At 33.7% G+C, this 57671-nt stretch carries 19 protein-coding genes and 3 pseudogenes (1 of these 22 running past the window's edge); all 22 read right to left on the bottom strand.

Annotated elements, in window-relative coordinates; translation table 11 throughout:
• Positions 1 to 498, bottom strand: a 498-nt coding sequence (locus JCM14822_RS08710) for an acyltransferase domain-containing protein (RefSeq protein WP_157047695.1), incomplete at its 3' end; no start/stop codon positions are given.
• Between the two features lie 91 nt (positions 499 to 589).
• Complete coding sequence (locus tag JCM14822_RS08715; protein ID WP_306307320.1) at positions 590 to 3004, bottom strand: beta-ketoacyl synthase N-terminal-like domain-containing protein; 2415 nt, start codon at positions 3002 to 3004, stop codon at positions 590 to 592.
• Between the two features lie 13 nt (positions 3005 to 3017).
• Entirely contained in the window at positions 3018 to 3848 is an 831-nt protein-coding gene (locus JCM14822_RS08720) for an acyl carrier protein (protein WP_172674800.1), read from the bottom strand.
• An 83-nt stretch (positions 3849 to 3931) separates the two neighbouring features.
• Positions 3932 to 4774 carry a ketoacyl-synthetase C-terminal extension domain-containing protein gene (locus JCM14822_RS08725; protein WP_054741556.1) on the bottom strand — a complete coding sequence of 281 codons (843 nt, stop codon included), beginning with the start codon at positions 4772 to 4774 and terminating at the stop codon, positions 3932 to 3934.
• Positions 4762 to 6153 carry an acyl carrier protein gene (locus JCM14822_RS08730; protein WP_408606192.1) on the bottom strand — a complete coding sequence of 464 codons (1392 nt, stop codon included), beginning with the start codon at positions 6151 to 6153 and terminating at the stop codon, positions 4762 to 4764. Before JCM14822_RS08730 ends, JCM14822_RS08725 begins: the two co-directional genes overlap by 13 nt.
• A gap of 66 nt (positions 6154 to 6219) precedes the next feature.
• Positions 6220 to 6755 (bottom strand): annotated as a pseudogene (locus JCM14822_RS08735) (SDR family NAD(P)-dependent oxidoreductase); the annotation flags it as partial.
• A gap of 30 nt (positions 6756 to 6785) precedes the next feature.
• The gene (locus JCM14822_RS08740; RefSeq protein WP_083461348.1) at positions 6786 to 15206 is read right to left on the bottom strand and encodes an SDR family NAD(P)-dependent oxidoreductase; all 8421 of its coding nucleotides are present in this window, start codon (positions 15204 to 15206) and stop codon (positions 6786 to 6788) included.
• The gene (locus JCM14822_RS08745; RefSeq protein WP_330377433.1) at positions 15137 to 20821 is read right to left on the bottom strand and encodes an SDR family NAD(P)-dependent oxidoreductase; all 5685 of its coding nucleotides are present in this window, start codon (positions 20819 to 20821) and stop codon (positions 15137 to 15139) included. The genes JCM14822_RS08740 and JCM14822_RS08745 overlap by 70 nt, the downstream gene beginning before the upstream one ends.
• Positions 20766 to 22253: a polyketide synthase dehydratase domain-containing protein gene (locus JCM14822_RS21800; RefSeq protein ID WP_278287194.1), complete on the bottom strand. Its 1488-nt coding sequence runs from the start codon at positions 22251 to 22253 to the stop codon at positions 20766 to 20768. Before JCM14822_RS21800 ends, JCM14822_RS08745 begins: the two co-directional genes overlap by 56 nt.
• 17 nt (positions 22254 to 22270) lie before the next feature.
• Positions 22271 to 23773, bottom strand: coding sequence for a type I polyketide synthase (locus JCM14822_RS08755; protein ID WP_054741567.1), 1503 nt, complete (start codon positions 23771 to 23773; stop codon positions 22271 to 22273).
• Positions 23764 to 35328, bottom strand: a complete 11565-nt coding sequence (locus JCM14822_RS08760; RefSeq protein ID WP_054741569.1) for an SDR family NAD(P)-dependent oxidoreductase — start codon at positions 35326 to 35328, stop codon at positions 23764 to 23766. The genes JCM14822_RS08755 and JCM14822_RS08760 overlap by 10 nt, the downstream gene beginning before the upstream one ends.
• A 29-nt stretch (positions 35329 to 35357) precedes the next feature.
• Positions 35358 to 39434, bottom strand: coding sequence for a beta-ketoacyl synthase N-terminal-like domain-containing protein (locus JCM14822_RS08765; RefSeq protein ID WP_054741571.1), 4077 nt, complete (start codon positions 39432 to 39434; stop codon positions 35358 to 35360).
• 32 nt (positions 39435 to 39466) lie between these two features.
• Positions 39467 to 40215: pseudogene (locus JCM14822_RS08770) on the bottom strand (SDR family NAD(P)-dependent oxidoreductase).
• Positions 40216 to 40220: 5 nt separating this feature from the next.
• Complete coding sequence (locus JCM14822_RS24950) at positions 40221 to 41534, bottom strand: polyketide synthase dehydratase domain-containing protein (protein WP_408606193.1); 1314 nt, start codon at positions 41532 to 41534, stop codon at positions 40221 to 40223.
• A 176-nt stretch (positions 41535 to 41710) separates the two neighbouring features.
• Positions 41711 to 46273 (bottom strand): annotated as a pseudogene (locus JCM14822_RS08780) (beta-ketoacyl synthase N-terminal-like domain-containing protein); the annotation flags it as partial.
• Positions 46274 to 46302: 29 nt separating this feature from the next.
• The gene (locus JCM14822_RS08785) at positions 46303 to 47628 is read right to left on the bottom strand and encodes a type I polyketide synthase (RefSeq protein WP_054741580.1); all 1326 of its coding nucleotides are present in this window, start codon (positions 47626 to 47628) and stop codon (positions 46303 to 46305) included.
• Positions 47619 to 48134 carry an acyl carrier protein gene (locus tag JCM14822_RS08790; RefSeq protein WP_054741582.1) on the bottom strand — a complete coding sequence of 172 codons (516 nt, stop codon included), beginning with the start codon at positions 48132 to 48134 and terminating at the stop codon, positions 47619 to 47621. Before JCM14822_RS08790 ends, JCM14822_RS08785 begins: the two co-directional genes overlap by 10 nt.
• The gene (locus JCM14822_RS08795) at positions 48134 to 54661 is read right to left on the bottom strand and encodes an SDR family NAD(P)-dependent oxidoreductase (protein WP_306307321.1); all 6528 of its coding nucleotides are present in this window, start codon (positions 54659 to 54661) and stop codon (positions 48134 to 48136) included. Before JCM14822_RS08795 ends, JCM14822_RS08790 begins: the two co-directional genes overlap by 1 nt.
• Entirely contained in the window at positions 54636 to 55844 is a 1209-nt protein-coding gene (locus tag JCM14822_RS08800; protein WP_054741586.1) for a beta-ketoacyl synthase N-terminal-like domain-containing protein, read from the bottom strand. Before JCM14822_RS08800 ends, JCM14822_RS08795 begins: the two co-directional genes overlap by 26 nt.
• A 189-nt stretch (positions 55845 to 56033) precedes the next feature.
• Positions 56034 to 56612, bottom strand: a complete 579-nt coding sequence (locus JCM14822_RS08805) for a hypothetical protein (RefSeq protein WP_054741588.1) — start codon at positions 56610 to 56612, stop codon at positions 56034 to 56036.
• Between the two features lie 109 nt (positions 56613 to 56721).
• Positions 56722 to 57465, bottom strand: coding sequence for a hypothetical protein (locus JCM14822_RS08810; RefSeq protein ID WP_054741590.1), 744 nt, complete (start codon positions 57463 to 57465; stop codon positions 56722 to 56724).
• Between the two features lie 39 nt (positions 57466 to 57504).
• Positions 57505 to 57671, bottom strand: partial view of an ABC transporter ATP-binding protein gene (locus JCM14822_RS08815; protein ID WP_054741592.1) — the end only. 757 nt of this gene lie beyond the right edge of the window; only the last 167 of its 924 coding nucleotides appear in the window; its start codon lies beyond the right edge, outside the window; its stop codon occupies positions 57505 to 57507.

A 57671-nucleotide genomic window follows, 5' to 3' on the forward strand; every position in this document is an offset into this window, starting at 1 on the left:
CTTATTAATTAGTTCTTTGCTATACGCCTGATTAGCAGCTACTACAAAACTTAGATCATGGCTCACTGTTACTAATTCACATTGAGCAAACAAATCTTTCCTTGATTTATAGATTGCTTCATTTGCAAAGATACAAATCATACTTCCTCTAGGTGCATAGCCACTAATTCTCTGTGCCTGTACTATTAATAGTTTCACTGCCTCTTTCATATCTAAGACGCCAGCAATTACTAAGCTTACTATTTCTCCCATGCTACTTCCTAGGACAATATCTGGCAGCACATTTGCTTCTATAAGCATTTGTGCTGCAGCATATTCAAACATAAAGATTCCTATACTAGTTTCTACTAGTGAATCAAAAGGCTCGCTTAAAGTCTTTGATGCATCATATATAATATCTTTTACCGAATATCCTATTAAATTAATGGCTTCATAATCTACTTGGTTCATATTTTTCTTAAAGATTTCATTATGCTTATAAATATCTGCCCATTCCAAAAAATTGACATCCCTGTCCTGCAAACATAAAAATTTTCTTCATTATTTGCCCCTATCTTCTCTATGTACACATATTCTTTATAAATTCAGCCTATGCTATGCCGCTTTCATCTAATAACTCTTTTAGTTGTCTTATAACCTCATCATCGCTAATATTTTGTATTTCTTCTGAAATGACCACTTCTTTCATTATATCTGCCATATTAGTGTTTACAATTTGCTTGTCTATCTCTTTTATTTCTTCTGCCTGATTAGATTCTAATTCTTGATCTAGCTCACCAGATTCTAATTTTTCTTCTAGTTCATCAAAATCTATAAGGGATAATATATACTGTGATGTCTCATAAATATTAGGATAGTTAAAGAACACTTGTTCACTTAACTCTACGCCTAATGCATCCTGCATTTTGATATAAGCCTGCTTGGTTTCAATTGATTCAAGTCCCATCTCAAAATATCCTTGTTCCACATCTGGCATTTTACCTTCCGAAAAACCTAATAACTGTGCAAAAATATTTTGTATATATTTCATCATAAGCTCTAAACGATTGCTCTCTAATTCATTAGTTAGCTCTGTTAAGAACTCTATATCTAATAGCTGATTCGTATTTTTATTTTCTTCTACTTGTTCTACTATACGATTCTCTTTAATAGTTGCTGCTATAATAGGCGTTTGTTCTTTGATTTCATTCCTCTTATAGCACCAATATGCCTCTTTTTCAAAAGGATATGTTGGCAATGCTACCTTTATAGATGCATATTCCTTATAAATATCATCTGGTATTTTTTCATATTGAATCCACATAGTAGCTAGCTCGAATGGTTTCTCTCCAAGACCTTCTGCCATGCACTTACTATACTTATCTCTTACTTTGCCTTCAAAGATTTTTGGCTGTGATATACCTTTTAAATAACTATCCATCAATGCAAGAAGTTCCTCATAGTTTTTGGCAACAAAGGCTATACGATATGGTAATCTAATTCTTCCATTAAACAGTGTAAAGGCTATATCTTCCATTCTAGGTAATCTATTTATTTTAGATGACTTAAACGCATTTATGTTATTTTCTAGATATGCCTTAAATAGTTTTACATATTCTCTTACGCCTTCTTGGCTTCTTGAAGATATTGGAAATACCACTTCTGTATTATGAGTTTTTTCCTCTTCTTCAGGCTGCTTTGAGTACTCTTCTAAAATCATATGTACATTAACGCCACCTACACCAAAAGAACTAATACCTGCTCTTCTTAAGCCTTCGCTTCTCCATATTTCATCCTTTATTTGTACATAAAATGGAGTGCCTCTAAAATCAATATTGTGATTTACTTGATCTGCATTCAGCAAGCTTGGAAATAATCTCTTATATTTCATTTGTAATAATACTTTTATAACTTGAGAAACACCTGCTGCTGCTTCCAAATGACCAATATTAGATTTTACTGAGCCAATGGCACAATATTGTTTATCTGAGGTATATTTATTAAATGCTTCAGTTAATGCAGTTATTTCTATTGGATCGCCTAATTCTGTTCCTGTTCCATGAGCTTCTACATAGGTAATAGTACGTGGATCTATATTTGCTTTATTTAAAGCTTTTTCTATTACTTCAGTTTGTGCAACTGGATTTGGAACTGAATAACCATGTGTTCTGCCACCATGATTAATAGCTGTAGCCTTTATAACTGCATATATATGATCTTTATCTTTTTCTGCTTGTGATAAGGATTTTAATAATATTGCGCCCACACCTTCTCCTGGCACATATCCACTTCCTCCTTCTCCAAAGCTTCTACAATGTCCATCCTCTGCCAAAAACTTTCCATTGCTAAGCATCACATATTTACTTGGATGTAATGTGAGGTTCACACCACCAGCAATAGCCATTTCACATTCGCCATTTATAATGCCTTGGCAAGCTAAATGTATGGCATATAGGGAAGAGGAACATGCTGTATCTACAGATAAACTTGGACCACTTAAATTTAAAAGATATGAAATTCTATTTGCTACTGAATAGCTCTGTGAATTAATTGGTACATCAGAATCTTGCTCAAAATCTCTTGCACCTAAGAGTGAATATGTATTAAAGCTTACACCAGCATATACACCCACATCACTGCGATTATCTCCTAATTTATTATGACTTAACTGGTCTGGTGTATATCCTGCATCCTCTATACACTGCCATACAGATTCAAGGAATAATCTTTCTTGAGGATCCATAAACCTTGCAGCATTAGGACTTATTCCAAAGAATTGAGGATCAAATTTATCTACATCTTGAATGAATCCTCCCCATTTGCACTTAACTTGTGGATAATTTCGATAATCCCAACGTTCCTTTGGAATTTCTGTAATACAGTCTTTTCCTTGTTGTAAATTCTCTGCAAATTGTTGTAAATCTTCTGCTTCTGGGAAACAGCCTGCTATACCAATTATAGCAATATCATTTGATTTGTTATTACCTGTAATTATTTTACTATAATTTTCTTTATTTTTTAATATTTTTTTATTTTTTTTATTTTTTTATAAAATATTTACTTAAACCTCTTAAATTCTTATATGTAAAGAATAATGTACTTGGTAATTCTCCAAATTGTTTTTCTAATTGTGCATTTAGTCGTGTAATATAGATAGAATCTATACCATAACTCTCAAAATTCTCATCTTCTGATATCATATTCACAGGAATTTTTAATACCTTTGCAAATATATCTTTTAAATATGCCATTATTGTATTTTCATCAGTAAATTCAGCTTCTAGATTAACTTCTGGCTCGCTCTGTTTTTCTTGTTTTACCTTTTTAATGCTTACAACTTTACTTTTAGCTTGAGATATAAGTCTATTATCTTCTCCTATAGGTGTAATCCAGTAACATGTTTTTTCAAATGGATAAGTTGGTAAAGAAATCTTTCTTCTATTCTCATTCATATAGAAGCATGTCCAGTCGATTTGTGCTCCCATTACCCATAGCTGTGCAATTTTTATGAGTTCTCCTGAACACATTAACTTCTTCACATATTCTTGAACTAAATCATCACTTAACAATTCCTCAAACTTTTCTCTATACTCTTTGATATTGCCATATTTAATATGAGCTACGTCTTCTTTTCCTTGTGAATATGCTTCTAATCCTTGTTGTAACTCTTCTAGATTATCTGCTACGATGGCTACCCTTTCGTCCATCTCTTCTCTTCCCACTTGAAGTGTGTAAGCCATATCTCTTATACATATATCTGTATGTTCCTCTAACTGTAATCCTTCTTTTTGTAAAGATATGTCTTGTTTTAATGTGGCAATATATGTTATAAGTTCTTTAATTGTCATATCATTATGAGTCTTATTCATGAAGCTACTCTCTTCAAGACTCAACTCTTTTTGTAAAATCTCTTTCATTTGTACAAATTTCAAATTATCTATACCATATTCTCCTAGATATCTTCTATTTGTATTTCACTTCTTTCGATACCTGTTAATTGACTAATAACGGCTTTGATTGCTTCTTCTATTTGTTCTAAATAGACATTATCTTTATCACTTACGCCATCTGCGATGCACATATGTTTCTTAATAAAGACATTTAGTTTATTGGCATATGCTTTCAATCTTTCTTTGTTTTTAGCTGATAAAACAAAGATTAATTTTTCTTTATTTGTTGTTTCTACATTACTTTGCATTTCCTCATATTCTTCAATAATAAGGTGCGCATTAGCACCACCAGCACCAAATGCACTAATACCCGCTCTTCTTGGATATAGGATTTGCTCATTATCACCTTTTACACAAGGCTGCTTCCAAGCTTCTAGCTTATGTTGCACATAAAATGGTGTGTTTTTAAAATCAATAAATGGATTAAGTACACTAGAATGAATAGATGGCACTAATTGTTTATGTTGTAACTGAAGTAATACTTTCGTTACTGCCGCCACGCCAGCTGCTGATTCCAAATGACCAATATTAGACTTTACTGATCCAATAGAACAGTATTGATGTTCATCTCCAAATTCTTCATAGGCTTTAGTTAAACCTTTAATCTCAATAGGATCCCCTAAAGCTGTGCCTGTACCATGGGCTTCTATGTAACTTATCGTTCGTGGATTAATATTAGTTTCCTTAAGTGTTTTTGATATAACCTCATATTGTGCATTTGGATTTGGCACTGTATAACCATTTGTTCTTCCACCTGCATTAACCGCTGTTCCTTTAATAACTCCATATATATGATCGTTATCTTTAATTGCCTGACTAAGAGATTTTAAAACTAACGTACCCACCCTTCTCCAGGTACATAACCATCTCCACCTTCTCCAAAGCTTCTACATCTACCATCTGTTGATAAGAAGTTCCCTTGACTTAACTGTATATACTTTTTAGGATGAAGTGATAAATTGACACCACCTACAACGACTACATCTGACTCACCTTTTCGAATGCTATCACATCCTAAATGTATGGTTATAAGTGATGATGAGCACATTGTATCTAGTGAGATACTTGGACCATGAAAGTCAAAATAATAGGACACTCTATTGGCTATAGAAGCAAAAGAAGACCTTCCTGGTATGATGCCGCCATACTCTGTACTTTCTAATAACTGATACAAACCATACATGGCCCCAACAAATACACCGACTTGTTTGCCTTTTAATGTCTCTCTTGTATATCCTGCATCTTCTATTGCTTGCCAAGTTGTTTCTAAGAATAATCTTTCTTGAGGATCTAGAAATTCTGCTTCAATAGGTGGAATATTGAAAAATAATGCATCAAACATTTCAATATCATCAATAAATCCACCCCATTTAGAATATGTTTTTCCTGGTTTGCCTTTTTCTTTATCAAAATACTGACTATGATCCCATCTATGCTCTGGAACTGTTGTTATACAGTCCTTACCTTGTTTAAGATTTTCCCAAAATTCATCAAGGTCATTTGCCATAGGATATCGTCCTGCCATACCTATGATAGCAATATCTTCACTTTTATTTAGATTTTTATTTGTATTTTTATTTAAGTTATAATTCATCTCATGATAACTTTTTTCCTGTATCTGCATACTTTTCTTTATAGTTGAAGCTGGTTGTTTTACCTTTTCTTTATGTTCCACTGGTTTACTTGACACCGTTTCACCAATTAATTTTAGAAGCTCATTCTTTTTATTTTTAATTAAGTAATTGGTTAAATCCTTTATGGTATCATATTCAAAAAATAGGGTTTTAGATAATGGACCAAATTTATCTTCCATCTTTTTTGTTAAATCCATAATCATAACTGATTCAATACCATAATTACCAAAGGATTCTTGTACTCTAATCTTATCTTTTGGTATTTGTGTTTCACAACCTATAATCTCTTTTAAATAATCTTCAACATAGGCTATTAATTTCTTTTGAACACTATGTGTTAACTCTTGATGACCCTCTATTTCTGCTGATACTTCTTCTCTCTCTACTGGTGTTTCCCCTATTTCTTGTTGATTTTCAGGATTTTGAGCTAATTCACTACTGATTTTCTCCCCATCCCCACTTATAACAAGAAATTGAGACTCGCCTACCTGCAAGCTTTTCTCAAAGGCAGCGATGCCTGCCTCTTTTTCAAGAGGCAACATCCCTATCTTTTCCTGAATAAACTTAAGCTTTCTTTCATCTACATTCATTTTTCCATCTTTCCATAATGGCCAATTAATAGATACAGTCTTTCCCCATCTTTTACCTAGCTCACACTGCTTATTTCGCCATTTGGCAAAGTAGTCCATATAGCTATTAGCATACCCATAATCACTTTGTCCCACATTGCCAAGTACACCTGCAACAGATGAAAACATTACAAAGAAATCTAACTTTTCATCCCCTACTGCCTCATCTAAGTATTTGTGCCATATACTTTACTGCCCAAAACATCTTCTACTTCTGCTCTTTTCTTTTTTAATATAAAAGCATCTCGAATAATGCCTGCTGAATGTATTACTCCATTTATTGTTTCAAACCTTTCTCGGGCCTTTTCAACAAGTAATGCAGCTTCTTTTCTTTGTGTAATATCTGCTTTTATATAAACTACATTGCCCCCCATTTGATTTAATTCTTCCAGCTTTAATCGTCTCTTATCATCTAACTCACTATGTCCATTTAAAATCAAATTAACTGGACCTTGTTCTAAGAAATACTTTGCAAAAATTAAACCTAACTCTCCTAATCCACCTGTTATTAAATAGGTTCCATTTGATTTAATTAGTTGTTTTTCCTTATCTTCCTGTCTCATATTATCCCCCCAGCACTTATCCAACTATTCTTATAGCTCATATAATTCTCTTATTAATCGTTTTTGTCCTTCATAGCGTACTTCAACCACATTTTCATCTTGATTGAATTCATTCAATAATACTTCTGCTTCATAAGCCTTATTGTAAGCATCCTCATTATATTCTGGTTTATAAAGCTCTACAGTCTTATAACTAAACTCTGGATTTTCCATATGAATAATTCTCGCAAATCCACTTATCGCACTATACTCTGGAATAATCTCATCTTTCTGATTAGTAAATGCAAAAATCAAATTAACTTTACTTCTTACTTTCTCTAACATTAGCTCTTGGCTTAAATCAAATAATGCATAAATGCCTTCTTCTATTCGATCATTTATATCTGTATTGTTTATATCCGTATCTTTATAAAAAATTATTTTAAGTGATGTAATCTGCCATTCTTTTAACTGCTCTATAAATTGCTTGTAATCTTCTCTATCATGCATATTCATCCTGAAAACATGCTCAGATTCTACGCAATATGCTTTACCCGGTAAAACTAATATAACTCTTTTATTTTCACCTTTTTCTTGAATCACTTCTTTTACATTTTTATAAAGCTGCTTATTACTATCGAATATAATGATGGCTTCATTACCAGCTACCTTTTCACTGCCTAAATATTTATCCTGTATTTGTTCATGCCATCTAGGGATGTAGTATTTGGTTACTACATTTTCTTTTGGCTTTATTTCAAAGGCTTTTAAAGTGAATTCTTTTAACTTGCCAAGGATTTCCCCCTTATGATTTGCAATGATCATATCAAACTTATAAATAGAATGATTACTAATGTCGTTATACTTCTTACTTGAAATATAAACTACACACTCATCTGTAATAGCTGAATATATCTTAAGATTTGATAATACAAATGGTAAAAATACGACTTGCTCATCTACATGATTCATTAAAGTAACAACTGCTTGAAAAGCACCATTTAATAAGCTAGGGTCTAATATAAAGTCCTCTCTTACTGCGCCACTAGGTATACTTAAATTTGCAATAGCTTCTCCTTCGTTATATTGAATCTCTTTGATAACCCTAAAACTCTCACCATTTATAAGTCCATTTTGCTCCATTCCTGTGTAGCATATCGTACCATCTACTACGTTACTATTGCATGATTTACGAATCGCTTCTATATCTATTAACTCTGCTGGCTCATCTGTATCCCTGTATTTGATACTTCCTTTTGAGCACACCTTTATATCCTCTGGATTTGATGCACTTATACTACTTACTTCAAAATCCACACTATTGTTAACAGGCATTAATTTCGTCACAACTTCTACTGGATGACTACTACTAATTTCTATTTGATTTAACCAGATGACATCCTTTATACATTCTACAGGTCTACCCTCACTAATCTGTGCAGCTTGTCTTACCATTTCTAATATTGCTGTACCTGGTAATACCTTTCTTTCACCTATACGGTGATCTCTTAAAAATGCTTCCTCACCTGAAAATCTAGAAATGAATTTCTGCTCATAGAAATTAGATGTATTTTCGTGTACTAAACTTGCTATTTTGGCTGTACCTACTAGCTGAACTGGTTTATTTTTTAACGCTATCCAATAGGCTTGTTTTTCAAATGGATAGGTTGGTAAACTTACACGTTTTGGCATATGACCTTCTACATATAATAGCTGCCAATTTACTAGTTTTCCTTTTATCCATGATTCACAAATCTTATCATATGCCCCTATTTTTACCCATTCTTTAACCTCTTCTATATCCTTATTATTAGGTTTCGCATGTGCCATTAAGTTATAAACCACCCCCCTATATACATCATTATTAGGATAATGTACCAATTGCTCTTTTAACTCCTCTATTGAAGAAACTACAAAAGCTATTCTTTCTTCCATAGCTTCTCTACCCACCTGCAATGTATACGCAATATCACTTAAATTGCCCCATACTTCCTCATTATTTAAAGCTTCTAATAACTGCTTAACCACTTTTTCTAATCGTTCTTCATTTTTGGCAGATAAAACAATAATAACTGGCTTATCTAAATCTTGTGCTACATTTTGATTGTCACTATATTCTTCAATAATCATATGTACATTTGTACCACCTGCACCAAATGCTGAAATGCCAGCTCTTCTTGGATATGTTACCATCTGTCCCTCTTCTTCTATTTGAAGCTTATCCCAATTCATTACTTTTTGAGGTACGAAGAATATACTATCTTCAAAATTAATATTAGGGTTAAGTACAGATGAATGTAAAGATGGCACAATTTTCTTATACTTCATTTGAAGTAATACTTTAGCCACAGAAGCCATACCTGATGCACTTTCACAATGTCCCACATTAGATTTAATAGAACCTATTGCACAATATTTCCTTTTATCTGTGTGCTTTTTAAACACTGTATCTAATGCATTAATTTCAATAGGATCTCCTAATGATGTTCCTGTGCCATGAGCTTCTATATAACTAATTGTCTTGGCATCTATCTGAGCTTTTTCAAGTGCTGTAGTAATAACATCTCTTTGTGCTACTGGGTTTGGTACTGTATAGCCATTGGTTTTACCACCATGATTTACTGCTATGCCTTTAATCACACCATAAATATGATCCCCATCTTCTATGGCTTTATTTTTTGACTTCAGAATTATTGCACCTACACCCTCACCGGCTACATATCCATCTCCACCTTTACCAAATGCCATACATCTCCCATTAGTAGAAGCGAATCTTGATTGACTCATTGTGAGATATTTATTAGGATGACTAATCACATTTACGCCACCAGCTAAAGCGACTTCACAATCACCCTCATTGATAGATTGGCAAGCCATTTGTACTGCAACTAATGAAGATGAACACATTGTATCTAATGTCACACTTGGTCCATGGAAATCACAAAAATATGATATGCGGTTTGCAATAGATGCTAAGTTACCAGACGCTACTACTGGATTGCCTAAGAGTTGCTGTTGTGCTGCATGTAATTGATATTCTTCATTCATAGCACCTACAAATACACCAACTTTTCTACGTACTTCTCCCCCTGGATTATATCCTAGGCTTTGTCTTGTATATCCTGCATCCTCCATAGCAGCATAAGCTGTTTCCATAAACAAGCGTTCTTGTGGATCCATAATCACCGCATCACGTGGTGAAATATTAAAGAATAAAGGATCGAAGCAATCTATACGCTCCATAAATCCGCCCCACTTTGTATAAACTGTGCCATAGTTATTTTTATCTGGATTAAAATATTTACTATGATCCCAACGTGATTTAGGCACTTCACTTATACAATCTTTTCCTTGCTCTAAGTTTTGCCATAGTGCTTTCAGATTTTCAGATTTTGCAAATGCCCCTGATATACCAATAATAGCAATCTCATCATTTGTACTTAAAACTTTCTTTGTCATTGTCATTTTATTCTTAAATGTTAATGGCATCTTATAACTTTCTACAGGCTTTACTTCATCCTTTTTAATCTCCCGAGCGACCTGCTTTACTGTTTCTTGTTTATTAAAGAGTTTAGCTAAAGCATCCCTCATATTTTCTACCAAGTAATCTGTAATGCCTATGATCGTCTGATATTCAAAAAGTAATGTCTTTGGTAATGCACCGAGTTTCTTTTCTAGATCCTCTGTTACCTTCATAATCATAATTGAATCAATACCATAACGCTCAAGGAGTTCATCATCTATAATTTCTTCACTAGGCATTTTTAGCACTTTGCTAAATGCATCTTTAATTAACTTCAGCGTATCTTCATGTAAATCATTAACTTCTTCTGTTACTATCACTTCTGCTTCTTTGTTCTTCTCTACAAATAATTTCTCTACTTGTGCTTCTTTTCCTGTAAGGGCAATAACCTGTGTCTGATTTTGAGCCATTGCGCCATAGAAAAGTTCTAGACCACTACTAGTTTCTAAAGCACACATACCTGTTCTATTCATCATTGCTTTTTCTAACTCTTCATCTATTTGTAAACCGCCCTCTTTCCAAAGTGGCCAGTTAATAGATTTGCTTAAGCCTGATCTTCTATCTGTTTCTATAAGCTTTTGTCTTCGTCTCATAAATTCATCCATGATGGCATTAGCTACAGCATAATCAGCTTGACCAACATTTCCTGTGACTGCTGATAATGATGAACATGTTACAAAGAAATCTACTTGCATATCTTTAGTTGCTTCATCCAAGTAATAGATGCCCTTCACTTTAGGTGCTATAACATTTAAGAATTCTTCGTCTTTTTTCTTATAAATAAAATTATCTCTCACTATACCCGCTGAATGAATAATACCGTTTAGCTTGCCATAGTTCTCTTGTATATATGCTATAAGTTTTTCTACTTCATCTTTATTGCATATATTCGTAGATTTATAGACGACCTTAGTGCCATTTCCTTGTAATTCATCTAGTATATGCTCATCTGATAATATGGACCTACCTGTTAAAATAATAGTTGCCCCAGATACCTTAGATATAATCTCTTTAGTAAAGATTTTTCCAAGTCCTCCAAGTCCTCCTGTAATAAGATAAACACCTGAATTTACCCATGGTATGAACTTATCTTCATTTTCAACCTTCTTGTATTTCTTACAATAACGTATATCTTGATTATATAAGATAACCTCATCTTCAGTTTGACTATTTTCATTAATAAGTTCTATTAAACGATTATCACTTTGAGCATAATCTAACTGAATAACTTGTGCATATATATTAGGATTTTCTAAGTGAGCTGTCTTTAATAATGCACTTACACCTACTAATGTACTTTCCTTATTTACAAGTACTTGAATATGCAATTTACGAGATGTATTAATTTCTTTTTTAATATTCTCAAATACATCCTTTAAGCTATATGCTAGCTCCTCTTCATCAGAGGCATTAATTAATACACATGTTTTATCTGTAAGCTGATTTGCAATAGCTGCATATCTTTCTTGAGACATATTGCTTAGTATGACAATTTGCTTACTATATTCATTTTTCATAGCCCTAATAGCTGTTTTTTCCCAGGTTGGTACAAACATAAGTTGTTTCTTATCATTTGTTAATCCTGTTTTTATTGCCTTATAATAAATAGCTTTAATTTCAATACATAGATTACCTGCTGCATCATAAATATTAATATCTAATACTTCACTATCTTTCGTATGTGGCACAATATATGCATACATTTCTGAGCTACATTTATCGATAACAGTAATTTTCTCTATCATAAATGGTAATTTAGTCGTTGCATTTTCTCCCTTAGTCTCCATTCCCATAGCTGCTTGTAATGCTGCGTCCATCATAGCTGGATACAATCTATATTTTTGCATTTCACTTTCTATTTCCTTCGGTAATACCATATGGGCTAAAATTTTCTGGTCTCCAATATATAATTTTTCTAAAGCTTGTTGTGTCTTACCATAATTGATATTTATCTTTTCAAAAGCTGTATAAATCTGTGCTTTATCTAATACCTCTTGATTACATGCTTGTTGCAATTCTGGTATGACTACTTTAGAAACTAAAGATTGATCACATACTTTAACTTTACCAGTACAATAGATATTTTCTTGAGATTGATCCATACTATATACTTTGAAGCTAATCATATTTTCCTGTGTTTCTAAGCTAACATATACTTCTACTTGTTGATCCTCTATACATAATGCCTTAAGCCATGTTAAATCTTTAAACTCGATATTTGGTATATTATTTTTATCAATTCTCATTGCATGTATTAATGCAGTGCTTACCATCTCTATATAAACTACTGCTGGTAAGATTTTGTTACCACCTACAATATGATCTCTAAAGAACGTCTCTATGCCATCAAAGATTACCTTATATTTTTGTTCAAAGAAATCTGATATATTTTCATGAAGTAGTGGATGTATCTTAGCTATATTTTCATAGGTTACATGCTGTATGTCCTCAGTTATCTCAGCATCTGGTATCCAATATGCCTTTCTTGCAAATGGATAGGTTGGTAAACTAATACGTTTGATTATTTCTCCTTTGTATAAAGTTCTCCAATCAAGTGCTAGTCCTTTTACCCAAAATTCTAATAGTTTGGCATATTTGCCTTCTTCGAACCATTTGTAGACTATGCCTTGTAACTCTTCATCAGACTCAAAAACATCTAAGATATTACTATTCCCCTTTACTTCTCCTACATAGTAGTTACCATTGCCAAGTAAATAATCTTTTAACCCTTGTACTAATTCATCTATATCATTTACAACAAATGCAAGACGTTTTTCCATATGTTCACGTCCAACTTGAAGCGTATAGGCTATACTTGTTAAATCTGATTGACTTGGTTTCTCTTTTTGAATCCAATTTATAAGTTGCTCGACTTGCTCTTTTAATTGTGCTACGTTTCTTGCTGAAAGTAGAATCATATGTGAGCTATTTTCCACATGTTTTTCTACTTTATCTTCAATATATTCCTCTAAAATAATATGAACATTTGTACCACCTGCACCAAATGCAGAAATACCTGAAATCAAAGGATACCTTGTCTCTATACCATTTTCATTAATAATTGGACGTTGCCATTTGATTAACTCCTGTGGCACCATAAATGGACTTTCTTTGAAATTAATATTTGGATTAAGTGTCTTCGAATGAATAGATGGCACAATTTGCTCATGCTTCATTTGTAATAATACCTTTGTAATTGCTGCCATACCACCAGCACTTTCACAATGTCCAATATTTGATTTAACTGAACCAATGTAGCAGAACTGATTATCTTGTGACCCTTCTCTAAACGCTCTGCTTAATCCCATAATCTCAATTGGATCGCCCAAAGCCGTTCCTGTTCCATGAGCTTCTACATAACTAATTGCTCTAGGATTAATATGGGCTTTATGTATCGCATGCTTAATGACACTTGCTTGGGCTGGTGGATTAGGTACTGTATAACCATTTGTTTTGCCCCCATGATTAATGGCAGTAGATTTAATAACTCCATAAATATGGTCCCCATCTAATATTGCCTTAGCTTTTGATTTTAAAATAATTGCACCTACACCTTCACCTGGTGTGTAACCATCGCCATCTTTTCCAAAGCTTTCACATCTGCCTTTACTAGACATAAATCTATTTTTGCCTAACATTAAGTACTTATTAGGATGAACAGAAAGATTCACACCACCTGCAACTGCAACTTCACATTCCCCATCTTTGATGCTTTGGCAAGCTAAGTGTATTGCTGTAAGCGATGAAGAACACATTGTGTCAATTGCTATACTAGGTCCATGAAATCCGCAGAAATATGAGATACGATTTGCAATAGATGCTGCACTTCCATTTACAGTAATCATTTGACCTTTTGCTTGAGCTTGTGCTGCATATAATTGATATTCCTCATACATTACACCTACGAATACACCGACTGCATTATTTAATCCAAACACTGTGTTTTCACTAAGTGTTTGCCTTGTATAGCCTGAGTCTTCTATGGCATGATATACACATTGTAAGAATAATCGCTCTTGAGGATCCATGACTTCTGCTTCACCTGGTGAAATATTAAAGAATAATGCATCGAAGCTTTTTACATCCTTTAAGAATCCGCCCCACTTAGCATAAGTCTTATTAGGCTTTGTCTTATCTGAGTCATAATAAATGCTGTGATCCCATCTATCTGTAGGAATTTCTGTTACGCAGTCTCTAGCATGTGTTAAGTTATCCCAGAACTCTTCAAGATTATCAGCTTGTGGATATTGACCTGCTAAACCTATAATGGCAATCTCATCCACTTCTTCATTTGGCTTAACTTCACTTATAAATGATTGGCTTATGCTTTGATTTATCACTTGAGTCTTATTTTTCTTAACCTGAGCAACTGGTTTAATCTCTTCGTTTTTAATACCTAAACATTCAACAACCTTTTGAGTATATTCTACACTTAAATATTGCGCTAATTCTTTAAGTGTTTGGTATTCAAAGAATAACGTCGTTGGTAATGGGCCAAATATTTTTTCAAGTTCAGTTGTTAAATCAATAACCATAATCGAATTAATACCATATACTTCAAGTGGTACACGCGGATCAATTCTTTCTATATCTAATTTAATTTCCTGTGATAATATTTGTTTTAACTTAACAATTAATTTACGTTCTAATTCGCCTTTATTAACATCTGTCGTTTGACTTTCTATAGCTGCTTCTTCTTGGTTATCGTCTAATTGCTTAAACAAATATTCTTCAATCTTCTCTTTATTGCCTTCAAGTGGCATAACTTGTGTGAACTGGCTTCTTATACTTGCATGAAGCAGTGTTAATCCCACTTCTGTATCCATAGGTACAAGTCCTGTATTTTCATAAATTGCCTTTTTAACATTTTCTTCTACTCTCATGCCACCCTCAAGCCAATAAGGCCAGTTAATAGATAATGTATGACCTTTACATGCGCCCTGCAACATTTGCTCATTTCTATAGCTGCAAACATATCCATAAATCCGTTAGCTGCTGCATAATCAACTTGTCCAATATTTCCTGTCATACCTGCCATAGATGAGAAGCAAATAAAATAGTCTAGTGCTAAATCTTTAGTTGCTTCATTTAAATAACTAACACCTAACACTTTAGGGGCAAGTACTTTTTGTAATTCTTCCACATCTTTGTTGATAATGAGGCTATCGCGATTAATGCCAGCGCAATGTATCATCACATCTATATTTCCCATTTGATTACAAATAGTTTGAACCATGTTTGTAACAGCTTCTTTATGGGTTATATCAACCTGCATATATGTTACAAACTTACTTTCTAAACTTGCTATCTTCTGACCAATAGTTTCATTAAATGCTGAACGACCTGTAAGTACAATCTTTGAATGCTTTGTATGCTTTATAATATCTCTAGCTATAATATATCCTAGTCCACCTACTCCTCCAGTGATGAGATACACTTTTTTATCTTCCCACATCATTTGATTTTCTAGAGCAGGTACTTCTACTAATTCTTTAACCAAACGCTTATGATCCTCATAACAAATTACTTCTGAGTTTATATCATTTGCATTATCCCTTGCATCTTTTATAATACTTTGTGCATCATATGCTTTCGTATATTCAATCACTTGAGTGCATACCTGATTATTTTCCATATGTACTGTCTTTAAAAGTCCGCTTAGACCCTCTAACAATACATGCTCAGCTTTTTTCTCAATAAATAATTGTATTAAGACTTTATGTTTTAGTGCTTTCATTTGTTGTTTGATCACATCTAACAATTCACTTACATAGTCCTGATATTTTTCACCTTCTAAAGACTTAGATGAAACTAAATTAATGCATTTATAATCATTTTCTTCAAGCTTAGCTATAATTTCATCAGGTGCCTCACATAAAACAATAATATGCTCTTTAAATGTTACTTTATTTGAAGTAATAGCCTTTTCATGCCACTTTGGAACAAATAACATTTTTGCACTGGTTAAATGTTCTTGCTGCTTATCTTGATAGCTTCTAAATAAAATATCATTTAATATAACGCATAAATTATCTTGTTCATCATATAGATGAATATTAATTTTCTTATCTTTTAATGCAATCTTTGCCCACATCTGTGCCTTACAGGCCTTTAATAATTTAACTTCGCCAATAGCAAATGGTATTTCAGCTTCTTTTTCTGACTTTGATGCTTCTTTGCCTTCTAATACATTTTTATTTTCTAGAAGTCCAATAGTGGCTTGTAAAGCTCCATCTAAAATACCTGGTATCATAACATACCCTGCTAAATCCGTATCTTGTGTTTGTAATTTTGTAAGTAAGCCATCCTTACCATAATATACTTCCTGAATTACTTGATGACTTTCACCATATTGTATGCCACTATTTTCAAAGAACTTATAAAGCTTTTCACCTTTGATGCTATCGTCTTGATAATGACTTTGCATCATATTTATGCTCTCTTCTTGCTCACCCTGTAGGCTTCTACTTGTGCTTACAATATTACCTTTGCAATGTATGATTTTGCTATCTCCATCTTTGCTATAGATTGTAAAGTTTATTTCATCTTGACTTGTACTGCGTAATTCTATATCTATTGTCTTATGCCTTTCATTTACTTGTACTGGCACTAACCATACAATATTTCTGATACAAAGTTCTGATTCTAATGATCTCTCAAATGCACTCGCTAAAGCTGCACGTATCATTTCCAAATAAACTACACCTGGTAATATTTTGCTGCCTTTAATGATATGGTCTCTTAAATAAGGCTCATCTCCTGTGAAGGTTTTACTAAAACGTAAGCCTTCTATATTAGACGTATTATAGTCAATAAGTGGATGGATTGTTGTACTCACTACATCATTATTTTCTGGTAGTATTGCCCAGTAGCGTTCTTGTGCAAATGGATAGGTTGGTAAAGAAATTTTGAATGGATACTTATCATAAAGTTCCCTCCAATCTACTTCAGCTCCCATAATCCATATTTGAGCCAATTTATCTAGTGCCCTATTATGTAGCATTTCCTTGAGTGACGCTTCATAATTTTCATCTTGCTTCATTTCATTAAAACGTACTTTATAGTCAAGTATATTGGCTGTATAAAGACCTTTAATATTTTCTTCTCTATTTAAATATGCATTTAATTTACTGATGAATTCTTCTAGGCTTTCTGCAATAACGGCTACTCTCTCTTCCATTGCTTCTCTACCTACTTGCAAAGTATAGGCAACAGAAACTGCATTTAAGGTTTTATTCACACCTTTTAGCTGCTTACTAATTTGTTGTGCCAATTGGCTAATAGAAACATCTACATTTTCTTCTTTGTCTTTAAATAACACATTGAATGTCTCTGCAATTTGTTTTTTGATACATACCAATTGAATAATATCCATACCATATTCACTAAGACTTATATGGCTATCAATTTCTTTCTCCGTTATACCCAGCTGATTAGCTACAATTCTTATTAACTTATCATTTACATATTCCTCGTCTTGATTGGTGGTGATATATTCTGTTAATAAACGGATGTACTTCTCTAATCTCTCCTTGTTCTTAGCTGATACAACATATATATTTTCTTTATTACTAATCTTTTCTTCTTGCATCTTACTTGGTACATATTCTTCAATGATTACATGAGCATTTGATCCACCCGCTCCAAAGGAACTTATACCTGCTCGCCTTGGATAAGTCTTTATTTGTCCATCTTCTTCAACAGTAGCTTCTTTCCAAGGTTCTAGCTGTTGTAGTACATAAAACGGTGTTTCTTTAAAATTAATAAATGGATTTAATGTAGCTGAATGAATAGATGGTACTAACTGTTTATGCTTCATTTGAAGGATGACTTTAGTAAGTGCTGCAATACCTGCTACTGATTCCAAATGTCCAATATTAGATTTTACAGAGCCAATGGCACAATATTGCCTACTTTGAGCTGCATCATCTTTAAATGCCTTTGTTAATCCTTTGATTTCTATAGGATCTCCTAAAGAAGTCCCTGTACCATGTGTTTCAATGTAACTTACTGTACTAGGCTTGATATGGGCCTTTTCAAGGGTTTCTGTAATAACCTGAGCTTGCGCATTAGGGCTTGGCACAGTAAATCCACTTGTTTTACCACCTGAATTAATCGCTGTAGCTTTAATGATTCCATAAATATGATCTTGATCTTCAATAGCCTTTTGTAATGGTTTTAATAATACTGCGCCCACGCCTTCTCCTGGTACATAGCCATCTCCACCTTCTCCAAAGCTTCTACAACGTCCATCTGTTGAAATAAACTTACCAAGGCTTAATAAAATATATTTATTAGGATGGATTGTGACATTCACACCGCCTACAACCACTAAGTCACTTTCTCCTCGTTTGATGCTTTCACATCCTAAGTGAAGTGCTGTAAGTGATGATGAGCACATTGTATCAATGGCCATACTTGGACCTGTGAAATCACAAAAATATGAAACTCTGTTAGCTATTGTGGCATATGATGAGCCAATAGGTACACGTTCACCTCTTACATTGCCCTCAAATAACTCATACATTCCATACATAACACCTACAAATACTCCGACCTTTTTATCACTTAAACTCTTTCTTGTATACCCAGCATCTTCCATTGCTTCCCATGTGGTTTGTAAGAACAGTCTTGTTTGAGGATCTAACATTTCTGCATCAATTGGTGGTATATTAAAGAACAATGCATCAAATGAATCAATATTATTGATAAAGCCGCCCCATTTGCCATATGTTTTGCCTACTTTATTTTTGTCCTTATCATAATACTTATGATAATCCCATCTATCCTTAGGAATTTCTGTAATACAATCTTTACCTACCTTGAGATTTTCCCAGAATTCATCTAAGTTATCTGCCATTGGATAACGTCCACTGATACCTATAATTGCAATATCTTGCTCCTCTTTATCATCTTGTATTAGTGTAGCACTTCTCTCAGCTTTTGTTTTAGAAAAACGTTTTCTTTTATAACTAACTTTTTCTTCTAATGCCTCTGGCTGTTTTGTTTCTTTGACACTAAACTTCTCTATAAGTAGTTCACTCTTACTTTCAAGGAAATACTCTACTAATTCTTCTAAGCTGTTATATTCATAAAATAATGTTTTTGAAAGTTCTCCAAACTGTTCTTCTAAAGTTCTTGTTAAACTCATGACAAGAATTGAATCAATACCATACACATCAAAGGATTCACTGACATCTATTTTTTCTTTGGCAATCTTAGTTTTTTGTGCTAATACCTCTTTCAAGTAATCTAGCGTTTTTATTCTAAGTGTTTTTTGATCAATATCATTTACATTTTCTAATTTATGTTCTGATTTTACAATTTGCTTTTTATTGGTTTGATCAAATATGTTTTGTATGATTTTTTCATTTCCGTTAAATACTAAAACTTGTGGTTTATCAAAGCGTAAGCTTGTCTCAAAAGCAACAATTCCTTCTCTTGTTTCTAGTGCCTTAATTCCGGTCTTTTTCCCCATCCACTCTAGAGATTCTTTATCTATTGCCATCCCGCCTTCTTTCCAAAATGGCCAGTTAATAGATACAGTTTTTCCATAACGTTTCCCAGCATTAACAAGTTTTTGTCTTCTAATAGCAAAGTGATCCATGAAACTATTAGCATAACAATAATCACATTGACCTATATTTCCTAACATTGAAGCTAATGAAGAGGCAACTACAAAAAATTTTAGTTTTTCATCTTTTAGGACCTCATCTAAATTTTGAGTTCCATATACCTTTGGTGCCAAAACTGCTTGAATATCTTCTATTTGTTTCTTGACAATAAGTGCATCTCTAATAACTCCTGCACATTGAAGCACACCATCTATTCTTCCGAAGCGTTCTTTAGATTTTAAAACAACTCTTTCTACATCTTCTTTCTTAGAAATATCTGCACTTATATAAAGTACCTGAGCGCCGTTTGCTTCTAATGCTTTTATCTTCTCTAAATCTTCTGCCTTAGGTGCTCTTCGACCTACTAATATAAGATTAGCTTTTACTTTTCGACTTAAATAATCTGCAAAAATTAATCCTAATCCGCCTAGTCCACCTGTGATTAAATAGCTTGCATTATTTTGTATTAAATGATTAAGCTCATTAATAGGTTGCTCTTTGACTTGTTTAATTCCCTTGATCCAGCGTTCACCTTGCATAAGACGTATATGAGCTGTCTCTTCATTTGCTGCAAATTCTTTGATTAACTGTGTAACATGACTATTTAGATTTTCTCTTCCTATTAACTCAATCACCTTATACATCAGCAATGGATTTTCTGCCTTAATCGTATTAAACAAACCTTCCATTGCTTCGTACTCTAAGATGACTTCATCTTTATCATGACAATAGACATATAATAACTTGACATGTTCTAATAACTTAAATCTTAATAATCCCTTTGTTATATTAAGTACCTTATCAATTTCTTGCTCAACATTTTTATATTGCTTATTATGTTCTGTCCAATTATAAATGATATGGTTGATATGAATGCCCCTTTGATTTAATGCTTCAAATAATTGAATATAGTCTTCTATGCATAAATGGCCTAATTGTATAAATATTATTTTCTAAGGCTTCATACTGCGTTCCACTTTTTATATGTATAATCTCTTGAACACATTTGCTCTCCATAAGAGACTGCTTTAACATATTTAAGTCATCGAATATAATAACTGTTTCTACCTTATCATTTTGCTTATTTTCTTCTAATTCCCAATAAGGCTCAAAGTACATAAGTTTATTTTCTCTAGCCTTTGCTAATTCCTTTACACTAAAGTCTGTAATATTTGCAATAAGATTTCCTTGCTCATCTACTATAGTTACATCAAAATACTTGATTCCCTTATTTTCTCTTATATATTGGGTATGAACATAAGCGTTTTCTCTAAGCTCTTTATAAATTTCTATCTTTCCAGCTGTAAAAGGAACGTATGCAGATTTGGTATCTCTTATTAATAAAGATACAGTTTGTAATGCACCGTCTAATAATCCTGGAGCCAACATATATTCATCTTGTTTTGTACTAGATTTTATATATGCGATTACTTCTTTTTCGTTATAATGTACTTTCTCTAATGTCTTAAACATTTTGCCATATACGATACCATTTTTGCTCATACTTTCATAAAGCACTTTTGGCTCTATAGATTGATTACATCTCTTTGTATACTTTAAGAACTCATTAGCTTCCTCTTGTTTCTTTAAAGCTTTATAACTTACTGTTCCCTCTGCACAAATAATATCCTCATTTTCATCTGGAATAGTTATTTCAAAATGTACTGTCTCATTGTCTTCTGGATATAAATGTATATCCACTATAGTCTTTTCACCTCGAAGCTGGATTGGATAACACCAAATAACATTCATAATACTTTTTACAGCTTTATTTCCTGATAGCTGTGCAGCAGCTCTTACCATCTCTAAAACGGCTACTCCTGGCAATAATTTTTGATTATTAATTTGATGTTCTTCAAATATCAATTCATTAGCTTCAAATACAGAACGAAAATGTTGCTCTTCAAAATCAGATATATTTTCATGTACCAGTGCATGTAATCTAAAGGTATTCTTTTTATTTTCTACTTTATTTGTTTTCTTAGTAAACCAATGCTTTTCTTTTTCGAAAGGATAAGTTGGTAATGAAACCTTTCTAATATTACATCCCTCATAAATTCTTTCCCAAGCTACTTTTTCTCCCTTTAACCAAGCATCTACTAATTGTTGTAAAATCTCATTATTAATGACTGTATTTCTCTCAGGGATACAGTTATCCATACTTTCTTTAAGACGAATAACCTTCTTGGCAATCTTAGATTCAAAAATATCTTTATTATTTGTTCCCTGACTTAAATATTCATTTAGTTTATCAAGCAGTTCTTGAGACGTACTAATTAAAATGGCTAAACGTTCCTCCATTGCCTCTCTTCCCACTTGAAGCGTATATAAAACATTTGATAAATCCATGTCTAACATATGCTCTTTAACATATTGTTGCATATTTTTGACATACACATTTAATTGTGTTTTGTTTCTTGCTGATAATAGAAATACACCCTTATGCTTTTCATTAACGATAACTTTCTTTCCAGTTGCTGGATAGCTGTTTCATCATATGACTCGATAACAGCTTGTGCATTTGTGCCGCTATATCCGAAAGCACTAACACTTGCTCTATATGGCCCATTTTGTTCCCATGGCTTTGTCTCTGTATTCACATGAAATGGTGAATCTTTAAAATCAAAATGCTCATTTAATTTAGTAACATTTAAAGTTGGCACAAGCTTTTTGTTTTGCATACATAATAAAACTTTGTGAATACTGGCCATAGCTGCAGCAGCTGAGGTATGTCCTATGCTATTTTTTACTGAACCTATTTCACAGAAGTTCTTACGATCTGTCTTTTCTTTAAAAGCTGTAGATAATGCTTCTAATTCTATAGGATCACCTAACTTAGTTCCTGTACCATGTAATTCTGCATAACTTATTGTCTCTGGATTAATATTGTAACGATCATACAAATCACGAGCTAATTGAATTTGACTTCCAAGATTAGGCGCAGTTATACCATTTGTTCTACCATCTTGATTAATATTGGAACCAATAATGACACCATATATATGATCATGATCCGCCTGTGCATCTTTTAATCTTTTTAAAACAATAGCGCCTACACTTTCTCCTGGTACAAAACCATTAGCTTCATTGTCAAATGCCTTACACTTTCCATCTGGTGACAACATGCCTGCACTACACATACCAACATACGACTCAGGATCAATATATAAGCTTACGCCTCCAACTAATGCCATCTCTATTTCACCATTTACTAATGATTGTATGGCCAAATGTGTACTTACTAATGAAGATGAACATGCTGTATCGATTGGTATAGCAGGACCTTTTAGATTTAAATAATAGGCAATACGTGCCACACCAATTGCATTACTACTGCCTGTAATACTATTGTTCTCTACACCATTTTGCTTACTTAAACCACTGTATTCACCATTAATAATGCCTAGATATACACCACATTTTTTATTATTTAAAGTGGTTCTGCTATAACCTGCATCCTCAAATGCCTTATAGCCTTCTTGTAAAAATAGGCGGTGTTGAGGATCCATGCTTTCAGCTTCTGATGGTGGGATTTCAAAAAATAAGGAATCAAAGCACTCTATATCGTCTAACATCCCCATCCATTTACAATAAAACTTGCCTTCTTTATTCTTATCTGGATCATAATACTCTTCCAAGTTCCATCTTGAATTTGGAATCTCTCTTACACCATTTATCCCCTTCTCAAGATTATTCCAATACTCCTGTATATTGCTGGCATTGGGATATCGTCCAGATATCCCAATGATTGCAATAACTTGATCATTTGCTGTATATTCTTGCGGCGTACATTCTTGCTCATTAGATTTATAATTGGAATTGAGTTTTTTAATTTCTTCTTTTGCTTGTTCTGGTGTAATTTTCTTTTCTTTTAACCCCTTTAATATATCTTTCAATTCCATTTTTCATTCCCCCTCTGATAGTCACTAATTAGTTTCTCCGTATCCGATACTTCTGCATCACCCTCGTATACTTGCCATAATAGCTGATCAATATCTATATCCTCTTTCTGCTCTATCTCTTTCTCAGCTTTTTCTTCTTGTACGTCACCTAATATTGATACAATATATTTAGCAAACTCGCTTAAATTAGAGTATTGATATATCTTTGTTGTACTTATATTCGTCTTATACTTTTTATTAATACCTCTAATCCATTCCACCCCTATAATTGAATCTAATCCTAACTCTGTAAAACCTGTGCCATAATCAATTTCTTCTACATCTACATAAAGTTCTTGCGCCAAACTATTTGCCAAATCACTTAAAATCTCTTCCATATTTACTGAAGTCTTTGTTTTAGATGGTTTTACGCTTTTAACTTCTTGTACATTAGATACTTCTGTTTTCTTAATGTTACTAGCTATATATTTGGCAAACTCAATTAAATTTGGATATTCATAAATTCTAGTAGAATTAATATTCACACCATACTTCTTATTGATATGTTTAACCCATTCTACGCCTATAATTGAATCTAAACCTAATTCCATAAAGCTCTTTTCATAATCAATATCTTCTAGATCAATATAAAGTTCCTCAGCTAAGCTACTTGCTAAATCTACAATTATTTCATCCATATTGATGCTTGGATGCTCTTCTTCTATAGCTTTAGGAGTAACCTTTTCTTCTTTTCTAACATTTTGGGTTACTTGACTAACTGATTCAATTTGACCTGCTACGTTAGATACTTTATTTAATGATTGTGCAATATACTTTGTAAACTCTAGTAAGTTTGGATATTGATATATTCTTGTTGAACTAATATTCAAACCATACTTTTTATTAATTTCACGAATCCACTCTACCCCTATAATTGAATCTAGTCCTAATTCTGTAAAGCTCTTATCAGACTCTATCTCTTCTATGTCTACATATAATTCTTTAGCTAAGCTTACTGTTAAATCTTGAAGTAACTCACTAACTTCTACACCCTTTTGAACTTCACTACGTTTTTGAGGCGCAATAGGCTTTTTACTTTCTGCTTGTACAGAATGATTTAAGGCTTCTCCTCCTAGAGGCTCTAATGTTATCAGCTCTCTTACCTCATCTGGTACATACGTTTCATTATTTAAGTATTCACTCAAATCTCTTAAAACTATTTTATTTTCTCTAGCTTGCATAGGCACTTTCTCACTCATTTGAGGTGTTACTGTTTTTTCTGAGACTGGCTTTGTGGCTACTGATTTAGGTGCTACCACTGGCTTAGGTGTTCTAACTGGCTCAGATTCTACTACTGGCTTATTTGTTATGGCTGGTTTATTCTTTGTTCTCATACCTACCCAGTGTTTCTTCTTCGCAAAAGGATATGTTGGTAAGCTCACCATATTTAATTGCTCACCAAAGAGTTCTTTAGCAGGTATTTCATGTCCTAAGCAGTAAAACTCTGCTAATGCACAAATCTTATCAAAATAAAGCTGCTCGTCATTTACACATTCATGACTTTCCCTTATTAATTCTTTTATAATCCTTTGCATTGTTGTTTGTACTGTAAAATCTCTACTTACGCTTCCCCTAAATATATTTTGTACCTTTACACTTTCCTCAGCTTGTCGTAATACCCAAACTGCTTCTTCTCTACTTCTTACAACAACTACGCAGCGTTCATTAAAATGTTTTCTACCATTTAATAAGGTGTAACTTATTTGTGCTAGATTTAATTCTTCTTTGCTCTCTTCTAACATCACGCGCATATTGTGAATACACTCTTGTAAGATTTCTGTATTTCTAGCTGAGAATGCGAATAAGTAAGCTGGCATCTCATTAATGCATTTACACGCCTCATCTCTATAGCTCTTTACAACAACATGAGCATTAGTGCCACTCATACCAAATGCACTTACAGCTGCTAATCTGGCTTTATTTGCTTCATCTTTCCAAACCTTATTTTTACGATTTAAATAAAATGGACTTTGTTCCCAGTCAATATAGTCATTTGGCTGTTCACAATGAATACTTTGTGGAATTGTTTCATATTTCATAGCTAATAGTAAACTAATTAAGCTTACTACACCTGATGCAGCTAATGCGTGTCCTATATTAGGTTTAGTAGATGTTAACGCACAATAATTTTTCTTATGTGCTACATAACCTTTAAATACTTCTGCTAATGCATTAATTTCTATTGGATCCCCTAACTTAGTTCCTGTACCATGGGTTACAATATAGCTCATATCTTCTGGATTAACATTAAATCGTTTATATACGTCCTTTAATAATTTAACTTGAGCTTCTCCACTTGGTGCTGTGATACCATTTGTTCTTCCATCATAATTAATACCACTACCTACAATGGTGCCATAGATTGGATTGCCGTCTTGTTTTGCTTTATCAAGCCTTTTAAGCACAATGACTGCTACGGCTTCTGCTGGAATCATTCCCTCTGCTCGTTTATCAAAAGCATAGCATTTACCATCTTTCCCTAGCATACCTACTTGATCCATGCAATCATAAGTTGTTGCTAAAGCCATAATATTGGCTGCTGCTACAATAGCTGTATCACATTCACCACTTCTTAAACTTAAGCACGCTTCATGTACTGCTACTAAACCTGAAGAACAAGCTGTATTAATGGCCATATTTGGTCCATCCAAATTTAAGAAATAAGCTAAACGTGCTGCTAATACGCCATTATGATTTGAGGTAATACTTCCCTCTGTACCAACTAATGCTTTATAATCTCCTTCTTCTACACCTACGAACATTCCTATTTTTTCTTCTTTTAATAATCTCTCACCATATCCAGCATCTTCTAAAGCCTTCCATGTTTCTTGTAATAATAATCTTTGTCTTGGGTCCATGGTTTCAGCTTCTCTAGGTGATATTTCGAAGAATAAGGAGTCAAACTCTGCTACCCCTGGAATAGAACCGATCTTCCTATCTTTGTTATCCTCCCACCATTGTGTACGTTCTTTGGAAACATTATGTACCACATCTTTTCCTTCAGATAATATGGCCCATAGTTCCTCTACATTACGTGAATCTGGGAATCTACCACTCATTCCTACAACAGCGATTTCTACCTGTGATGGTGCAATAAATTGTTTTTCTGGAATGCTTCGCTCTACTTTTTTAGCCTCATAAACTGTATGTGCTATAGGTTGCTCTTTCTTATTTACAGTAACTACTTTTTTCTCTTCTTCTTGATAGTATTCTTCTAACACTTTATGATATTCATTATTTAAATACTCACATAACTTCTCAATTGTTGGGTATCTATAAAAAACATCTGGATTAATTACCAATTGATATTTCTTACTTAATATATCTGAAAACTCTTCAAGGGTCATAGAATCAAATCCAAAGTCCGCTAAATTTTCATTAACTTCTATTTTACTAATAGGCAATTTTAATAGTTTACTAATAGCTTCTTTTAAATCCCATGTAATACATTGTGAAACGCTCCATCCTTTCATTTCACGTTTTCTTCCCTTACCAGGCTTTTTGATCGTTTTTTTAGTTTCTGCAATAATCACTTCATCTACCCCTTTTTTCTCTAACTGTAGAAATCTATACACCCTATCTCTTTCCCCAATTAATATAAGATGTTGAAGCCTTGTTTGAACTAATAACTTTTCAAGTAATGGGATTCCCTCTGCTGCTTCCATGAATTTTTGACCACTTGATTTAAGATACATTTTGCTACCTTGTTCATCTTGGAATCCCATTCCTTCACTCTTCCATAATGGCCAATTGACAACAACGGCTTTTCCTGTATAGCCTTCTTTTCCTACCTTGCTATTGTAGTACCTTGCATAACTCATTAAGAATCTATTGCCTACTGCATAGTCACAGTTTCCAAAATCACCAATAATCGCTGAGCTTGATGAGAAATAACAAATGAAATCTAATTGCTGTTCTTGGCATGCCTTAGTCAAAACAAGGGTGCCTTGAATCTTAGGTGCCATAGTTGCATAATACTCTTTAATGTCTTTTTCAAGTATATTTCCTTTACCTGGTAATCCAGCTGCATGTATAACACCATTTATTTTGCCAAATGCTTCTACACCTTTTTGAACGGCTTGTTGCATTTGCTCTAAATTACAAACATCAGCTTGTACATATAATACATTTGCCCCTGCCTTTTTGATTCTATCTATTCGGTCTTGATATTTTTCTTGTTTGCTACGTCCAACTAATATCAAGTTCGCATCATATGTTTCTGCTAAATGCATTGAAAAGATCATTCCAAGTCCACCAAGTCCACCAGTTAAAAGATATATACCATCGTTTTTAAACATGCTTTCTGACTTATCTTCTAACTTCACTTCCTGCTTTTTGAGCACTTTTCTAATATTATTTTCATAGTAAACATTTTCAATCTTTTCTGCGAATAACTCTTGCCATACCACTGGTAAATACTTATTCATATCTGATGCTTTAATATAAGCTGTATGAATCTTTACCTTTGGTAAAACTAATTTAGTAGAAAATGTTATGCCCATCCATGACTCTTCATAACACTGGATTAATTCATCTTCATCACCACCTACAAGTGTTACTTGTTTAACACTTGTAGCTGTTTGATGAATAGCTTGTAATATATATACAATGCTTGTTTGACTTCTAGCTTCTGCCTCATTCTCTTTGGCCCATAAATAAAGTATATTATCAAGCTCTCCTACTGCTTCTTTGATACGACTTAAAACTTGAATATGATCTTCTAATTTATCTTTATTAATACTATACTTATTGGCATCTTCTTGAGCATAAGCTTCACCTTGTGTAATCAATATAAGCCGAGTAGCTTCATTTTGCGCTTTAATATACTGAGTAATCTCACTCCAATGTGCTATATCTGCATATACGACGATATTTCGTATTTCCTTTTCTACCATTTCAAGTGTTTTCTCTTCCCAGTCTTCTTTAAATGCCATTGTTTCATATATAGCTTCTGCTCCTTTTACTTCTTTAGGACTTTCTACTTTCTTAAATCCTTCTATTTCAAATACCAACTCTTCTATATAAGCAGTTACATTTCCATCCCTATCACATAAATCTGCATCTACTACAAATACAGTCTTTCCAGCTTGTTCTTCTTGCGCTACTGTAAGGATTGCCCAAGTAATACATTCATTAATCTTGATGCTCATTTCAGTAGCTGTTTTAAGTTTTATACTTGCATTTTCTATACCATAGGCTATTTTAATTGCACTTAGGCAAGATTCTAAAATATCTACATTAATAATCGCATCTGCTCTATAAACATTGGTAGATAAGCTATCTTTTAACTTAACCATTAAACCTTCTTGACCTTGTAATATCTCTTCTATGCCTGCATATACTTTATCTACCTTGAGAGATTCTGGATATGCTTTGATTATTTCATTTAATTCTACTTGCTCTATAGTCGCTACTTCAGTAGCATTCACATAACCTATACTATTTGGATTTTCTACATTATCTTGTGCATAAACCTTAAAGTACATCTCTTGTGCTTCATCTAAGCCAAAGCCTATATGCACATCAGATACTTGACTAGATAGCTTATCATTCCAAACAATATTACGTATTTCCATTGTGCTTCTTTGTTCACCTAATGAAAGTGCCATACCTACTTGAACCATTTCAATATAAGCTAATTCTTTCATAAAACCATCTTCGAAGCATGATTCATTGCCAGTAAATATTGAGCTAAAGCGTTGCATCGTAAATTCTGATGTATTGCTATGTACTAATGGATGTAAAACTGAAGCCTGTGTATCATTAGAATGCACCTTACTACAACTTTCTTCTGCCCAATAATGCTCTCTTTCAAATGCATATGTTGGTAAATTAATAAGCTGTGGTGTATCGTTCTTAAATAATGCTTCGCTTGGCACATTATAACCCATACAATAGAATTCAGCTAATGCAGTTAATGCTGATTGATATTTCATTGAATCATTTTCCACACTATCTATTTGTTTTAATACATTTTCAATAGCTTCTTGAATAAACGCATGTCCCACAAAATCTCTAGGTACAACGCCTTCAAATAAATTAGGTAACTTCTTACCGCTATGAACTTGTTTAAGCACATTAATAGCTTCATCAATATCTCTTACTACCACGCTACAACGATGATTAAATGACATTCTACCTGTAAGTAATGTATAGCTTACTTCAGATAAATCTAAGGTTTTATTTCTTTCGAAAGTTGTAATCATATTACTAATATTGTTATAAAGTGAATCCTCTGTTTTAGCTGAAAAAACTAATAAATAATTTGACTTAGGTTCACAAACCTCTTTTACGTCATGATAGCTTTCAACTACCACATGTACATTCGTACCGCTCATACCAAATGCACTTACAGCACCTAAGCGTTTCACACCATTTGTATCAGACCAAGGTTTTAATTTTTGATTAATATAAAATGGACTTTCTTCCCAATGAATATAATCATTTACTTGCTCACAGTTAATACTTGCTGGAATAGCTTCTTTGTTTAATGCCATCACTAAGCTTATAAGACTTACTACGCCAGATGCCGCTAATGCATGACCGATGTTTGGTTTAGTAGATGTTAATGCACAGCATTTATTTGGCATGTTATATGCTTTAAATACCTCTGATAGTGCATTAATTTCTATAGGATCACCAAGTTTAGTTCCTGTACCATGTGTCACCATATAACTTATATCCTGTGGATTAATATCAAATTTTTCGTAAGTATCTTTTAAGAGTTCAATTTGTGCTTGTCCACTTGGTGCAGTAATACCATTTGTTTTGCCATCATAATTTATGCCATCAGCCACAATGCTTGCGTATATTGGATGATGATTCTCCTTAGCATAAGATAAACGTTTTAATACAACAACGGCTATAGCTTCTGCTGGAATCATACCATCCGCACGTTTATCAAAGGCATAACATTTACCTGATTTAGATAACATACCTGCTTCCTTCATAGCATCATAGCTCTCTGGTGTACTCATAATATTGGCTGCTGCTACAATGGCTGTATCACATTCACCATTTCTTAAGCTTAAACATGCTTCATGTAATGCCACAAGTCCAGATGAACATGCTGTATTAATAGCCATATTAGGTCCTTTAAGATTTAAGAAATAGGCAAGTCGCGCTGCTAATACGCCATTATGATTAGCTGTAATATTGGCATTCTTTCCTACTAATACCCTATAATCACTTTCTTCTATACCTGCAAATATACCTATCTTCTCATTCTTAAGTGCTTTTTCACCATAACCTGCATCTTCTAATGCTTTCCACATTTCTTCTAATAAAATTCTCTGTCTAGGGTCCATATTTTCAGCTTCCCTAGGTGAAATACCAAAGAATAAGGCATCAAATTCATCAATCCCTGGAATAGCGCCTACATTTCTAGAGACAATTGGTGCTTGCCACCACTCTTTACGAGATTTATCAATATCATGAATGACTTCTTTTCCTTGGCTTAAAATAGTCCATAATTCATCAACATTCCATGCATCTGGGAATCTACCACTCATACCAACAATGGCAATCTCCTCTTGAGGTTGAACACTTCTTCTAAGTGTCTTCTTATCTTTTTGTGGCATAATCTCTTTTTCTTCTTCTACTATTACAAATTCATCTTGATAGAACTCTTGCATTTTATCCGTATATTGTTTGTATAAATAATCCTTTAATCGTTCAATTGTTGGATAAGTATAAAACGTATCTGGTGTAATATTTATTTCATAGCGTTCATTAATATGGTCTGCAAATTTTAATAAGCTAATAGAATCAAATCCAAATTCACTTAAACTCTCATCTAAATCTAGCTTTTCAGTTGGTATTTTAAGCATCTTAGTAATCATATTTTTTATTTCCCATATGATACACTGCTCTATTGTGAAGCCTTTCATTTCCAAGCATCTTCCTTTACCAGTCACTTGCTTTTTCATCCGCCTTTTCTTAGGTGTAGCTACTTCTTGTAACTGCATCACATCACCACATTGTAAGTCATATATATGAAGTGTCATATTACCAGCTTCATCATATAACTTCATATCTACTGTTAATTCTGCTTCTTGATTATTAATCGTCAATATACCCCATTTACTAGGACTTAAACTTAAGATTTCAATCTTATTAATCTTCTTAATATCAACTACATGCCACTTCTTATGGTGAATTTCTTGAAGTGCCTTTAAGCCACCAACTATTATCTGAGGTGAAATAATTATATCTAAGTTATTTTCTTGTTCAAACTCTACAATCACCTGATTTGCTCCATCTGATGTCCATGTACTATGAATCTTCGGTATCGTCAGCGCCATTTTCTGACAGTCATTTACTTGAGCTTCAAGATCAGCTTTTTCTAGAGCTTCATTTCTTCTATAAACTGCTTTACCTGTACAATATACTGTCTCATCTCTAGTTAACTGCTTATCCTTACTAATTTCCCAATTCAAACTTCTTCCGCTTTCATATATTCTAGTATAAAGCTCACAAGCTTCTTCATTTGTATCCAGTCTTTCAGGGAAAGTGATATGCTCTAAAACAAGAACTTTGTCTTGTTCTTCCTTAGAAAGCATCAATGCCTTACGTGCCATCTCTAGATAAATTGACTGCATTAACTGTTCTTTAGACATCAATGTTGTTTTAAAGCATTGTTGACTCAGATTAGATACATTCTCATGAATAAATGGATGAAGTTGTCTCACACCTAAATTTGTCTCTTTTGCCTCTACCCAATATGTTTCTCTTGCAAATGGATAAGTTGGTAAACTTACCTTTTCTTGAATGCCATTAAATAGTTTTTCATAAGGCACTTCATATCCTTTACAATAATTTTCACTTAAGGTACATAATATCTTTTGATAAGCATCTACATCTAATCTGTTATTTGCTTCAATCATTTGTAACATAGACTCTTTAACTGTATCTAATGTCACAATGCCTCTTTGAACAGTGCCTTTAAATACGTTAGGTACACTCTCACTATCTATGGCTTTCTTTAATACTTCAATAGCTTCTTGCCTATTTTTCACAACGACTGCTAAACGGTGATTGAAGTGCATTCTACCTGCCATTAATGTATAACTTACACGTTCTAATTGTATGTCTTCTTTTTCTAACCAAGCTATTAAATCTTCTATACGTTGTTTTAAAGCTTCTTTCGTTTTAGCTGATAGTACCAACATGACATATGATAATTCAGGTACTGCATGACTTGCTTTATCATAGCTTTCTAGAACAACATGAGCATTTGTTCCACTCATTCCAAATGCGCTTACACCAGCTAATCGTTTCTTACCATCTTCACCTTTCCATACCTTATTGGCTCTATTAATGTAAAATGGACTTTCTTCCCAATGAATATAATCATTCACTTGCTCACAGTTAATGCTTGCTGGTATAGTCTTGGTCTTAAATGCCATAATTAAGCTTATTAAGCTAACTAAGCCTGAGGCTGCTAATGCATGTCCTATGTTTGGTTTATTTGAAGTAATTGCACAATGTGCTTTGCTAGTTTGATACTCTTTAAATGCATCTGCTAATGCATTAATTTCCATAGGATCTCCTAATTTAGTTCCTGTACCATGGGTTACAATATAACTTATATCCTCTGGATTAATATGCGCTTTTTCATAAACTTCTTTTAATAACCTTGTTTGTGATTGACCACTTGGTGCTGTAATGCCATTTGTTTTACCATCATAATTTACACCGCTACCCGCTACTGTGGCATATATATGATTGCCATCTAATTGTGCCTTTGAACCTTTCTTTAAAATGATGACTGCAATGGCTTCTGATGGAATCATGCCATTAGCACGTTTATCAAAGGCATAGCATTTACCATCCTTTCCTAACATTCCAGCTGCTTTCATACCTTTATAACCTTCTGGTGTGGTCATTAAGTTGGCTGCTGCTACAATTGCCGTATCACATTCATCATTTTGTAAGCTTAAACAAGCTTGGTGGAAAGCAACTAATCCAGATGAGCAAGCTGTATTAATTGCCATATTAGGTCCTTTTAGATTTAAGAAGTATGAAAGTCTCGCAGCTAATACGGCATTATGATTTGAAGTAATACTACTATCTGTGCCTGCTAATAATCTATAATCACCATCTTCTACACCTACGAATATACCAATCTTTTCATTCTCAAATGCTTTCTTATCATAACCAGCATCTTCTAATGCTTTCCATGTTTCCTCTAATAAAAGACGTTGTCTTGGGTCAATCTCTTCAGCATCAACCGGTGAAATTTCAAAGAATAATGGATCGAACTCGGCTACTCCTGGTATAGCCCCTACTCTTGCTTCTCTAGCTATATCTTCTTGTTGCCACCATGATTGACGGTCTCTAGGCACTTCTCCTATGACCTCTTTGCCCTCAAGCAATATATTCCAAAATTCATTAACATCTCTAGCACCTGGGAACCTACCACTTATACCTATAATCGCTACCTTTTCTCTTCTACCTGTGTTATTCATGAAGCGACTGAGGCGGAATGTATCTGTTTTTTGTTCTTTTTTATAAGACTTTTTAATCATTGCCTTAGGTGCTACTACCTTTTCTACTTCATGATTTACTTCATCTTTTACGTCTTCCGCATAAAAGGCATTCATTTTTTCTTTTTGATTTGTCATGAAATACTGGCTAAGTTTCTCAACTGTAGGATAACTATATAGCATATCTGGTGTAAATTTGATTTCGTAATAATCACTTATACTATCTGCAAATTGTCCGAGAGTTATTGAATCAAATCCAAAGTCAGCTAAATTTTCATCAATATCTAATTTTTCTTGTGGAATCTTTAGAATTTGACTAATTTGCTCTTTTAAATCCCATTGTACACAGGCTTCTATGCTAAGGCCTTGCATTTGTAACTTTCTACCTTTATTATTGCTACCATTTTTAACTTCTATATTTATGACTTTCTGCTCTTTGCTTTCTGCTTTTGCTGATTTTAAGCCTAAGAATCTATAGACACGTTCTCTTTCTCCAATGATTACAAGATGCTGATGGTGCGCTGCATTTAATAATTTTTCAAAAAGAGCTATACCCTCTGCTTCTTCCATAAATCGTTGACCACTTGTCTTTAGATACATCTTGCTACCATCTTCACTGCCAAATCCCATACCATCGCTCTTCCAAAGTGGCCAGTTAATGACTATAGCTTTAGTCTTTCTGCCTTCTCTACTTGCTTTATCATTGTAGTATTTTCCATGACTCATTAAAAATCTATTACCAACTGCATAATCACAGTTTCCAAAGTCACCTATAATTGCTGAACTAGATGAGAAATAACATATGAAATCTAAGTCTTGTGTTTGAGAAGCTGCTTCGATTGCAAGTATACCTTGAACCTTAGGTGCTATAGTTTTCTTATAATCTGCCATATCTTTAGTTAAAATACTTCCTGGATCGTCTAGTCCAGCTGCATGAATAATGCCATTAACATTTCCAAACTTCGCATTTATTAATTCAAATGCATTCTCCACTTCCTCTATCTGGCTTACATCTGCCTGAATATACATCACCTTAGGTGATATGCTTCTTAGTTCATCTAACTGAGCTTTTCTACTTCTTCTTTACTACGTCCAATTAAAGCTAATTTTGCATCATAAGTAGTCATTAAGTATTTGGCAAACATCTTACCTAAGCCACCAAGGCCACCTGTAATAATGTATACCCCTTGTTTTTTAAGCATATGCTGTACTTCATTTTCTAATTGAACTTCTCTAAGATGACATGTCTTTCGAATATTGTGGTCAAACCATACACTTTCTTCTTTTGACCTTAATTCTTTATAAAGTAAGTTGATACATTTATGCCATGATAAATCTTCATTGCGCATACATACTACATTTACCTTTACAGCTGGTAATACCATCTTGATTGAGCGTTCTATACCTATCCATGATTCAATATGACATCTTGTAATTTCATCACTATAGCCGCCTACTATGAGTAAACGCTTGGCATCTAACTTACTCTTTGCAAGTGCTTGCAAAGTATAAATAATTTCCGTCTCATCTATAGCATATTGCTTGTTATTTAATGCCCATAAATACATGATGCTATCTACCTGAGGCCACTTGTTTTGAACTGTTTCTAAGCATTGTATGTAATCTTCTTTTTTATGCGCTGCAATCTCATATTCATCTTCTGCATACTTATGATACTTTTCACCTGGTGCAACAAATATAAGTTGTATATCTTCCTCATATACCATAAGTTCATTTGAAATGTTTTGCTTATACTCTAAACTCTCTACAAATATTACTATACGCTTAACTAAGTCATTACCCATTACAGCTTCAGTCTCTTGCCACTCTTCTGTAAATGCCATTGTCTCATATATAGCACTTTCTTCAGGTACTAAAGCTTGTTTTGACTTGTCACTTACTTCTTCATTAATTGTGCACTGCATACCTATCATCTTAGTTGTTACATGCTTTTCATGATCATACCAAGTCATATTTAAATCTAAGTTTGATTGTCCTAAATTAAATTCAACTAGTACGCTATGACTACTACTTTCTTTATTAATGACAATAGACTCAATGAACTCTGTTTGCATCATTATACCTAAATATTCGCCAATACTTTGCATACATTCTTTGTACATTGTAGGCTCTATGACAACTTGTTCTTTATATCCTTGTAAAGCTTCATTTGCTTCTTGATTAAATTCAATAAAGATCTTTCCTTCTCCCTCTTGTATTTCATTGACCCATATTGTCTTATTGGCTACATTAAACTGTATATAATGACTTTGCTTTAAATCTAATACCTCATCTTCAGAATCAATCACATAACTTGTTCTTCCTTCACAACATAAGGTGTCTCCACTTTCATCTGATTGACTATAAAGTTCCCATGCAATATCTCCATCACTTTCAATATATAATTTAGTATCTAACTGATTAAATACATCTGTAACTTCTATTGGTTTGTAAATATGAATATTATGAAGTACAGCTTTGCCATCTACAGTTTCCATAGATAATTTACTAGCAATACGCGCCATTTCTAACTGTACTACAAGAGGCACTATGCTATATGCACCCTTATCTTCTAGATACGCCTGTTGTCTATCAAAATGGGTGGTAAATTTCTGTGTCATAAAATTAGAGGTATTTTCACTAATGAATGGATGAATCGTACTTTGTCTACTGCTTAATGTACCATTTTGTCTTTCTCCTTTTGGAACCCAATATACTTCTTTTGCAAAAGGATAGGTTGGTAAACTGATTTTCTGAGGTGCTGCGCCTACATACATCTTACGCCAATCTATTTTTATACCTTTTAGCCATAAGCTTATCAGTTTGTCGTACTTACGTTTAATAATCCATGTCTCAATGGCATTTTTCATGTCTTCATCATTCATAATTTTCTTTAATGAACTGCTATTTTTCTTAGCACGTCCTGTGTAAATTACATCTGCGCTTAAATCATTATTTATAAACTTGGTTAATTTCTCTTTTACTTCCGCTACATTACTTGTAGTAAATGCCAAACGATATTCCATATCTTCGCGGCCTACTTGAAGCGTATAAGCAATATTCATCAAATCTTCGTTACTGTACTTATCTATTTCATTCCTTAAATCTTGTACCTTTTGATTTAATTGCTCCTCAGTCTTAGCAGATAAGATTATCACAAATTCATCTAATTGATTTGTCTTAACTTCCTTATTATCCTCATATTCCTCAATAATAATATGGGCATTAGAGCCGCCTGCACCAAAGGCTGATATACCTGCTCTTCTTGGATATTCTACATCTTTGCCATTTTCTTTAATAATAGGCTTCTTCCAAGGCGTAAGTTCTTGTTGTACCACAAATGGTGTTTTTTCAAAATCAATATATGGATTAAGTATCTTTGAATGAATAGATGGTACAATCTCCTTGTACTTCATTTGTAAGAGTACCTTTGTGATTCCTGCTATTCCAGCTGCACTTTCACAGTGACCAATATTTGATTTGGCAGATCCTATAGCACAGAACTGCTTGTCCTTGGTATATTCACCAAATGCCTGACTTAATCCTGTAATTTCAATTGGATCCCCTAAAGAAGTTCCTGTACCATGTGCTTCTATATAACTGATTGTTCTAGGATCAATATGGGCTTCATAGAGTGCCTTACTTATAAGATTTCTCTGTGCATTTGGATTTGGTACAGTGTAACCATTTGTTCTACCGCCATGATTAATGGTTGTAGCTTTAATCACACCATAAATATGATCTCCGTCTTCTACAGCCTTTGAAAGTTTCTTGAGCATGATTGCGCCTACACCTTCTCCAGGCACATAGCCATCTCCGCCTTCTCCAAAGCTTTCGCATCGCCCCTTACTTGAAGCAAATTTTCCTTGTGAAAGCATCACATACTTATTTGGATGTACTGATACATTTACACCACCAGCTATAGCTGCTTCACATTCACCTTGTAAAATACTACGGCATGCTAAATGTACTGCTGTTAAAGATGATGAACACATTGTATCAATAGCCATACTAGGCCCATTGAAATTACAATAATACGATATTCTATTGGCTATTGAGGATGGGTTGCCTGATAATGCGATTTGGTGTCCTTTCATCTGATGCTGTGCACCATAAAGCTGATATTCTTCATACATTACGCCCACATATACACCTACGCCGCTATTACCTTTTTGTAAATTACGAACTTGCTGTGGCGTATATCCAGCATCTTCTAATGTATGATAGACACATTGCAAAAATAGTCTTTCCTGAGGCTCCATAATTTCTGCTTCTCTTGGTGCAATATTGAAGAATAATGGATCAAATTCATTAACACCATTTATGAAACCGCCCCACTTGCAATAAATACTTCCTTGCTTATTTTTATCTGGGTCAAATAATAAATCTCCATCCCAACGTTCTTTAGGAATCTCTGTAATACAATCCACACCATTTCTTAGGTTATCCCAGTATTCCTTTAAATTATCAGACTTTGGATATTTTCCTGCCATACCAACAATGGCAATATCTTCGTTTTCATTAGGTCCTATATCATAATGATTAGCTACATATCGTCTATGTCTATTACCTCTTTTAGAGCCTTTCACCTCAGATACACTTTCTTCTTTTCCCTGCATTTCTTTCACTGGTGGTGTTTTCTTAGTAGCTGCCACATTCAAGAGCTTAGATAATGTTTCTTTATGTTCCTTAAGGAAATAGCCACTTAATTCTCTGACTGTCTGATATTCAAAAAATAGTGTTTTAGGTAGTGCCCCAAATATCTCCTCTAAATGACTTGTTAATTGCATAACCATCAATGAATCAATACCATACTCTTCCATACCTGCATCACTATCTATTCTTTGAACTGGTAATTTGATATCTTGAGATAAAATACCTTTTAAATAATGTGCGACTTGTTCTATTGTGATGCCTTCCTTAGTAGTTACTTCTACTCCTTCCTCTTTCTTTGGATTAGATGCTTTATTTTCTACACTTGCTTTAATCTTTTTAAAGTCACCGGCTAAACAAATAATAGAGGCTTTGTTTAAAGACCACGCATTATAAAATGCTTCTATACCTTCCTTGGTCTCAATAGAAGTTACACCAACTGTTTGTTCTAATAACTTTTCTGTTTGCGCATCTATATGCATACCGCCATTTTTCCATAATGGCCAACTAATGGCTAGTGTTTGTCCAAAACGTTTGCTTCATTAACTAGTCTATTTCTATAACCTGCATATTGGTTCATAAAGCTATTTGCTATAGCGTAATCCACTTGTCCTGGATTTCCTAAAGTTCCTGTAACTGATGAAAATGCTACAAATAAGTCTAACCTTATATTTTGTGTTGCATATCTAAATTTACGATGCCGCTCATCTTAGGCTGTAGCACTTGTTTAAACTCATCTTTGGATTTATTAATAATGTAGCCATCTTTAATAATACCCGCACTATGAATCACACCATTTAATTTACCAAACTGCTCTATAATCCTGTTAATAGTAGCCTCTACGCTTTCCTTATTACATACATCCATTTGCCAATAGTAGATATGTGGATTGCTTTGTTTAAGCGCCATTAACTGATCTTTTACTTTTTGGTCTTCTTCTGATTTTCGTCCTGTTAATATAATTGTCGCCTGTTTTGCCCTGCTTACAATTTCATTTGCAAAGATTATGCCAAGACCACCTAAACCGCCTGTTATGAGATATACCCCTTCATCTTTCCAAGGTGCTACTTCTTTTGGTTTAATGCTTAGACTTTGCCATGTTGGTACATAACTCTTATCTGCTATGTAGCGTATATGTTGCTGCTTTAGGTCCTGGGAACAGGCCTTTAATAATCTTACTATCTCTTCATCATTTAACTGTGCATCTATTTCTATTAGTTGGGTCATTAACTTAGGATTTTCTTGCTGCGCTGTCTTTAACATACCATTTAGGCTGTCTCAATTTTGTCGCTTCCTGAATGAACTACCACTACTTGCATACATGCTTTTTGAATAGATTTATCTAATAAAATTTCTTTAATCTTATCAAATAATTGAAGACTATAAGCTTCTATAGCATGATCCGCTATTTCCCCTTGTCTATCAAGCATCATACTTTGTGATGGAACATTTGCACCTAATGCTGCATATACTTTATCTTCTATTAAATGATTGATACCACAAAATGCCACATAATAATTGGTCATTTCATTAGTTGCAGCCCTTGTTTCTAATGATTGTTCTTGCCAATTGATTGCCATTAATTGTACCTTTGCTGCTAATGAATTTTCATTTAATACACGTGATGTATAGCCCTTAATGCGTATACATACTTCACCAGCTTCATTGCATAAATCAATATCATGTTTTAATACTCTATCACTGGTACTATTATCTTTAATAACCGCCCACATGGTCTCATCAGCTGGCTTATATATTTCTAATGATTCCATTGCAAATGGTACCCTTGGTGTCTGCTGCCCCTCATCACTACTTATACCAAGTCCAATAATAGATTGTAGTGCCCCATCTAATAAGCTAGGATGTAACACATATGTCTTATTTGTATCTACTAAACTTTCTGGTATGGCTATTTTAGCAAATGCCTCTCCCTTTCCTACATATACTTCTTGGATGCTTGTATATGTTATGCCATAGTTCATCTTCATTTTTCTGAATGCATCATAACATTGCTTATTAGAAATCAGTTGTGAACATCTTGCTTTTAACTCATCAAAATTTCTAACCTCATTATTTACTTCTTGTATAACATTTGCTTTGCCTTGACTATGTATACTGTCATCTTCGGTATAGATTTCATATGAAAGTTCATTATCCTTATCTTCATATAAGGCAATGTTAACTTCTTTATTTGTATTTTGTACAGCAATAGGTTGGAACCAGCCCACATTACTTATTTTAATAGGTACAAAATTCGTTAAATCATTTGTTGTAGCTTGCTGCACTGCTGCTCTTATCATTTCTAGATAAGCCACACCTGGTAAAACTTTATTACCATTTACTACATGATCTCTTAAGAAGAACTCTTCACCATTAAAGACTGATGTATATCTTTGCTCTACAAGGTCTGAGGTATTTCTATGAAGTAATGGGTGTAATTGCTGACTGATTACTACTCCTTGAGACATTACATTTTTTGCTTCTGCCCAATACACTTCTTTTTCAAATGGATAAGTTGGTAAGCTTACTTTATAAGGTATATTACTGCCAAATAATTGTGTGCTAGAAATTTTATAACCCATACAATAAAACTTAGCTAGTGCTTCTAATGCTTCATAATACTTATTGGCTACTTGTAAATCCAATCTCTTGATTAATGCTTCTATAGACTGTGTAATCGTTTCTTGTGGTGTGAAGTCTCTCTCAACGATTCCCTTAAATCCTTTAGCTGTATCTCTGTCATTACTAAAGTCTCTTAAAGCCTTTATAGCATCTTCCTTATTTTCTACTACAAATGCACATCTATGATTAAATTGGATTCTTCCATCCATTAATGTATAGCTAATCTCTGCTAATGATTGTTCATTAGGATGGTTTTCAATTAAATCTGCAAGCTCATTTGCTTTTCTTATTAAGGCTTGCTCCGTTTTAGCAGAAAATGCTAAGAGATAAGCAGGGCACTGAATAGCTTGTACCATTTTATTTCTACTCTCACCATATTTTGAGTTACTCTTAACAACTACATGTACATTAGTACCACTCATTCCAAAGGCACTTACTGCCCCAATACGTTCTTGTTCTTCGCTATCTTCCCACTTGCTAGCCTTTGTATTAATATAAAATGGGCTATCTTCCCATTGAATATAATCATTAGGCTCTTCACAATGAATACTAGGTGGAATAATTCCTTTCTTGATAGCCATAATCAAACTAATTAAACTTACAACCCCAGACGCAGCCAGTGCATGTCCCAAATTAGATTTAGTTGAAGTGATTGCACAGAACTTTGTATCCTTGGTATATTCTTCGAATGTATCAGCTAATGCATTGATTTCAATAGGATCTCCTAATCTGGTACCTGTGCCATGTGTCACGATATAACTAATATTACGTGGTGCTATTTTGAAATTATTGTATACCTCTTTTAATAACTTGCTTTGTGCATATCTACTTGGTGCTGTAATCCCATTGGTCTTACCATCATAATTAATACCACTTCCAATAATTGTGCCATAAATAGGATTATGATCTTTCTCAGCTTTTGATAATTTCTTTAATATCACTACAGCCACTGCTTCTGCTGGCATCATACCATTTGCACGTTTATCAAAAGCATAGCAGTGTCCATCTTTAGCAATCATCCCTGATTCAATCATGCTATTATAATTATCTGGTGTAACCATTAAATTAACACCTGCAACAATGGCCGTATCACATTCGCCGTTTCTAATGCTCATGCAAGCTTCGTGAACGCCTACAAGGCTGATGAACACGCTGTATTAATGGCCATGTTTGGTCCATCTAAATTTAATAAGTATGAGATTCTAGAGGCTAATACAGCATTACTATTGGCTGTTATATTGGCTTTGTAATCTAATAAAGATTTATAATCGCCATCTTCTGTACCTACAAACATACCGATCTTTTCATCTTTGAGATTATCACTGCCATAGCCTGCATCTTCTAATGCTTTCCACGTTTCTTGTAATAGTAAGCGCTGCCTTGGATCCATGTCTTCTGCTTCTCTTGGTGATATACCAAAGAAGAGTGGATCAAATTCTGCGATACCTGGTACAACCCCTAATCGATATTTATAATTATTTTGTTTTTGATGCCACCATTCTTGACGTTCTTTAGGCATCTCTTTAATAACTTCTCTGCCCTCTTCTAAGATGCTCCATAATTCTTCAACATTATAAGCATCTGGGAATCTTCCGCTAATACCAATAATGGCAATATCCTCTGTACTTCTTCCACTACCTCTTACAATAGGTACTTGGCGAATCCTTTTACCTTTAACATCATGAGAAGTTTCTTCTACTGTGACTTCCTCAGTTTCTTCAACAGCTTCACTTTTTTCTTCTTCATGATAAAATGACTCAAGTTTTTCCTTATATTTTTTACTCAAATATTCACTTAGTTTTTCTACTGTTGGATAGGCAAAAAAGATATCTGGTGTAATCTCAAATTCATAATAATTACTCATAACATATGAAAGTTCTGTTAAGCTAATGGAATCAAATCCAAATTCATCTAAACTTACATTAAGGTAAATCTTTTCCTTAGGGACATTTAATACTTGAACAATCATATCTTTTAAATCTAATTGGATATTCTTTACAAGATCTAGACCTTTTTTCTTGGTTCTTTTAGCTTTACTTATTTTTTGAATAGGTTTCTTCTTTAACACTGGAGCTGTGGTCGTCTCATTGATTTTTAAGAATCTATAAACCCTTTCCTTTTCACCGATAATGACTAGGTGCTGCCCTGTAGGTTGTCTCAAAAATTCATCAAATAAAACAGTTCCCTGCTTTGCCTCTATAAAACATTGTCCACTAGATTTTAAATACATCTGTGTACTATTTTGGTCTGCAAATCCCATGCCTTCACTTTTCCAAAGTGGCCAGTTAATAACGTATCTTGGTTTATCTTTAAACTGCTCCGCATAACTCATTAAGAAACGATTACCTACTGAATAATCACAGTTAGCAAAATCACCTATGATTGCTGCACTTGATGAAAAATAACAAATAAAATCTAATGCTTCATCTTTACATGCTTCTTCTAGCGTTAATGTTCCCTGAATTTTTGATGCTATAATATTTTCATATTCTGTAAAATCTTTTTCTAATATATTTTTTGTACTCTCCATACCTGCAGCATGAATAATACCATTAATATGACCAAATTGTTCTTTGGTAACCCTTATAACTTCTTTCATCTGCTCAATATTACATACATCAGCTTGTAAATGAATGACCTCTGCTCCCTGCATCTGCAACTTTCTGACACGCTCATCATATATCTCTTTTTTACTACGGCTTACTAATACTAATTTAGCTTGATACTTACTAATTAAATAGTTGGAGAATATAACACCTAATCCCCCAGTACCACCTGTAATAATATAAACGCCATTTTGCTTTAATGTGCTTTTTTCATTAGGTACTAACTTCACTTCTTGAATTTTGCGCACCTGTCTAAGACCATTTTCATAGCATGCCGTTTCACTTTGTGCATTTATAGCTTCTTGCCATACCTTTTCCGCAAAGTTTGTATCTGTATTTTGGGTCTCGTCTATACATACTAAACTGAAACATGTATTAGGCATCACCATACCCATTGATTTTTGTATTCCTATCCATGACTCTACATAACAACGGGTTAATCGATCTTTATAAGTAGCAGCTATTAATAGCTTTTTAGGTTTGATTTCATTTTTATTAAGCTCCTGTATGAGAGTAAAAATTTCTCTAGAACTTGCCATATAATCATTTTTTTCTAAAGGCTCTAAATATAAAGTACCATCTATATCTGCAACTTGTTCATTTTGCAATTCAAACTTATTACCAAATACAAGTTTAGTTTCAGGAGATACTTCATTGATAAATGCTGTGAACTGATTTTGTCTTTCTGTATCTGATAAAAATACCAATAATTTCTTAAAACTAAGGCTTCCCTGTTTCAGCTTTTCTTGGCACCATTTTTCTTCAAATATCATTTCCTCATATACTTTTGCCTCTTGGACTCCTAGAGCTTCTTGTATGCATTGTAAGTCTTCTATTTGAAGTGTGACATTCCCTTCTTCATCACAAATGCCTACGTTTATATGCTGAATATCCTGACATTTTTCAACATAAATTACTCCCCAGTTCCATTCATCAACAGTTTCTACACTTAAATTACTCATTTTTAAATTCTTATTACACGCAGTGCCTAAATATTGACTGACTACTTCTATACATGCTGATAACTTAATTGGGTCAATCACTAGTTGCTTGCCATATTCCTGATTTGTATCATTTGTAGCTTTAAATTTAATTACTAATTGAGTTTCTGAGTCATCTTGATATTTATAAATCTTTTCAATACCATCTGGTAACTGTACATCAGAAATTTCTTCACATGCTGCTACTATTTGTTCCCATTGCAACGTTTTCATTGTAGGTGCTTCATAAGTTATTTTTCCTTCCCCACTTACAATAAGTTCTCTACTTGCTTTAGACTGTCCATATACTTCCCATTCGATTTCTTGATGCTCATTAGGATATAATGCAATATTTACTTGCTGTAATACTTCATCTACTAAGATTGCATCATACCAAAGAACATCTTTAATCTGAAATGGTCTAAATTCCGTTTCTTCTAATGATACTTGCGCTGCTACTCTTGCCATCTCAAGATACGTTAGTTCATTAAGCTTATGATCTTTTACATATGTAGTATTTTCCTTAAACTTACTACAAAAACATTGGCGTTTTAAATTTGATATATTCTCATGAACTAATGGGTGGATTAATTCCTTTTCTACATCTTTTTGCTGTGCAACAATCTTCTCTGGTGCCCAATATTTCTCTCTAGCAAATGGATAGGTTGGCAGACTAATAAATTCAGTTTTTATGCCCTCCTCTTCATAAAGCTGAGCCCAATCTATATCAATGCCTTTTACCCAAAGTTCTAAAACCTTTTCATACTTTTTATGAAGCATGAGATTATTAATCGCACTCTTTAATTCATCTTCTTTTCCTAGACTTACAAAAAAGTCATTTTCTTCTGCACTGTTGCCACTATATATATCAGGTCCATCTTCTTGACCTGATATATATGCTTTTAACTTCTCTTGTAACTCTTGCATTGAATTAACTAGGAATGCTGCTCTATATTCCATATGTTCACGCCCTATTTGAAGGGTGTAACAAATGTTCATTAAATCACTGTCTGTAAGTTTTTGTTTCTCAATAGCCACTTCTAAGTTTTGGACTTGTTTATATAATTGTTCTTTATTTTTAGCAGATAAAACTACTACTAATTGTGTGATCATCAAAACTCCCCATCCTCTCCCTTTTACTTTTAATTTTTGCCTTCTCTTATATACTCTCTGATAATTGCATGTGCATTAGCGCCTCCCGCTCCAAATGCTGATACACCTGCTATACGTGGATATTCTTTGCCTTCAATTATTGGTCTATTCCAATTAGAAAGTTCACGCTGTACATAGAATGGACTATTTTTGAAGTCTATTTTTGGATTTAATTCTTGGGCATGTAGTGAAGGTACTAATAATTTATGTTGCATTTGTAATACACATTTTACTACACCGACTATTCCAGCAGCCCCCTCTAGATGTCCTATATTAGATTTTGCAGAACCAATTGCACAATATTGTCTTTCCTTGGTATCATTGCTATAAGCCTGTGTAAGTCCATTTATCTCAATTGGATCTCCAAGCTCAGTTCCTGTACCATGGGCTTCTACATAACTAATTGTTCTTGCACTAATTCCTGAACGATCTAATGCCTTACGTACTACATCTCTTTGGGCATTTGGATTAGGTACCGTATAACCATTTGTCTTACCACCATGATTAACAGCTGTTCCTTGTATAACCGCATAGATATGATCGCCATCAGCAATGGCCTTATCTAATGGTTTTAATAACATAGATACCACACCTTCTCCAGGGACGAATCCATTTGCCCCCTTACCAAAGCTTTTACATCTTCCATCTATTGATAACATTCGTTTCTCACAAAATAGTACATATATAGATGGATGTGTATATATATTTACACCACCTACAAGTGACATGTCACATTCCCCACGTCTTAAGTGTTCACATGCTTCATGTAATGCGGATAATGATGATGAACACATTGTATCAATTGGTAAACTTGGTCCATGTAAATCTAAAACATAAGAAATTCTATTGGCTACAGAGCTAAATGATGTACTTAGATGTACATTTTGTCCTTGTCGCCATAAGTCTGGACTATAAAGCTCAAAACCTGTTCGTGTAATACCTATAAATACACCGACATTTCCCTTATATTTCTTACTAATTCTTTCCTTTGTATATCCTGAATCCTCTAATGTCGCCCAGCATTCTTGTAACATGAGTCGTTCTTGAGGGTCCATATTCATAGCTTCTCTTGGAGAAATCTTAAAGAATAAAGGATCAAATTCTTCAAAGCCATCAATGAATCCCCCCCATTTACAGTAGCTCCTTCTCTGCTCAATGGCTTGTTTTATATCATTTACATAGAATCCATCTAATGACCATCTCTTCTTAGGAATCTCAACAATGCTATCTTTACCAGCTTTTAAGTTCTCCCAAAACTCATTGATATTGTGTGCCTGTGGGAAGCGTCCACTTATACCAATGATGGCTATTGGCATATCTTGTGCTTGTTTATAACTCTGATTAACTTTATGCCATGCTTTCTTAACTGATGTGTCGCCTGTTTCTTATTTTGTATAGTTGCTTCTACTACTTGCTCTTTCTTAGACGTTTCCTTAGTAGTCTTCATATTAAATAACTCGAGTAACTTGTTCCTTTGTGTACTTACTAAGTACTGAGCTAATTCATTAACACTCTGATATTCAAAGAATGTGGTACTTGTAATACCATCAAATATTTTTTCAAAAGCATAAGTTAAATACTCAACAGCTATAGAATCTATACCATACTTCTCTAATCCAACATAAGTTTCAATTTGTTTATATGGGATTTTCAATGTATCTCCCACTAATTTCTTCACATAGCTTATTGTCTTTTCTAATAAAAGATTATCTATTTCACTGCTTGTTTCTAATGCGGCCTCTTCTACTAATTTTGCCTTAGGCATTATCGTTTCTACTTGAGTTACTCTAGATGCCTCTTGAGTTTTTGTGCAATATCTCATTAAATACTCTGCATATCCCCAATGGTGCGGTATTTAAGTAAAGCTTGCTGATCTACTTGACTAAACCACTGACTTAACTTATCCGTTAACTGGTCTAACATATATGAATCAATAGCATATTCTTCTAAGTCCACATCTAACTCAATTTGACTTGCTGGAATATTAATATAGCCTCCTATAATCTCTTTAAGTTGTAAGGCAATGTTTTCTCTTGCATTACAATCCTCTACACTCTCTACTTCCTCTTCCTGTAATTTGCTAGTACATTCATAAGCCATTTGACATGCCTTAGTATCCATAAATCGCTCTAACTGCTGCATCGCCTCAGTAGGCATGACTGCTTCTATTCCTGATAATGCTAATTTGGTTTTAAATGTTTCTGGCATTGCTTGTCCTATTCCAATAGTTCCCCAGTATCCCCAGTTGATTGTTTTCACTTTGCACTGCCATAAACTATCAAGATACTCTGCATAAGCATCTTCAAATACACAGCCTGTTACATAGCCAGCTTGTCCTGCAAACTTATTAATCGCTGCAATAGATGAGAAATATAAGATAAAGTCTAAAGTCTCATCTTTAAATACCCTTGCAATATAAACGCTTGTATCGACTTTAATTTGTGTAATTGTTTTATAAAGCTGCTCATCCATATGTAATACACTCTTATCTAATGCACCAACTGCTGAATGCACTACACCATTTACCCTTGGATAAATTTGCTTGATTTCTTTATAGGCAGCTTCCATTTCGTCTAAACAGGTGGCATCAGCTGAGATATAATGGATCTTTGGTCCTAATGCACTTAAGCGTGTTATCTTTTCTCTGATTTGATCATTTAACTTTCTGCGTCCTATCCATATAATTTGTGCCTGATAAGTACGAATCATATACTCGCTCCATACTTCTCCTACACCACCTGCACCGCCAATCACTACATAAACGCCATTTTTACAATAAGCTTTTCGATCACTTGTCATGTTCTCTAACTTAACTTCCTTAAATACTTTCTTATATGCCTGTTTATTACGATATGCCACTAATTCTTCCTGTGACATATTGATTGCATTATAAGAAGCATCATCAGTATCTATTACGTTTATATGCCAGTGTGGTATTTCCTTATCTATAACTTGAGCTAAGCCATGAAGCCCTGAATGTGTTGGGTTAAACCAATCGCTCTCTAATACTTTTTGTGTACTATACGTTACAATCGTTAGCTCTAATGGTTGATGATGATAACCTAACTGCATTAAGGCTTTTGTTAGTCTAAATAAGAATAATGTACCCTTTTCTTGCTGCTTAACGATTTGTGTACTTACGCTATCTCTTAAATGCTCACGACTTACAAACCATATAATATGCTGGATTGCATTGCATTTTTGTAGCTGAAGTGCTAAATCATCAATGCTACTTGTGGTATAATCTACATCCCATATCTGCATCTTTTGGCTTAGTAGATTCATAGGTATATCACATGTTTGTCCGATTACTAATGCATTTTCTAAATTAAGCTTTGTACCCTTTGTATCAATCTTTGTCCATTGTGGCATTAATAGTTTGCTAATTTTCTTATAGTTACTACTTTCCTTGATTTGCTCAAGCTTTGTATAATGATAGCCACTTAATCTCAAATAAGGTGCGCCATCTTGACCAAATAAGCTTATATTCACACTATGAGAATCTATATGATTGATGTAAATCCAAACTTCATTTGAACTTATCATGCTTATATCACATGCATCTATACTAATTGTTTTTACCTTATCCTGCTCAAAATAATTTACTAGCGCAAATGCCTGTTTTAGAATGCTTGGTTTGATTTGTAATGCCTCTTCCTGAGTATCTTGTCCTGCATATTCTACTTTTCCTAAAATGCTTGATGGCCCTTTATACACCTTGGTCATACCCAAGACTTCTGTATTGACTTCTTGCGTGCATTGTTCTTTTAACTTTGTTAAATCCTCATATCCAATCTCTTCACTAGAAACTATCTGTGCATTTCCCTGGCAATATACTTTTTGCTCTAACTGATCATATATATTAAATGCAAGCTCGTCTTCATCACTTGCCTGTAATTCTATCTGAATATCTAATGCACCATTCTTTAGCTCCAAGTCTTCTAAAACTTTTATATCTTTGATTAAAATCTGCTGATTATTATCTAGCTCATCTCTTAATGCATCCTTTACTGCGAAGTTTATCATTTCTAAATAAGCAATCATGCTATGAGATTTTTCTTGACCTATTATTTGTTGTAATACCTGATTATCTTTCTTGAATCTTGCCTTGTAACATTGTTTCATTAATGTAGATTGATTGCTATGTACTAGTGGGTGCAATTGTCTTTCTTCTCGTACCTGCTCTTTTTGTTCAAACCAATAGTTTTCTCTTAAAAATACATAGGTTGGTATATGTAAACGTCTAACAGCATACTGATCAAATAATTTATCCCCATTAATTTCATAGCCTTCACCATATAATCGTGCTAGGCGGCATAATGCTTCTTTGCAACTGTCTTCTTCTAAAGAAATTTCCTCTACTAATTGATTAATTTCTCTTTGGGTAGAAGCTTTCAAATCCATACTTTGTTTTGATTTGACTAGTGTATCCGCCTTTATACTTCTTCTATTGGTAAGCATTTCTATTGCTTGTTTCACACTGTTTGCCACAATAGCATAACGATAGGTAAAGTGCATTCTACCTTCTAATAAAGAATAACTCAAACTTGCAAGGTCAAGTGCTTCATTATCTTTCATAAAGGTTATAATATTTTCAATGTTTTGTTCTAATACCGCTTCATCCTTTGCTGAAAATACTAATAGTGCATAAGCTAGATTTGAATTTGATGTTTCTTTAGGCTGTATATAGTTTTTAGCCACAACATGGGCATTTGTACCGCTCATACCAAATGCACTTACTGCACCTATCCTTTGATTATTTGTCCATGCTTTGCGTTGTCTATTTAAATAAAATGGACTATCTTGCCATTCAATATAGGCATTAGGCTCTTCACAATTGATAGTTGGTGGGATGATTCCCTCTTTCATAGCAAGCATTAAACTAATGAAACTAACTATGCCGGATGCGGCTAAAGCATGACCTATATTAGGTTTGGTTGAAGTTAATGCACAGTATTGTCTATTATCTGTATACCCATTAAATACTTCTTTTAATGCATTTACTTCTATTGGGTCACCTAACTTCGTTCCTGTACCATGTGTCACCACATAACTTATATCTTTAGGATTAATATGATATCTTGTATATACATCTCTTAATAAATTGGCTTGTGCTATACCGCTTGGTGCTGTAATGCTATTGGTCTTACCATCGTAATTGATACCACTTCCTATAACCGTTGCATAAATTGAATGACAATCTAATTGTGCTTTTGCCTTTTTCTTTAGAACAACAACGCCTATTGCTTCAGCTGGCACCATACCTTGTGAACGATTATCAAATGCTCTACATTTTCCATCCTTTGAAATCATGCCAATCTTTTTCATATTTTCATAGCCTTTTGGCGTAATCATTAAGTTAGCTCCTGCTACAACTGCTGTATCACATTCGCCATTTCGAATGCTCTGACAAGCTTGATGAAGTGCCACAAGTCCTGATGAGCATGCTGTATTGATTGCCATAATAGGTCCTGAGAAGTTCAAAAGATAGCCTATCCTTGCTGCTAATATTCCGTTATGATTAGAAACCAAATCATTGTCTTTAGAAATATAGTCACCTTCTTCTACACCTACGAACATGCCTATCTTTTCGGTTTCTAAAAGTTTCTTATTATATCCTGCATCCTCTAATGCTTTCCATGTCTCCTGTAGTAATAAGCGTTGCTTTGGATCCATCTTTTCTGCATCTATTGGCAGAATCTCGAAGAATAATGGGTCAAATTCTGCAACACCTGGTATAACCCCTACATTATTATCTTCTGATTCATGCCACTCTTTCCTATCACTTGGCATTTTTTGAAGTACTTCTTTTCCCTGTGCTAAAATGTCCCATAAGTCTTCTATATTTCTAGCAGCAGGAAATCTTCCGCTCATACCAATTACAGCAATTTCATCGGTATCTATTAATGTATTACTATTTTCTAAGCTTTCTTCTTTTGGACTTACTATACTACTTTCTTCTTCCTCTGGTGCTTCTTTTACTTCTTTTTTATAAAACTGATTAATCTGTGACTCATATTGGCTTATTAAATACTCAGCCACTTTGTCAATGCTAGGATATGAGAAAAACATATCTGGTGTCACCCTAATGCTATAATACTCACTTAGTTCATCTGCAAACTCTGATAAACCTACAGAATCAAATCCAAATTCAGCTAATGTTTTATCCAGTTTTAACTTTTCTACAGGTACTCTTAAAATACGATTTATAATCTTCTTTAAATCTTCTATTAAACTCTCTTTTACCATATCTTTTATTACTTCTGTGATTTGCATTTTCTCTCCTTTATCTAAAGCTTTATCCCTACTTTTTGACTTGGACTCTAAAAATGTAAGTATTCTTTGTCTATCACCTACAAAAATGGTATATGACATCTCTTTTTGTCTTAATAATAAGTCAAATAATCTCATGCCTTGTTTATTCTCTAAAAATACTTGTCCACTGGATTTTAAATACATCTGGCTTGCCATTTGATCGGCATTACACATACCACCATTTCGCCACAATGGCCAATTAATCACTACTATTTTTGTGTTGCTGCCTTTGCTGTGTAACTGTTCTTTATAATACGCTCCATAATTCATCATAAAGCGATTACCAACTGCATAATCACAGCTCCCAAAATCTCCAATAATCGCAGAACACGAAGAAAAATAACAAATAAAATCTAAAGATTCGTCCTTTAAGCATTCTGTTAATGCCAATGTTCCCTTTATTTTAGGGAGTACAACTCTTTTATAATCTTCTACCGTATTATTTAATAAGTTGCCTTTTCCTTCTATGCCTGCTATATGCATGACACCATCAATATGACCAAAATTTTTCTTTCCTTCTTCTATAACTTGCCTTAGCTCCTGCACGTTACATATATCTGTCTGATCATACAAGACATTACTTGTAAGTAAGTGAGCCTTTTCTAACTTACTTTGTGCTTCTTCCTGATCTCGACGTCCTACTAATATAAGTTTTGCATCATATTTCTCAGCTAAATACCCTGCCAGTATTTGTCCTATTGCACCGAGTCCACCTATAATTACATATACGCCATGCTTCTTTAATACTGGCTGAACCTCTTCTATTATCTGTTCTTCCTTTATCACACGTACTTTTCGGCCTTCTGCTTCATATCTCACACTTTGTGCTATAGTATTATGCATTTCCTTCCACAAGATATTACTAAATTCCTCTTTATTTATTGCTACTTCTTCTATTGAAAGGACATTAAATTGCATCTTAGGCAAAATTAATTGTATCGTTCTTTCTAAAGCAATCCATGACTCAATATAGCAACGTTCTAATAGCGTTTTATATGATGCAGCTAAAATCATACGACCAATTTGTAAGCCACTATTTCCAATACTTCGCAGCATATCAATGAGTTGCGTTTCATCACTTAGTGCCTTGCCATTTGTTACATATAGTACGACATCTATATTTTTAAAGTTTTGACCTATTGCCTTAAAACTTGATTTAAACTGATCATATGCATTAGCATTTATAACATTTACTTTTTTCTGAGCTAATGCTATATATTTTTCTAATTCTTGTGATATGCCACAGTCTTCACTTACTACAAGAATTGTTTTTATATCTTTTTCTCCTAAATTTATATCCTTTAATTCCCACTTTTCTACTACACTCACTACATCAGCTACACTTGAAGTATCTGCCATAGTGTCATAGGCTAAATTCTCTTCATAGGCTATGGCTTTTTCAACATATTCTACCTTTGGCATCCAACACTTTTCTTTTTCAAAAGGATAAGTCGGCATATTAATACGCTTTGCAATAGCAAGTTTTGACCAGTCTACTTTACCGCCCCTTACATAAAAACTGGCTACTTCCTTTAATAAATCCTTGTATTTTAAACTATGTACATCCTGAATATCACCTATACTTTCATAACATATGCCTTCTTTATCTCCATCTACTGATTGTGTCATATATGTGTCTTCTATATATTCTTCTTTATTCATTAATTGTCGTAATGTCTCCATTACCTTTTCTTTACTATCTGCTACAATTGCTAGTCTTTCTTCAAAGTGTTCCCTACCAATCATTAAAGTGGTGCATATATCGCAAAGGGCAGCTTCTTCATGTTTTTCTAACCAACTTAATAATTGTCTTTCTTGCCTTTCCAATGCATCTTGTGTTTTTGCAGATAACACTAGCATATAATATCTTGCTTCGCTATTTGACTGATTGTTTCTAACCGGTGCTTCTTCTAATATCAAGTGTGCATTTGTGCCTCCGAACCCAAATGAACTTACTCCTGCTCTTCTAGGGACTGCTTTCTCATAATCATGCTGCCATTTCTTAACTTTATCTATAATATAAAAAAGGTGTATTCTCCATCTTTATCCTTGGATTTAATTCATGATAATTTAAAATTTGAGGTAAATAGCCATGCTCCATTGATAAAAGCACTTTAATGACACCTGCCACTCCCGCAGCTGCTTCTAAATGCCCTATATTCGTTTTAGTTGAGCCAATTCCACAATACTTTGTGACATCATTCGTAGGTTGCTCACTACTTGTTACCTGAAATGCCCTTGCTAATCCTTCAAATTCTATAGGATCTCCTTTAGGTGTACCTGTTCCATGTAATTCCACATAATCAATATCCTCTGCACTTAACCCTGATTTGTTCATAGCTTCAATAATTACATTTGCTTGTGCTTCTGAACTAGGATATGTTATTGTATGTGTCTTGCCACTATGATTAATTGCACTCCCCTTAATGACACCATGTATAGGGAAAGATTCTGCTATAGCCTTCTCTAATGGTGCTAATAAAATAATCCCTGCACCCTCTCCTCGAACATAGCCATCTGCACTACTATCTAATGTTTTACAACTTCCTGTTTTTGACATCATTCCCATTTGCGAAAATGAGATTTGTCTCGAAGGCGATAATATTAAATTGACACCTCCTGCTAATGCCATCTCACACTCTCCATTTATAATAGATTGGCACGCTACATGTATGGCTGATAATGAACCTGAACACGCATTATCCATGGCTAAACTAGGGCCTTTTAAATTGAAATAATATGATATTCGATTTGGAATAATCGTTGCAGCTAGACCTGTAGCATAATGTGGTTCTATTTCTCTTTCATTACGCTCTACAAGTTCCTTGAAATCAAAATTAAAAGCTGCTATAAAGACGCCTATATTTTTACCTGATACTTCTGTTTGGCAAATCCCTGCATCTTCAAAACATCCCCAGGCTAATTCCAGCATGATACGTTGCTGTGGATCCATTGCATCTGCTTCCCGATTAGATATATTAAAGAAAGTAGTATCAAATATATCAGCCTCTTCTATAAAGCCTCCCCATTTACTTACTTTCTTATCACTGTGTGCTAAATTATAATACTTCTTCCAATCCCATCTCTCTTTTGGTATTTCACTAATGCTAGATTTAGCTTCTATTAAATTGTCCCAATAACGTTCATAATTATTTGCCCCTGGAAATCTGCACCCTATTCCAATAATGGCTATATCATTATTTATCTTTTGCCCCATAATGTCCCCCTTGAAAATATATAAAATAAAGGCATCAACTCCAGTTCTCCCTTTATTAACTGATAGCTTGATGCCTTATTAATTCAAATAATATTATCAACTTCTATATTGATAATTATATTGCTTATCTTAGAAAAGCATGATGCCATAAAGGTAAATAGAATATTAAGCTATTCTAAATAATACATTTTACTTTGATAAGATAATCTTCTCTTTAGTCAATGCTTGTTTAAATACAACTACTAAAATCCACATGCTTGCTGTAACAATTAATGCTATTCTAAAGAAATACCAACTTTGAAGTGTAATTATTTGCATAACCGATAACATTGGAATACCTATAAATAATGCAAGGCCTATTAAATACGATGGTGCTATAGCTAATTCTGGTGAATTCAGCATAGACAATTGTACAGTCCATATAGATAATCCTAAAAAGAACAGCGGCATCATAATAAAGACAGTGCATATTAAAGGTATTGATATCTGATGTCTAATTATTAATCCTATTGTAAAGATGAACATTGATAAATAACTTATGAGCAACCCTGGTATAAAGATGGCCAAACTCTTCCCTAAGCAAATATCATCTGGTGTAAGTTTAGTTGATAATAATGATGACATAACACCATTTACTTTCTCCTTTGTAAATGGAGTTGTCGTAAATAATGGAATTCCTATTGTGAGCGGTATTAGACCTATTAAAAATAATATATTATCTGTTATAACGTCATTAGACGTATCGCCTACTATGTATTTAATTCCCATTGTGCTGCTACGCTTAGTATTAGGAATATTACCAGTATTAATCTAAATGCCTTCCAGTTTATAAACTCTTTAAAATCTCTTTCAAATACTACATTTGCCCGCTTAAATGCTATTTTCGACATGATAATATGATAGTCTCCTTTCTAAATCTATGACGTACACATAAGCATATACAAAGTAAGATAACCATTAATATTCCGTTGAAAATAAGAAATGCTCCTGTTCTTCCATCTATAGTTTGACGTGCAAGTAAGTTGATTCCAACAGCTGCAACACATGGTAAGAATATTGTTGCTACTACTGTTCCTCCTTCTACGCCTCCTGTTAAACTAATTAAATGCATCAATATACTTAAGCAGTAATATACGATAGGTACAGCCACATATATGCCAATCACCATAATAGGATCTCTAAATCCTGCAAAAGGTGTACCTAAATATTTATTCCCCATAAATATACTCATTAAAAATGGAATACCCTCACCTGCGATAAATCCTGGGACGAATAATGCAAGGCTTTTAGCAACTAATAGTTCCCTTTCTGTTACACGAGTAGCTAATAATGCTTCAATATTTCCCCTTGTCTTTTCTCTTGCTAATGGTACTGAAAACAACACTGTATAACTAATACCTGTTAATACAATTGCTGAACTATATGCTATGATTTCTATATAGTACGCTATATTTTCTGGGCTCTGACTACTGGCTAATGCTGCACCAAGGACTACTTTGCATCCAATAAATCCGATAGTAGCTGTGCAAATAAGTAAAATTCCAAGATATACTACAACTAATGACATCGCCTGAAAATTATTTTTTAAACTTGAGCTTACAATTGCACCTATTCTCTTCATTTTAATTATCATCCTTTCACGATGTTCAAAATACTAACTCTACTTCGTATTTCTTACAATGCTTGTATACATATCTTCTAATGATGCTTCATTTTTAATGACATTCTCTACTTCGATACCTTCTTTTGAAAGTATATTTATAATTTCTGAAATCTTAGCTTCTCCTGTAGGGGCAAATACTAAGCCTTCTTCTTCTTTGGCCTTGA

Source organism: Cellulosilyticum ruminicola JCM 14822 (assembly GCF_001311925.1).
GTDB classification, from domain to species: domain Bacteria; phylum Bacillota; class Clostridia; order Lachnospirales; family Cellulosilyticaceae; genus Cellulosilyticum; species Cellulosilyticum ruminicola.

What these genes read in the sequence shown, in the direction of transcription:
- JCM14822_RS08805 (WP_054741588.1), bottom strand. Translation starts at nt 56,612, where the DNA reads ATGGGAATTAAATACATAGTAGGCGATACGTCTAATGACGTTATAACA.
- JCM14822_RS08755 (WP_054741567.1), bottom strand. Translation starts at nt 23,773, where the DNA reads ATGGAATTGAAAGATATATTAAAGGGGTTAAAAGAAAAGAAAATTACA.
- JCM14822_RS08810 (WP_054741590.1), bottom strand. Translation starts at nt 57,465, where the DNA reads ATGAAGAGAATAGGTGCAATTGTAAGCTCAAGTTTAAAAAATAATTTT.
- JCM14822_RS08790 (WP_054741582.1), bottom strand. Translation starts at nt 48,134, where the DNA reads ATGAGATATTGCACAAAAACTCAAGAGGCATCTAGAGTAACTCAAGTA.
- JCM14822_RS21800 (WP_278287194.1), bottom strand. Translation starts at nt 22,253, where the DNA reads ATGCAACAATATGTTAAAGAGCATATGTTAGACATGGATTTATCAAAT.
- JCM14822_RS08760 (WP_054741569.1), bottom strand. Translation starts at nt 35,328, where the DNA reads ATGTATATTCAGGCAGATGTAAGCCAGATAGAGGAAGTGGAGAATGCA.
- JCM14822_RS08785 (WP_054741580.1), bottom strand. Translation starts at nt 47,628, where the DNA reads ATGCCAATAGCCATCATTGGTATAAGTGGACGCTTCCCACAGGCACAC.
- JCM14822_RS08765 (WP_054741571.1), bottom strand. Translation starts at nt 39,434, where the DNA reads ATGCATATAGATGCGCAAACAGAAAAGTTATTAGAACAAACAGTTGGT.
- JCM14822_RS08730 (WP_408606192.1), bottom strand. Translation starts at nt 6,153, where the DNA reads ATGAATGTAGATGAAAGAAAGCTTAAGTTTATTCAGGAAAAGATAGGG.
- JCM14822_RS08720 (WP_172674800.1), bottom strand. Translation starts at nt 3,848, where the DNA reads ATGAATAAGACTCATAATGATATGACAATTAAAGAACTTATAACATAT.
- JCM14822_RS08800 (WP_054741586.1), bottom strand. Translation starts at nt 55,844, where the DNA reads ATGGGGCAAAAGATAAATAATGATATAGCCATTATTGGAATAGGGTGC.
- JCM14822_RS24950 (WP_408606193.1), bottom strand. Translation starts at nt 41,534, where the DNA reads ATGGGTTATAAAATTTCTAGCACACAATTATTTGGCAGTAATATACCT.
- JCM14822_RS08740 (WP_083461348.1), bottom strand. Translation starts at nt 15,206, where the DNA reads ATGTTGCAGGGCGCATGTAAAGGTCATACATTATCTATTAACTGGCCT.